57 protein-coding genes, 1 pseudogene and 1 riboswitch (1 of these 59 running past the window's edge) are annotated in these 57,671 nt (G+C 40.1%); of the genes and pseudogenes, 12 read left to right on the top strand and 46 right to left on the bottom strand.

The annotated features are described in order from the left end of the window. From V7150_RS04460 to V7150_RS04375, 18 genes are all read right to left on the bottom strand, one after another. On the bottom strand, positions 1–263 hold the 5' end (the start) of the coding sequence (locus tag V7150_RS04460; protein ID WP_335514041.1) for a bifunctional 2',3'-cyclic-nucleotide 2'-phosphodiesterase/3'-nucleotidase. 3,760 nt of this gene lie to the left of the window's left edge; the window shows 263 of its 4,023 coding nt (coding positions 1–263); the start codon lies at positions 261–263; its stop codon lies off the left edge, out of view. 295 nt (positions 264–558) lie between these two features. Next, positions 559–1,092, bottom strand: coding sequence for an acyltransferase (locus tag V7150_RS04455; RefSeq protein ID WP_335514038.1), 534 nt, complete (start codon positions 1,090–1,092; stop codon positions 559–561). Positions 1,093–1,097: 5 nt separating this feature from the next. Beyond that, complete coding sequence (gene ppaX / locus V7150_RS04450) at positions 1,098–1,742, bottom strand: pyrophosphatase PpaX (RefSeq protein ID WP_335514037.1); 645 nt, start codon at positions 1,740–1,742, stop codon at positions 1,098–1,100. Beyond that, positions 1,711–2,679, bottom strand: a complete 969-nt coding sequence (locus tag V7150_RS04445; protein WP_335514034.1) for a nucleoside recognition domain-containing protein — start codon at positions 2,677–2,679, stop codon at positions 1,711–1,713. Before V7150_RS04445 ends, ppaX begins: the two co-directional genes overlap by 32 nt. A 284-nt stretch (positions 2,680–2,963) precedes the next feature. Beyond that, a complete protein-coding gene (gene lgt, locus V7150_RS04440) occupies positions 2,964–3,779 on the bottom strand; it encodes a prolipoprotein diacylglyceryl transferase (RefSeq protein WP_335514031.1) in 816 nt (271 codons plus the stop codon). A gap of 12 nt (positions 3,780–3,791) precedes the next feature. After that, on the bottom strand, positions 3,792–4,727 hold the full coding sequence (gene hprK / locus V7150_RS04435; RefSeq protein WP_335514028.1) for an HPr(Ser) kinase/phosphatase: 936 nt from the start codon (positions 4,725–4,727) through the stop codon (positions 3,792–3,794). A gap of 143 nt (positions 4,728–4,870) precedes the next feature. Beyond that, positions 4,871–5,236, bottom strand: coding sequence for a phage holin family protein (locus V7150_RS04430; protein ID WP_335514025.1), 366 nt, complete (start codon positions 5,234–5,236; stop codon positions 4,871–4,873). Positions 5,237–5,252: 16 nt separating this feature from the next. Then, on the bottom strand, positions 5,253–6,362 hold the full coding sequence (locus tag V7150_RS04425; RefSeq protein ID WP_335514022.1) for a DUF4097 family beta strand repeat-containing protein: 1,110 nt from the start codon (positions 6,360–6,362) through the stop codon (positions 5,253–5,255). Positions 6,363–6,402: 40 nt separating this feature from the next. Next, complete coding sequence (locus V7150_RS04420; RefSeq protein ID WP_335514019.1) at positions 6,403–6,717, bottom strand: DUF4870 domain-containing protein; 315 nt, start codon at positions 6,715–6,717, stop codon at positions 6,403–6,405. 50 nt (positions 6,718–6,767) lie between these two features. Then, the gene (locus tag V7150_RS04415) at positions 6,768–7,673 is read right to left on the bottom strand and encodes an ABC transporter permease subunit (protein WP_335514016.1); all 906 of its coding nucleotides are present in this window, start codon (positions 7,671–7,673) and stop codon (positions 6,768–6,770) included. Next, entirely contained in the window at positions 7,670–8,617 is a 948-nt protein-coding gene (locus V7150_RS04410) for an ABC transporter permease subunit (RefSeq protein ID WP_335514013.1), read from the bottom strand. Before V7150_RS04410 ends, V7150_RS04415 begins: the two co-directional genes overlap by 4 nt. Before the next feature lie 137 nt (positions 8,618–8,754). Next, positions 8,755–8,943 carry a hypothetical protein gene (locus V7150_RS04405; protein WP_335514011.1) on the bottom strand — a complete coding sequence of 63 codons (189 nt, stop codon included), beginning with the start codon at positions 8,941–8,943 and terminating at the stop codon, positions 8,755–8,757. Between the two features lie 66 nt (positions 8,944–9,009). Beyond that, positions 9,010–9,171, bottom strand: coding sequence for a hypothetical protein (locus V7150_RS04400; RefSeq protein WP_335514008.1), 162 nt, complete (start codon positions 9,169–9,171; stop codon positions 9,010–9,012). Between the two features lie 177 nt (positions 9,172–9,348). Then, positions 9,349–12,222 (bottom strand): excinuclease ABC subunit UvrA, encoded by a 2,874-nt coding sequence (uvrA, locus tag V7150_RS04395; protein WP_335514005.1) that lies wholly within the window; start codon positions 12,220–12,222, stop codon positions 9,349–9,351. A 9-nt stretch (positions 12,223–12,231) separates the two neighbouring features. Then, the gene (gene uvrB, locus V7150_RS04390; RefSeq protein WP_335514002.1) at positions 12,232–14,211 is read right to left on the bottom strand and encodes an excinuclease ABC subunit UvrB; all 1,980 of its coding nucleotides are present in this window, start codon (positions 14,209–14,211) and stop codon (positions 12,232–12,234) included. Between the two features lie 442 nt (positions 14,212–14,653). After that, entirely contained in the window at positions 14,654–14,893 is a 240-nt protein-coding gene (locus V7150_RS04385) for a CsbA family protein (protein ID WP_335513999.1), read from the bottom strand. 87 nt (positions 14,894–14,980) lie between these two features. Continuing rightward, on the bottom strand, positions 14,981–16,432 hold the full coding sequence (panF, locus tag V7150_RS04380; RefSeq protein ID WP_335513997.1) for a sodium/pantothenate symporter: 1,452 nt from the start codon (positions 16,430–16,432) through the stop codon (positions 14,981–14,983). Further along, positions 16,429–16,713: a YhdT family protein gene (locus tag V7150_RS04375; RefSeq protein WP_335513995.1), complete on the bottom strand. Its 285-nt coding sequence runs from the start codon at positions 16,711–16,713 to the stop codon at positions 16,429–16,431. Before V7150_RS04375 ends, panF begins: the two co-directional genes overlap by 4 nt. 367 nt (positions 16,714–17,080) lie before the next feature. Between V7150_RS04375 and V7150_RS04370 the strand changes: the two genes are divergently transcribed. After that, entirely contained in the window at positions 17,081–18,208 is a 1,128-nt protein-coding gene (locus V7150_RS04370; RefSeq protein WP_335513992.1) for an oxygenase MpaB family protein, read from the top strand. A gap of 3 nt (positions 18,209–18,211) precedes the next feature. Continuing rightward, on the top strand, positions 18,212–18,373 hold the full coding sequence (locus V7150_RS04365) for a hypothetical protein (protein WP_335513990.1): 162 nt from the start codon (positions 18,212–18,214) through the stop codon (positions 18,371–18,373). Between the two features lie 43 nt (positions 18,374–18,416). On the opposite strand, the gene V7150_RS04360 is transcribed toward V7150_RS04365, so the two are convergent. The 7 genes from V7150_RS04360 to V7150_RS04330 form a co-directional block, all read right to left on the bottom strand. Continuing rightward, the gene (locus V7150_RS04360; protein ID WP_335513987.1) at positions 18,417–19,346 is read right to left on the bottom strand and encodes a cation diffusion facilitator family transporter; all 930 of its coding nucleotides are present in this window, start codon (positions 19,344–19,346) and stop codon (positions 18,417–18,419) included. Between the two features lie 414 nt (positions 19,347–19,760). Continuing rightward, a complete protein-coding gene (locus V7150_RS04355) occupies positions 19,761–21,827 on the bottom strand; it encodes a heavy metal translocating P-type ATPase (RefSeq protein ID WP_335513984.1) in 2,067 nt (688 codons plus the stop codon). Beyond that, positions 21,820–22,191, bottom strand: coding sequence for an ArsR/SmtB family transcription factor (locus V7150_RS04350; RefSeq protein WP_335513981.1), 372 nt, complete (start codon positions 22,189–22,191; stop codon positions 21,820–21,822). The genes V7150_RS04355 and V7150_RS04350 overlap by 8 nt, the downstream gene beginning before the upstream one ends. 117 nt (positions 22,192–22,308) lie before the next feature. Then, a complete protein-coding gene (locus tag V7150_RS04345; RefSeq protein WP_335513978.1) occupies positions 22,309–23,124 on the bottom strand; it encodes an energy-coupling factor ABC transporter ATP-binding protein in 816 nt (271 codons plus the stop codon). Then, positions 23,124–23,810 (bottom strand): energy-coupling factor transporter transmembrane component T family protein, encoded by a 687-nt coding sequence (locus V7150_RS04340; RefSeq protein ID WP_335513977.1) that lies wholly within the window; start codon positions 23,808–23,810, stop codon positions 23,124–23,126. Before V7150_RS04340 ends, V7150_RS04345 begins: the two co-directional genes overlap by 1 nt. Beyond that, positions 23,807–24,082: a PDGLE domain-containing protein gene (locus tag V7150_RS04335; RefSeq protein WP_335513974.1), complete on the bottom strand. Its 276-nt coding sequence runs from the start codon at positions 24,080–24,082 to the stop codon at positions 23,807–23,809. The genes V7150_RS04340 and V7150_RS04335 overlap by 4 nt, the downstream gene beginning before the upstream one ends. Next, positions 24,079–24,771, bottom strand: coding sequence for an energy-coupling factor ABC transporter permease (locus tag V7150_RS04330; RefSeq protein ID WP_335513971.1), 693 nt, complete (start codon positions 24,769–24,771; stop codon positions 24,079–24,081). Before V7150_RS04330 ends, V7150_RS04335 begins: the two co-directional genes overlap by 4 nt. A gap of 211 nt (positions 24,772–24,982) precedes the next feature. Between V7150_RS04330 and nikR the strand changes: the two genes are divergently transcribed. Then, positions 24,983–25,402, top strand: coding sequence for a nickel-responsive transcriptional regulator NikR (nikR, locus tag V7150_RS04325; protein WP_283920189.1), 420 nt, complete (start codon positions 24,983–24,985; stop codon positions 25,400–25,402). Positions 25,403–25,547: 145 nt separating this feature from the next. On the opposite strand, the gene cydS is transcribed toward nikR, so the two are convergent. From cydS to V7150_RS04265, 13 genes are all read right to left on the bottom strand, one after another. Further along, positions 25,548–25,652 (bottom strand): cytochrome bd oxidase small subunit CydS, encoded by a 105-nt coding sequence (cydS, locus tag V7150_RS26560; RefSeq protein WP_420490252.1) that lies wholly within the window; start codon positions 25,650–25,652, stop codon positions 25,548–25,550. Positions 25,653–25,666: 14 nt separating this feature from the next. Next, a complete protein-coding gene (locus V7150_RS04320) occupies positions 25,667–26,692 on the bottom strand; it encodes a cytochrome d ubiquinol oxidase subunit II (protein WP_335513965.1) in 1,026 nt (341 codons plus the stop codon). Beyond that, positions 26,692–28,035 carry a cytochrome ubiquinol oxidase subunit I gene (locus V7150_RS04315; RefSeq protein ID WP_335513960.1) on the bottom strand — a complete coding sequence of 448 codons (1,344 nt, stop codon included), beginning with the start codon at positions 28,033–28,035 and terminating at the stop codon, positions 26,692–26,694. The genes V7150_RS04320 and V7150_RS04315 overlap by 1 nt, the downstream gene beginning before the upstream one ends. A gap of 233 nt (positions 28,036–28,268) precedes the next feature. Further along, positions 28,269–28,910 (bottom strand): response regulator transcription factor, encoded by a 642-nt coding sequence (locus V7150_RS04310; RefSeq protein ID WP_335513957.1) that lies wholly within the window; start codon positions 28,908–28,910, stop codon positions 28,269–28,271. Continuing rightward, positions 28,910–29,704 (bottom strand): sensor histidine kinase, encoded by a 795-nt coding sequence (locus V7150_RS04305; protein WP_335513953.1) that lies wholly within the window; start codon positions 29,702–29,704, stop codon positions 28,910–28,912. Before V7150_RS04305 ends, V7150_RS04310 begins: the two co-directional genes overlap by 1 nt. A 52-nt stretch (positions 29,705–29,756) precedes the next feature. Beyond that, positions 29,757–30,464: an ABC transporter ATP-binding protein gene (locus V7150_RS04300; protein ID WP_335514382.1), complete on the bottom strand. Its 708-nt coding sequence runs from the start codon at positions 30,462–30,464 to the stop codon at positions 29,757–29,759. After that, a complete protein-coding gene (locus V7150_RS04295) occupies positions 30,455–31,267 on the bottom strand; it encodes an ABC transporter permease (RefSeq protein WP_335513950.1) in 813 nt (270 codons plus the stop codon). The genes V7150_RS04300 and V7150_RS04295 overlap by 10 nt, the downstream gene beginning before the upstream one ends. 317 nt (positions 31,268–31,584) lie before the next feature. Next, complete coding sequence (locus V7150_RS04290; RefSeq protein ID WP_335513947.1) at positions 31,585–32,142, bottom strand: nitrous oxide reductase accessory protein NosL; 558 nt, start codon at positions 32,140–32,142, stop codon at positions 31,585–31,587. After that, positions 32,139–33,419: a right-handed parallel beta-helix repeat-containing protein gene (locus V7150_RS04285; protein ID WP_335513945.1), complete on the bottom strand. Its 1,281-nt coding sequence runs from the start codon at positions 33,417–33,419 to the stop codon at positions 32,139–32,141. Before V7150_RS04285 ends, V7150_RS04290 begins: the two co-directional genes overlap by 4 nt. A gap of 402 nt (positions 33,420–33,821) precedes the next feature. Next, entirely contained in the window at positions 33,822–35,135 is a 1,314-nt protein-coding gene (locus tag V7150_RS04280) for a VTT domain-containing protein (RefSeq protein WP_335513942.1), read from the bottom strand. Between the two features lie 220 nt (positions 35,136–35,355). Further along, positions 35,356–36,732: a sensor histidine kinase gene (locus V7150_RS04275; protein WP_335513939.1), complete on the bottom strand. Its 1,377-nt coding sequence runs from the start codon at positions 36,730–36,732 to the stop codon at positions 35,356–35,358. A 3-nt stretch (positions 36,733–36,735) separates the two neighbouring features. After that, positions 36,736–37,434 (bottom strand): response regulator transcription factor, encoded by a 699-nt coding sequence (locus V7150_RS04270; protein WP_438825751.1) that lies wholly within the window; start codon positions 37,432–37,434, stop codon positions 36,736–36,738. A gap of 217 nt (positions 37,435–37,651) precedes the next feature. Then, on the bottom strand, positions 37,652–38,215 hold the full coding sequence (locus tag V7150_RS04265; protein WP_335513936.1) for a putative ABC transporter permease: 564 nt from the start codon (positions 38,213–38,215) through the stop codon (positions 37,652–37,654). Positions 38,216–38,609: 394 nt separating this feature from the next. Here V7150_RS04265 and V7150_RS04260 point away from each other — a divergent pair, with 394 nt between their 5' ends. From V7150_RS04260 to V7150_RS04220, 8 genes and pseudogenes are all read left to right on the top strand, one after another. Then, complete coding sequence (locus tag V7150_RS04260) at positions 38,610–39,224, top strand: TetR/AcrR family transcriptional regulator (RefSeq protein WP_335513933.1); 615 nt, start codon at positions 38,610–38,612, stop codon at positions 39,222–39,224. A 197-nt stretch (positions 39,225–39,421) separates the two neighbouring features. Then, positions 39,422–40,951, top strand: a complete 1,530-nt coding sequence (locus tag V7150_RS04255) for a DHA2 family efflux MFS transporter permease subunit (protein WP_335513930.1) — start codon at positions 39,422–39,424, stop codon at positions 40,949–40,951. Between the two features lie 215 nt (positions 40,952–41,166). Continuing rightward, positions 41,167–41,892, top strand: coding sequence for an ABC transporter ATP-binding protein (locus V7150_RS04250; protein ID WP_335513927.1), 726 nt, complete (start codon positions 41,167–41,169; stop codon positions 41,890–41,892). Next, positions 41,889–42,944: an ABC transporter permease gene (locus tag V7150_RS04245; RefSeq protein WP_335513924.1), complete on the top strand. Its 1,056-nt coding sequence runs from the start codon at positions 41,889–41,891 to the stop codon at positions 42,942–42,944. The genes V7150_RS04250 and V7150_RS04245 overlap by 4 nt, the downstream gene beginning before the upstream one ends. 310 nt (positions 42,945–43,254) lie before the next feature. Then, a pseudogene (locus tag V7150_RS04235) lies at positions 43,255–44,300 on the top strand (GerAB/ArcD/ProY family transporter). Then, complete coding sequence (locus tag V7150_RS04230; RefSeq protein ID WP_335513914.1) at positions 44,290–44,424, top strand: hypothetical protein; 135 nt, start codon at positions 44,290–44,292, stop codon at positions 44,422–44,424. Before V7150_RS04235 ends, V7150_RS04230 begins: the two are co-directional and overlap by 11 nt. Before the next feature lie 32 nt (positions 44,425–44,456). Further along, positions 44,457–45,809, top strand: coding sequence for a spore germination protein (locus V7150_RS04225; protein ID WP_335513911.1), 1,353 nt, complete (start codon positions 44,457–44,459; stop codon positions 45,807–45,809). Continuing rightward, positions 45,809–46,975 carry a Ger(x)C family spore germination protein gene (locus tag V7150_RS04220; RefSeq protein ID WP_335513909.1) on the top strand — a complete coding sequence of 389 codons (1,167 nt, stop codon included), beginning with the start codon at positions 45,809–45,811 and terminating at the stop codon, positions 46,973–46,975. Before V7150_RS04225 ends, V7150_RS04220 begins: the two co-directional genes overlap by 1 nt. Positions 46,976–47,155: 180 nt before the next feature. Here V7150_RS04220 and V7150_RS04215 read toward each other — a convergent pair whose 3' ends face one another. From V7150_RS04215 to V7150_RS26555, 7 genes are all read right to left on the bottom strand, one after another. Next, positions 47,156–47,380: a hypothetical protein gene (locus V7150_RS04215; protein WP_335513907.1), complete on the bottom strand. Its 225-nt coding sequence runs from the start codon at positions 47,378–47,380 to the stop codon at positions 47,156–47,158. A 302-nt stretch (positions 47,381–47,682) separates the two neighbouring features. Then, positions 47,683–48,753, bottom strand: coding sequence for a pyruvate kinase (locus V7150_RS04210; RefSeq protein ID WP_335513905.1), 1,071 nt, complete (start codon positions 48,751–48,753; stop codon positions 47,683–47,685). 86 nt (positions 48,754–48,839) lie between these two features. Then, positions 48,840–49,250 (bottom strand): CBS domain-containing protein, encoded by a 411-nt coding sequence (locus V7150_RS04205; RefSeq protein ID WP_335513902.1) that lies wholly within the window; start codon positions 49,248–49,250, stop codon positions 48,840–48,842. Positions 49,251–49,345: 95 nt separating this feature from the next. Further along, positions 49,346–49,900 (bottom strand): potassium-transporting ATPase subunit KdpC, encoded by a 555-nt coding sequence (gene kdpC / locus V7150_RS04200; protein WP_335513900.1) that lies wholly within the window; start codon positions 49,898–49,900, stop codon positions 49,346–49,348. 28 nt (positions 49,901–49,928) lie between these two features. Next, positions 49,929–51,956: a potassium-transporting ATPase subunit KdpB gene (gene kdpB / locus V7150_RS04195; RefSeq protein ID WP_335513899.1), complete on the bottom strand. Its 2,028-nt coding sequence runs from the start codon at positions 51,954–51,956 to the stop codon at positions 49,929–49,931. A gap of 34 nt (positions 51,957–51,990) precedes the next feature. Continuing rightward, the gene (gene kdpA / locus V7150_RS04190) at positions 51,991–53,664 is read right to left on the bottom strand and encodes a potassium-transporting ATPase subunit KdpA (protein ID WP_335513897.1); all 1,674 of its coding nucleotides are present in this window, start codon (positions 53,662–53,664) and stop codon (positions 51,991–51,993) included. Positions 53,665–53,688: 24 nt separating this feature from the next. Then, on the bottom strand, positions 53,689–53,766 hold the full coding sequence (locus tag V7150_RS26555; protein ID WP_420490253.1) for a potassium-transporting ATPase subunit F: 78 nt from the start codon (positions 53,764–53,766) through the stop codon (positions 53,689–53,691). Between the two features lie 436 nt (positions 53,767–54,202). Continuing rightward, a riboswitch (cyclic di-AMP (ydaO/yuaA leader) is annotated at positions 54,203–54,346 on the bottom strand. A gap of 233 nt (positions 54,347–54,579) precedes the next feature. On the opposite strand from V7150_RS26555, the gene V7150_RS04185 reads away from it, so the two are divergent. Continuing rightward, the gene (locus V7150_RS04185; protein ID WP_335513895.1) at positions 54,580–54,957 is read left to right on the top strand and encodes a DUF2294 domain-containing protein; all 378 of its coding nucleotides are present in this window, start codon (positions 54,580–54,582) and stop codon (positions 54,955–54,957) included. Positions 54,958–55,040: 83 nt separating this feature from the next. Here the strand turns inward: V7150_RS04185 and V7150_RS04180 are convergent, their stop codons facing one another. Beyond that, positions 55,041–57,407: a universal stress protein gene (locus tag V7150_RS04180; RefSeq protein WP_335513893.1), complete on the bottom strand. Its 2,367-nt coding sequence runs from the start codon at positions 57,405–57,407 to the stop codon at positions 55,041–55,043. Positions 57,408–57,671: the final 264 nt, after the last annotated feature.

Genomic DNA, 57,671 nt, shown 5'->3' with positions numbered 1-57,671 from the left:
TTGCTAACTTCCGATCTTGCCTGCTGTATTAAAGTGGCGGTTTTTGCTAGTCCATAATTAATTCCCGTAGCAGTATCCTTATAATAATCATATGGCATGATATTCGAATGAAGATCAGTAGTTTCTAAGATACGGAGAGTAGCGGTGTTTCCTGTTTCCTCCGCTTTCACATTATAAGGAATGGCTGGTGTTAAAATAGTACTAAGTATTAAAGCTGAAGCAGCTAGTTTACTAAACTTTACAAAACTCTTCTTTTTCTTCATACGCCTTTCACCTATCCCCTCGAATTATTCTTTCTACTTAGGACAAATCTCATGAAAATATGTAGAAATCATCCTCCCCTTTACGTAAGATTCAGCAAAAAACGACAAATTTTTAATAGCTTATTGTTCTATTAAAAACTTGCCGCAAGCTACTCTTTGAATAGGGACTGAATCTTTTAGTATAGATGCACTACAATTATACCGTTCTAATTTAAGAACAAAAATGTGCTATTTTTACTATTTAAGTTCCTATTTTTTACAAAAATAAAAAAAGGCCTGGTCAAAATAGACCAGCCTACTCTTTCACTTGATAAATCGGGTCATCATCCCAGCGTTTCTTTAGTTCTTCCTTCGAATAGATGACCTTCATCGGGTTACCTCCTACGAAGCAACCGGGAGGAACGTCCTTATGGACCAGAGTGCCAGCCGATACAATCGCCCCATCGCCAATAGTGACGCCCGGAAGGATCGTGGAGTTGGCGCCGATCATCACTTCACTGCCAATCACAACGGGCCCAAGGCGGTATTCTTTAATTAAATACTCATGGGCAAGGATGGTCGTGTTGTAACCAATGACCGTGTTACGGCCAACGCTGATTTTTTCCGGAAACATGACATCCAGCATGACCATTAAGGCGAAGGATGTTTGCTCACCGACCTTCATCTTAAGGAAAGTACGATATAGCCAATTCTTCATCCCTAAAAATGGCGTGTAACGCGCCATCTGAATCACAATAAAATTTTTAACAACCTTCCAAAAAGGCACGGTCTTGTAGACATGCCATAAGGAGTTGGCTCCAGTGACCGGGTAACGAGTCGTATTCCTCATATTACTCACTCTCCGAGGATTTTTAATAAGTCATGCATGTGATCAAGGATGTAGTCTGGTTCGTATTTTGCAATGTAGTCTCTGCCTTTGATTGACCATGAGACGCCAGCCGTTTTTGTGCCGGCATTTTTCCCGGCTAAAATATCATGGTAATTATCGCCGACCATGATTGTTTCCGAAGGTTTAGCATCTAACTGCTCTAGCGCATTTAAAATAGGTTCGGGATCAGGTTTTACCTTTGTCACATGGTCGAGTGCAACTACCATCCCAAAAAAGCGATCAAGATTCGTCAGGCGTAATCCCTTCAAGGCGACATCGTGACGTTTCGTGGTGACAATTCCGAGTTTGTAGCCTTTTTCGTATAAAGTTTGAACTGTATCAAACACACCTTCAAATTCTTTCACGAGTGCATCATGGTTTGCGAGATTAAATGTACGATATTCCATTATCATCTCTTCAACACGATCCGGATCAACCGAACTAAATGCTTCATGAAGGGTCGGACCCATAAACGGCAAAACATCCTCGCGGCTATACTTGGCAGGAAAATATTTTTCAAGCGTATGCAAATAAGTTGAAATAATTAATTCATTCGTATCGATTAACGTCCCATCTAAATCAAAGAGAATTGTCGTAATTTTGTTGTTCATAGGATGCATCCTTTCTTTTTACTAGCCCCGAGCGTTTCCAAATCGTACCTACCAATAAAGTTAACAAAATTGCAACACCCAGACGGATTAAAAACAGCGGCAGTACCGGGATGCCGAGCGGGACAAAGATTAATGTATCCTCGACAACCGCATGGCAGGCCATTAGAAAAATAAATGCTAGCGTAATATCCTTTTTACTGACTCCATCTTCTTTCACGGCCTGGATCATCACTCCCGCACCATATGCCAGGCCAAATAATAACCCGGCGGCCATCGTGGTTGAGGTATTTTCCTTCATACCAAGCGTTCTCGTGATCGGAGCCATCGTTTTGGAAAATTTATTTAACCATTGTAAGTCTTTTAATATTTGAATCACAATCATGAGCGGGATGACAATCATCGCAAGCTGTAAAATCCCAAGGCCAGCTTTTTGAATTGCCTCAAGCAAAATCTCAGCACCACCATCTGCCTGTGACGTGCTCTGCTGGATCAAGCCATACTTTGCAGTCTCACTGCCCCCATGCCAAACAAGATTAATTACGACTGCAGAAAGGAGGGCAAGTCCCGGTCTTGTGACCAGAACGACCCACAGCTTCACGCCGGCTTTCATTGCAACGCCTGATTCAATAAATAAATTATGTGAAAAGGACAGCATCACGGCTAAAATAAACACTTCTTTTACCGAAAAATCAAGCGTGAGAATCGCACCAATCGCTGCATAGAGGTTGAGGAAATTCCCGAGTACTAGCGGAATGGCGGCATCTCCGGACAATCCAAGCAGCTTCATAAGCGGGGAAATCATTTTTATCACCCATGGCAAAACTGGTGTATATTGCAGCACTGCCACAATCAGTGTAACCGGAAAAATTATTTTCCCTAGAGTCCATGTCGTTTTAAAACCAACCAGTAATCCCTTTTTCGATGAGCTTAATAGCATCCCCTAATTTCCCTTCATTAATTCTATTTCATTTCTACAATCCTGCATGATTTGTGGCTATTATTGTATGAACTGTGTCATTTACTACATAATTTATGACACTTACTATATAAATTGTGGATATTACTACATAAATTGTGTCCCTTACAACATAAATTTTGTCATTTACTACATAATTTATGGCACTTACTATATAAATTGTGGATATTACTATATAATTTGTGTCATTTACTACAAAATCCAAAGTACTTACTACATTTTTTGTAAAAAGTAGTAAATGCCCTTTAATTACATTGGTCTAAATAGCGCTCCTTGTTATTCTGTTTTGTTCGTCGATAGAGAATAATCGCAACTGAGACAACAATTAAGACCACCGAAATCGTTTGCGCCATCCGCAGGCTGCCAAGCATTAGGCTATCCGTCCGCAGACCTTCCACATAAAAGCGGCCGACAGAATACCAAATGACGTAGGAAAGAAACATCTCACCGCGGCGAAGATTCACACGTCGCAGCAAAATTAAAAGGAAAAAGCCGATCAAGTCCCAGATGGATTCATATAAAAATGTTGGATGGTAATACGTTCCATTAATATACATTTGATTGATAATAAAGTCCGGTAAATGCAGGTTTTCAAGGAACGACCTTGTTACTTCACCGCCATGGGCTTCCTGGTTCATAAAATTTCCCCAGCGGCCGATTGCCTGTCCGAGAATAATACTTGGTGCCGCAATATCAGCAATTTTCCAAAAGGAAAGCCCTCGTTTTTTGGCAAAAATAATCGTCGTAATAACAGACCCGATCAAGGCCCCGTGAATCGCAATCCCGCCGTTCCATATTTTCGGGATATCTGCCGGATGATTGACATAATAATCCCATTCAAAAATCACATAATAAATCCGCGCCGAAATAATTGCGATCGGAATCGCCCACAGCATCAAATCGGCAAACGTGTCCTTTGGCAGTCCCCTTCGATCGCCTTCCCTTATCGCGAGAAACAGTGCAAGTGCCAGGCCTGAGCCAATAATAATCCCATACCAGTGCACTTCAATCGGGCCAAGTGAAAAGGCAATTGGGTTAAGCGGCTGAATCGTTTCGTTCATTCTTATCTCCCCTTACATATCTTCATGTTCCCCATCTTCAATCACATCAGAAAGACGCTCTGTAAATTGCTGTGCCGCATTCACGCCCATTCGTTTTAACCGGAAATTCATCGCTGCTACTTCGATGATGACAGCCAGGTTTCGTCCAGGGCGAACGGGAACGGTCAGTTTCGTGACCTCTGTGTCAATAATCTTCATTTTCTCCTCATCTAAACCAAGGCGGTCATATTGCTTTTTAGAATCCCAGATTTCTAAATCCATGATCAGCGTGATCCGCTTATTGCTGCGGACAGCACCGGCACCGAATAATGTCATCACGTTGATAATCCCCAGGCCGCGGATTTCTAATAAATGTTCGATTAAATCCGGTGATGTACCGACTAAGGTATCCTGGTCTTCCTGACGGATTTCCACGCAATCATCGGCAACAAGGCGATGGCCGCGCTTAACGAGCTCCAGCGCCGTTTCACTTTTACCGACACCGCTTTTACCGGTAATTAACACTCCGATTCCATAAACGTCCACCAATACACCGTGGACTGCCGTTGTCGGTGCCAGCTTGCTCTCTAAATAATTGGTTAGACGGCTTGAAAAACGGGTGGTCTTCATGCTTGTCCGAAGAACAGGTACTGATTCACGTTCTGATGCTTCCAATAGCTCGACTGGAACTTCAATTTCCCTTGTGACAATGATCGCCGGGGTGATATCGGTACATAACCGTTCCATTCGGGAAACGCGTTCCCCTTCAGGCAGTTCTTCAAAAAAGGACAGTTCAGTTTTTCCTAATAGTTGAATTCGTTCCGCAGGATAAAATTCAAAATAACCGGCCATTTCAATTCCCGGCCGAGATATATCACTTGTGGTAATGGGGCGGTTAATTCCTTCTTCACCGCTGACCAATTCTAGCTTAAATTTCTCCAATATATCTTTGGTGCGTACTTTTGGCAAGAAGCTTCCTCCTAACGGATTTTTTATAATCTGAAAAATTCATTTCCTCTTATTTTAGCATTTTTTGATGAAGAACCAAATGGAAGTTGTTCAAAAAATTGAAAAGGTGCAGACCAATTGTAAATGGTGTGCACCCGTTTCAATTAATTTTTCGCTTTTCTTGATGGCTCCAGAATTGTTTTTTGAATAATTAAGTTCACAAGCGACATCAGCACCGCAATAAACAGCGCCATACCAAAGCTGGAGATTTCAAAGGCATCGCCCATTAAATAATCGGTCAGTTCAAGTGTAATCGCGTTGATAACGAAAAGAAAAAGCCCCATCGTTAAAACCGTCACTGGTAAGGTAAACAAAATGAGGAGCGGACGCACCAGCACATTTAAGATGGATAATAAAATGCTTGCCTGAAGTGCGGCCCAAAATCCAGTAAGTTGAAAGCTCTCGTGAAAATAGCCGGCAAGTGCTAAAAATAAAACCGCATTAATCAAACATCCAATCAGCCATCTCATCTCTAACGTCCCCTACTTATTCTTCTTGTGATTTGTGAATCGTAATCGAGCCTGATTTCGTATCAGCATAGATTCTCATCATTTTATCAGAAGGATTGACAGATTGGAAGCGAAGCGATTTTTGAATCATTTCGCTTTTCTCTTCTATCACCTGAACGCCTGTAAGGTTCACATTAAAACCGCCGAGATTTGTTTTAATCTCGCCATTAACAGGTACTCCCTCTGGAACAAATAAATCAATGCCGCCCGTGGTCGCTTTTGCTTGAATCAATTCAGAACGTTTCCCACGCATGTTTACACTGATATTTCCGTTAAACGACTGCGACTCAACCTTTCTAAAATCGCCATCAAGTTGAATGGCACCGTTTATTGTCTCTGTTTCCACCTCATCGAACTGGCTGCCAATGAGATTGATTTTCCCGTTTGCGGTTTCCACTTCGGCCTTTTTTCCATTTACACGATTGAGGTCTATTTTTCCATTAGCGGTTTTTACACGAAGGTCACTTGCATTCATTTCTTCACCTGTAACTCCGCCATTAAACATTCTAATGCGCACGCGCTCATATTGCGCTTTTGGCACATGAATGACCGCATCAACCTTCATCCATTTTTGCTGCGTGCTAAAACGCAATTTTTGGTGTTCAACAGTAAAAAGGACATCACGTAAAAAGTTTTGCCGCGCCTGATCCTGATTGTCCACACGGTACACCTTTGCCTGGCACTCAATCCTAACATCCGGCTGATCCCAAGCGGCAAGCTTAACGGAACCGTTGGCCACATCGATGTCCATATCTTTTAAATCAACATCACCTTGATGGAAAATATGAGAGATATCAATAGATTGGCCAAAGTTTAAATCAAAATCAAGATCTTTAATTTTTTTCAAAGCTGAATCAACAAATTCAAAAATCTTATCTTTTGTTGATTGGTATTTCGCTTGGAATGGGTCTTCCTTTTTTGCTTCTTCAAACTGAACAGCAGTGGAAAGCTCGTTCACTAATTGTTCCTGCTTCTGCTCCATCGTTTGCTGCGCTTTTTCCAGTTCATCGAGAAGCATTACCGCTTCATCTACCTTCAGCTTTCCTTCTTCAACCATTTGCAGTATCCGTTTTCTTTCCTCTTTCATCTTCTCCACCTCAGATATAAATTATTTTCTCCTATAAAACTTATTCAGCTAAGAGAACCTTTACGCCTTTGACAATGTTCCAAATTACTACAACGCCCCAAATGATGACAAGCACAATGATGCTAATTATGGTAAAAGCAGGAATCGTATCTTGAATTTTTGTAAAATCATAAAACACAGCAAATATAATGATCGGTGTCGTAATAAGCGGAATTAAATGCGATAATAATGATTTCTTGGCGTGCCGCTTTGTCTCTTCATCTCCAGTAGCAAAATAGACAGCAAGCGGAAAAATAAACCCTGCGAAAAAAATACTGAAATAGCACAAACTAGAAAGTACTTTTTTTGTTTCCATTTCGTTTATCACCTCTATCCTTTATGTACGCTCCAGAATGAAAAAAGTTTCTATAAATCGGTTCGAAAGGTCCGGTATTTTTTTTCAAAAAACTTTTGCAAGCCATCGGCGAACATATTAAAAGTGTAAATGGTCATGGCAATTGCCCCGATAACGGAAAACGGGATCCATTCATAAGAAAAAATATCTGCCGTTATGGTGCGAAACATCGTCGGCCAAGCTAGGGAGGTATTGACCACTTCATAAGCACCACTCTCCTCCGACACAAATTTATGCGTGACATAGATATGAACGATACCAAGCTGTGCAAGTAAGAAAAGCACCCTTCCCATATCATTGATAATCAGGATAATAATATGCGGCAGGACGACGGGCAAATAATATTTTTTAAACATTCCTAAAGGCGAACCGCCTGCAACAATCCCCGCTTCAATATAGGGCCGTTTCTGTGTTTCCTTCATGTGCTGCAGAATAATCTCCGCCACCCTGCCCGTTTCGAGAACAGCCAGCACAAGAATAATTAACATTGCCCTGTCTGGAGAAAAGAAGATAAACGGCAGGGTCACAAAAAAGGAAACAAAAAAGATCGGCGGCATAAAGGAAAACACCTGCTGCCAGGCCTGCAAAAATACTTCTAGTAATCTCGAATAAAACCCGCCGATTGCTAATGGAATGGCAATTAGATAACGGACAAAGACTACAAGAACGACAATGGTTAGCGTTTCTTTTGCCCCCATAATGATTTGACTGAGTACATCAACACCATAGTGGTCGCTTCCCAGTGGAAAACCCTCTCGAGGTGGAATCGGCGGGAGAATAAACGCCCCTTCTTTCGTTTTCACTACACCTGTTTGTTTTAAATCTTGATCGACAAAAGGCAGATGAGGCCCGGCGAACACAAAAAACAATAAAACTAATAAAAAAATCGAACTGATCCAAAGCTTCCAATTCTTCAACTCGATTCCCTCCTTTCGATAGGAGATACTAGTCCTTTGGCGATTTGACTGAGAGTTTTTGAAATAAAAATAATGGCCGTAAAGAGGATAATATATCCTGCTGCAGGATATAAACTGATTTCAAACTGCTGCCCGGTGCGAAAGATAGCAGGAGATGCAAGAGTTTCATAGAAGAAAAAGGCAGCGCCGCGGTAATTCGTCAGGTACTCGACAATAAACAAGTTTGATAGAGTATAAAGGGTAATCGTATTTGTATGACTAAAAATCTTAACATAACAATTTTTTAATACATGGCGGTACAACACCTTAAAGGAGGAAGTCCCTTTTGAAAGGGCCGTGCGTATGTAGTCCATGCCTTGCTCATCACGAATGCTGAAATAAGTAATATTCGCTATGTAAAATAACGGATATATTGCGAGAAAAATAATGTCTAATAGAATGACACTTGGTTCTTCACTGCCGTAAACCTTTATATGAGGAAGGATTCCTGCTTCATAGCCCTCCATTATTAGGAGCTGCAGAGAAATAATCAGAAATAAATCTGGTATCGATAAGAAAAATCGTGTTGTTCTGACCCCGAACAGTTTCCCTCGCCGGCTGCGAATCCGAAAGTCAAATACACCTTTGGCAATGCCGAGAAAGAGGCCAATCATTAATGCAGGAATCGTAATCAACATGCTTTTTTTAAACGTACGCAAAATATTTTCGTTGAGAGAATGCCCATTATAGACAGTGCCAAGGCCTTTATTATCCTTAATATACTTGAAAAAATCTTTAAACTGCTGTACATGTACCTGGGCGGAATAGTCATATTTGGCACTAATGAACATTCCGCGGGGGCCCGCTGTGTAGTCAGCTGTTCGAGGCAAAAATAACAGTGCTAAAAAAATGGTAGTCGCAATACACCACAATAGCATTTGATAGAGTACCGAACGTAAAATCATGTTTTCATCTCCTTCATGTTATATTTTACTAACATTTCAAAGATGTTTCAATTTTCGGATTAATTTATAGGGAAGGGGGACGAAAAAGCTGGTTAGAGGTAGCAATTTTTTGTAAGGAAAGGGCTGAAGCTTGGGTTCTACTGATTTTTGGAGGATTCCGCGGGGGTTTTGGGTATTCCGCGAAACTTCTCACTTCGAGGGTGACCCGCTGAATTGTTGGGAGCGATTCCGCCGATTTGGAGTGGAATTCCGCCAAGAGATCCATTTATTCCGCCAAACTTCGAAGGAATTCCGCCAATCTTTCTATTTATTCCGCCAAATTTCAAAGAAATTCCGCCAAACTCATCATTTCGAGGGTAACCCGCTGGATTGTGGGGAGCGATTCCGCCAAACTATTCATTTATTCCGCCAATATTTCTATTTAATCCACCAAATTTCAGAAGAATTCCGCCAAACTCATTATTTCGAGGGTAACTCGCTGGATTGTGGAGAGCGATTCCGCCGATTTGGTCAGGAATTCCGCCAAACCATTCATTTATTCCGCCAAACTTCAAAGAAATTCCGCCAAACCCATCATTTCGAGTGTGATCCGCAGGATTATGTGGAGTGATTCCGCCGATTTGGTGTGGAATTCCACCAAACTCATAAAAATCGAATTCAACTCCTTAAAAAAACAAAAAAAGAGCCGAAACAGCAGGAACACCCTACAAATTTCGGCACTTCTTTACAACTTATGCATTTACGGTACTTTTGTCATCAATTTGCTGTTTCATTCTTAAGCGATCCCGCTCAAGGATTGGCTTCAAATATTTTCCGGTATAAGACTCAGGAGTCTCTGCAACCTTTTCCGGTGTCCCCGTTGCGATAATGGTTCCGCCCTTGTCGCCGCCTTCAGGACCAAGGTCGATGAGGTAATCGGCGGCCTTGATGACATCAAGGTTGTGTTCGATGACCAAAACCGTATCACCGTTTTCTACCAAGCGCTGCAATACAACCAGCAAACGGGATATGTCATCGACATGAAGACCGGTCGTCGGCTCATCCAAAATATAGAAGGACTTGCCTGTTGAACGGCGGTGCAGCTCTGAAGCAAGCTTTACACGCTGGGCTTCTCCTCCGGATAATGTTGTCGCCGGCTGGCCGAGTTTAATATAGCCAAGGCCGACATCCAAAATCGTTTGCAGCTTGCGGCTGATTTTTGGAATGTTTTCGAAAAACTCAACCGCAGCTTCGACAGTCATATCTAAAATATCCGAAATATTTTTTCCTTTATACTTCACTTCCAATGTTTCGCGGTTATAACGTTTGCCGTGACATACCTCGCAAGGAACATACACATCAGGCAAAAAGTGCATTTCAATTTTGATGATCCCATCACCGCGACAGGCTTCACAACGTCCGCCCTTCACATTAAAGCTGAAGCGTCCTTTTTTATAGCCGCGAACCTTTGCCTCATTCGTGGCCGAAAACACATCGCGGATATCATCAAACACACCCGTATAGGTTGCCGGATTAGAGCGCGGCGTCCGGCCGATTGGTGACTGATCGATATCAATCACTTTTTCTAAATAATCGATTCCTTTCATACTTTTGTGTTCCCCTGGCTTTGTTTTCGCTTTATGAAGCTTTTGTGCCAGCGATTTATGAAGAATCTCGTTAATTAGTGTACTTTTTCCGGAACCAGACACACCGGTTACCGCAATGAACATGCCAAGCGGAAACTTTACATTGACATTTTTTAAATTATTTTCCGATGCTCCCTTGATTTCAATATAGCGGCCATCCGGCTTGCGGCGTTCCAATGGTAATGGGATAAACTTCTTCCCTGCTAAATATTGACCAGTTAGCGAGTTCGGATCCGCCATTACTTCCGCAGGTGTTCCAGCGGAGACCACTTCACCACCATGGACACCGGCACCTGGGCCAATATCAATCAAATAATCGGCAGCAAGCATCGTATCTTCGTCGTGTTCCACAACAATCAAGGTGTTGCCGATATCGCGCATGCTTTGGAGTGTTCCGATTAAGCGTTCATTGTCACGCTGATGAAGACCAATAGACGGCTCATCCAAAATGTACAACACCCCGGTTAAGCGCGAACCGATTTGCGTAGCCAAGCGAATCCGCTGGGCCTCCCCGCCTGACAGTGTTCCTGCCGTGCGGCTAAGTGTTAAATAATCAAGGCCGACATTAATTAAGAAGCCAAGACGTTCACTGATTTCGCGAAAAATCAGCTTGGCAATTTGCATTTCTTTTTCAGACAGCTTTAATTCAGCAAAAAATTGATGTGCTTCTTCAATCGAAAGGTCCGTCACTTGGGCAATATGGCGACCGTTAATCAAAACTGCTAACGTTTCCTTTTTCAAACGGAAGCCTTTACAGGTTGGGCATGGCTGCTGTGCCATGTATTTTTCCATTTGTTCACGGATATAATCAGAACTTGTCTCCTTATAGCGGCGCTCGACGTTACGGATGACACCCTCAAATTCGACATGTCCTTCGCGGATTTGACCAAAATCATTCTCATAGCGAAAATAAATTTTTTCACGGCCGGAACCATAGAGCACTTTTTCAAAAAGGTGTTCCGGAATATCCTTAACGGGAATATTCATATCTACCCCGAAATGATTGCAAACGGCCTCTAAGAGCTGTGGATAATACTGTGAACTTGTCGGCTCCCAAGGGGCAATCGCATGCTGCTTTAACGTTAAGTCCTTATTTGGAATGACAAGATCAACATCGACTTCGAGCTTGGAGCCGAGTCCATCACACTGTGGGCAGGCACCGAATGGACTGTTAAAGGAAAACATCCGCGGCTCGAGCTCTCCGATGGAAAAACCACAGTGCGGGCAGGCATGATTTTCACTAAATAGCAGCTCTTCCTCACCGATGACATCGACGATGACTTTTCCTTCGCCAAGTTTCAAAGCCGTTTCAAGCGAATCAGCTACCCTGGCAGCGATTCCTTCTTTGACGACAATCCGGTCAACGACGACTTCAATCGAGTGCTTTTTATTTTTTTCAAGTTCAATCTCATCACCGAGATCCATCATTTCACCGTCAACGCGTACCCGGACAAAGCCTTGCTTCTTCACATCTTCGAGGACCTTAACATGCGTTCCTTTTCTCCCGGAAACAACCGGGGCGAGGATTTGCATTTTCGTTCTCTCTGGATATTCAAGAATCCGGTCGACCATTTGCTCAATCGTTTGTGAGGAAATTTCTATATGGTGAATCGGGCAGGTTGGATGTCCGACTCTTGCGTATAATAATCGTAAATAATCATAGATTTCTGTCACCGTCCCGACCGTCGAGCGTGGGTTGCGGCTTGTTGTTTTTTGATCAATCGATATCGCTGGGGATAGGCCCTCAATCGCATCGACGTCAGGTTTATCCATTTGACCGAGGAATTGCCTTGCATAAGCCGAAAGTGATTCTACATAACGGCGCTGTCCTTCCGCATAAATCGTATCAAACGCTAGCGAGGACTTCCCTGACCCGGAAAGTCCCGTCAAGACAACAAGCTTATCTCGCGGAATCGTGACATCGATATTTTTCAAATTGTGGGCTCTGGCGCCTTTCACGATCAGTTTTTCCATTGCCATGTGTATACGTCATCCTTCCGCTTTCAACTCTAATAGTAAATCTCGAAGCTCTGCCGCTCGTTCAAAATTAAGCGCTTTGGCTTCGGCCTTCATTTCTTTTTCCATTGTGGCAATCAATTTATCTTTTTCCTTTTTGTTCATCTTGCTAAACGATGCCGCTGGTGAGTACTCTTCCTGTTCCTCAGCCGCATGGGTGGCGCGAATGACATCACGGATTTCTTTTTGAATCGTCTGAGGGGTGACACCGTGTTTCTTATTATAGTCCTCTTGGATCTCACGGCGCCGCTTCGTCTCACTGATCGCCTTCTCCATCGAATCAGTTATTCGGTCGGCATACATAATCACATGGCCGTTGGCATTCCGGGCGGCCCGGCCGATGGTTTGGATTAACGACCGTTCTGAACGAAGGAAACCCTCTTTGTCCGCATCGAGAATCGTAATGAGGGAAACCTCAGGTATATCAAGACCTTCACGGAGTAGGTTTATGCCGACAAGAACGTCATATTTGCCAAGGCGGAGCTCACGGATAATTTCAATCCGTTCGAGTGTTTTAACCTCGGAATGCAAATATTGCACCTTGATGCCGATTTCTTTCAAGTAATCTGTTAGGTCCTCCGACATTTTTTTCGTTAACGTAGTGACGAGGACACGTTCATTTTTCTTAATCCGCTCCTGAATTTCACCAATCAAGTCATCGATTTGTCCTTCAATTGGACGGACTTCGATTGTAGGATCGAGAAGCCCCGTCGGCCGGATAATTTGCTGAATCATTTCTGGCGTATGCTCCATTTCATACGGACCAGGTGTAGCCGAAACAAAAATGGCATTGTGAACATGCTTTTCAAATTCATCAAAGGTGAGCGGTCTGTTATCAAGTGCTGACGGAAGACGGAAACCGTGGTCCACAAGTACCTGTTTCCTCGCTTTATCCCCATTGAACATCCCTCTTACTTGCGGGAGGGTAACATGCGACTCGTCAATAATCAGCAGGAAGTCTTCCGGAAAATAATCCATCAAGGTATATGGAGTAGAACCGGCAGGTCTTAGTGTCAGATGACGTGAGTAATTCTCAATCCCTGAACAGAAGCCCATTTCACGCATCATTTCTAGGTCGTAGCGTGTCCGCTGTTCAATCCGCTGTGCTTCGAGCAATTTATTGTCAGCCCGGAGGACAGCAAGTCGTTCCTCCAGTTCCTTTTCAATATTCTCGATCGCAACACGCATTTTCTCTTCTCGTGTTACGAAGTGGGATGCCGGGAAAATGGCCACGTGCTCACGTTCGCCGATTATTTCTCCTGTAAGGGCATCGACTTCGCGGATGCGATCAATTTCATCACCGAAAAATTCGACTCTCATACAATGCTCATCACGTGAAACAGGGAAAATCTCCACGACATCGCCGCGGACACGGAATGTACCCCGCTTGAAATCAATATCATTACGTTCATATTGAATATCGACGAGGCGGTGGAGCAGCTGATTACGCTCGATTTCCATCCCTGTTCTTAGTGACAGGACCATCTCGCGGTATTCTTCAGGCGAACCGAGACCGTAAATGCAGGAGACACTGGCGATGATAATGACATCCTTCCGCTCAAATAAAGAAGACGTAGCCGAGTGGCGCAGTTTATCAATCTCGTCGTTGATACTGGCATCTTTTTCAATGAATGTATCTGTCTGTGGAACGTAGGCTTCTGGCTGATAGTAATCATAGTAACTGACAAAATACTCCACCGCATTGTTCGGAAAAAAATCCTTGAACTCACTGTAAAGCTGGCCGGCAAGTGTTTTGTTGTGGGCAATGACAAGGGTTGGTTTGTTTACCTCTTTAATGACGTTTGAAACGGTAAATGTCTTACCCGTACCAGTGGCGCCAAGGAGCGTTTGATGGCGTTTATTTTGCTTGATACCTTCAACTAATTGGCGAATGGCCTCTGGTTGATCTCCTTGTGGCGAGTACTTTGAAACTAAATCAAATTGGTCCTTCACAATGGTTTCCTCCCGTTAAAAAAATCACTTTACAGCTTGAAAAACTTGTTTATTGACGGGATTAGGCTGAAAAGTGTAGTCTCTAAAATTTCATATTAACATTCTACCACATTCCCCCAAAAACAAACCAATAATATGCGAACTAGTATTCGTTTTTTTTATTTATGGGCTTCATAAGAGGAGTTTTTTAGAAAAAAATATGCTTCTCAGCAATTTTGGGTTTCTAACGATGGCAAGAAATTTTGTTATGACTCATTTTTTCATTGTTTTAGATCATTTTTTTGAACGATTGGCTCACTTTTATCATGTATTGGCGCATTTTATATATTATTGGCTCATTTTTCATGCGTTATGTTTTTTTAGCATTTTATACCAATTAAACATAGAAGATTTGTGACTACAGCAAAAAAAAAGCCCGCCATAACTGGCAGACTTACGATTATTAACTTTTTTTCACAGCTCGAGATTTCATTTTTGCCGCCAGCCAGAAGCCTGCGGTTAATGAAAAGGCATCAATTACAATGAGGAAGAAGTTGTTGGTATAACCTTTATATGCAGATGCAGCGATAAGTGCAATGGTTAAGACAAGACCGATATGACGATTGTACGTGACACGTGTAAAAAGTAAGACTAGTAACCCTGGCAAAATAAACGCCGATAAAAATTGAATAACCCCTATCAATGGGCTCCCACCTTATTAAAAGATTTCTGTTAATTTATTCTAGAAATTTATCCATAAAATTGCAACAAAAATATGACCAGTGCTTGTCTACTTTTCAATTTTCAGATAACCAGCAGCTTCTTTTTTATGAGAAAATAAGCTGACCATTACAAATCCAATGAATGAAAGCACAATCGGCATGACAACCGTATGAAGTCCGAATGCATTTGGATAAAAACGATCTAATAGAATATAAGACCCCATTCCTAAAATCATAGATGTGATGGCCCCGTATTTATTTCCTTTACTCCAATACAATCCCAATATGACGGGCCAGATAAAGACGGATTCTAGACCGCCAAATGAAAATAAATTTAGCCAGACAATTAAATCAGGCGGGCTCAACGCCAGAATAATTACTAGGATGCCAATAATAGCCGTTACACTAAAGCTGACCTTTTTCACATGATCATCGCCGGCATTCGGCTTAATGTAATTTAAATACACATCCTTAACCAGTGCAGAGCTCACCAAAATCAGCAGAGCATCAACCGTCGACATGATGGCCGCCATTGGGGCAGCAAGGACAATACCGGCAACAAACGGCGGCAGGACCTTCATAGATAACAAGGGCATGACTGTATCACCGATTTTTACCCCCGGAAGCACTGGTCTTGCGAAAACACCAATAAGATGCATACCAAGCATGATGAAGCCGACAACAATCGTTCCGATAATGATGGCGCTATGCATTGCTTTAGAATTTTTGTAAGACATCGCTCTTACCGTTATTTGCGGCAGCCCCACCACACCTATTCCCACTAAAATCCAAAAGGAAGAAACATAGGCTGGCGTGAGGGTTCCCTCTGCACCAAATGGAGTAATCAAGTTCGGATTTTCCGCTGCTAAATCAGAAATTATCTTCGGGACTCCACCGCCTGCTTTAATGGTAGCTATCAGAAGAATCAACGTTCCCACGAACATAACGACGCCCTGAACGGCATCGGTTAGAGCAACGGCCCGAAAGCCACCGACAATGACAAAGACAAGGACGGAAAAGGCAAAGATTAATAGACCTGTTGTGTACGGTAAGCCTGTAAGCGATTCAACCAGCCGCGCCCCGCCAATCCATTGGGCGGTCATCGATGAAAAAAGAAAGATAATGATGCTTGCCGCAGATAAAATCACAACGGTTTTACTTTTATACCGCTCTTTAAGAAAATCGATGAGGGTAATGGCCTTATATTGACGAGCGACAATCGCAAATTTTTTTCCTAAAACCATTAACGTAAAATAACCGGTTGCGACCTGGGCCATTGCAAGCAGCACCCATCCTAACCCTTGCGTATAGGCGATACCTGGGCCGCCGATAAAACTGCTTGCACTTCCATAGGTTGCCACCATAGTCATAGCCAAGATGAACCCGCCCATTTGCCGCTCACCTAGAAAATATTCTTCGAGGAACGAATTGGATTTGAGGACAAATTTATTTGACCAAAATCCAACAGCAAAGATAATAAGTAAGAAAATGATTAATGGGGTAATAACGGCCCAATTCACTTGATGTCCCCCTCTTCCTCGTCGAAGGGAACATCTTTAAACAAGAATTTCACCGTCAGAATAACAAGAATAACCATGACTACAAATCCTGCGATACAACTGTAAAAGAACCATGCAGGAAAACCAAATATGTATGTATAATTTTCAACTTTATCCGAACCGAGACCATAAGCAAACCCATACCACCAGATAAAATTGATGATAACGAGGGCAACTCCTATTAGAGCTTCCCTATGTGCGATTTTGAAACGCTTGTCCAGCGGATGAACTGTGTGTTTCAACAGTATTCCTCCTCAAATTGTGGTTACATTATTTTAAACTAACAAAGAACATTTTACCAAACAAACTTGAGAGATAAAGAAAAATGCACAAAAAAAACTTATCAGAATGTGTAAATGATTCAGTACACTTAATCATCCTATAAAAAGATTCCTGCTTCAAGAAATTTAACAGCTTCTATTAGTATAAAACCCAATCCATCGTATTTTGAGATAGCCCATTACTCTTAATTGAAAATGTCACTCTTAATCTTCTATCACATAATACATTCCTATTAAGAATATATATGTTACAGAATTATATCTATTTTTCATTCTAAACTTGGCTAAGATTTTTGAAGATAACAATTTAGAGTAGGGAGGGAAGAAGATGTTATACACAGACGAGTTTATGGAAAGTTTACGGATGGAAGGCGATCCGATTCCTGACCAGATTATTGAAGAATTATTTCAGAACAGTCAGGTTGGTACAGTAAACGCTTTGTTAAGACAACTAATGAACAACGATCAGTCTTACCCTGAGGAGTTACCAGACAACATTGAATTTTGGCTGAAGGATACAGCCTGTTGTCCAGATGGTGTTGACTGGGCTCGAATGAGAAATGCAGCTGACTTATTTCAGGAACACGGTATTGCCATCACCCTACTACTAGCTACAAGCTCGCTTGTGCATTGTTATGCAGCACGTAAAGGTGTTAAGGTCCTTACGTTTAGTTATCGATTAGGGCAAAATGCTTACCGCAGGATAGCAGAAACGGGACAATTCGTCCTTCAAATCATGGCCCCAGGGGGACTTAAATCAGGAGGTCAAGGAATCAAGTCGATTCAAAAAGTCCGTTTAATGCATTCAGCTATCCGACACTTGATTCAAAAAACAGGCAGATGGGACGAAAAGGAACTCGGTATCCCCATTTGTCAGGAAGATTTACTTGGTACTCTATTAACCTTTTCTAGTGTGATTATTGATGGTCTTCGCCGTTTAGGTATGAAAGTAACAGAAGAACAGGCTGAAGATTATCTATACTTTTGGAAAATTGTCGGGGGCATGATGGGGATTCGCGAGGATATTATTCCACAAACCATGGAACAGTTTACTATATTAGCAGAAACAATTGGAAAGCGTCACCATGGGCCTTCTCCCGAGGGGGTACAAATGACTCGAGCTCTTCTTGAATTTCATGGTGACCTTATTCCTGGTCAGATGTTTGACAACATTATCCCTGCTCTGATTAGAGAATTAGTGGGGGACGAAATAGCAGATTGGATGGATGTTCCCCGCTCTGATTGGCAAAAGTTAATGAAGCTCAAAGAACTAATGGGTTTATTTCTAGATTCAGATTATACAGGTGTTTTAGGAAGTATGACGAATCGGCTTGGGCTGGCATTGTTGCAGCGTCAGTCACTTGCTATGACAGATTATGAATATACCCCTTTTTTAATACCAACAGAACTTCGAAGGGTATGGGGGATTTCTGGAGATGAGGAAAAAAGGATATAAAAAATGAAAAAAAAAATGCGTGTTCTCATACTTGGCGGAGGAGCTTATGGTTATGCAAGGGGCATCCGAAATTGGTTACCACATCCTTTAGAAGGCAGCTGTCCACCCCATCAGTTGAAAACAGCTTTATCTGCTTTAAATAATTTAGTGCCTGAAATAAAATAGGGGTTACGTTTATAAAAAACGTATCCCCCTTTATTAATATTAACTAGTTACACGTCCCGTGCGGGCATGGGCAGCCGTTTGTTTCTTTTTCGACTTGGATGGTGCTGTGTTCGATGTGAAATTCGTCATGAAGGAGCCGCTGCGACTGTGATAGGATTTCATCATGAACTCCTTCATCAGAGATGGTAATATGGCAGCTTAAAACAGGATATCCGGAAGTAATCGTCCAAATATGAAGGTCATGGACTTCCTTTACGAGTGGAATCCTGCCGAGCGCCACTTTTACTTGATTCATATCAATTTGCGTTGGAGCACCCTCCATTAAAATATGGAAAGAGTCTTTAGTTACACGGAATCCGCTGACAAGGATCAAGACAGCAACAATGACGCTGGCAATCGGGTCGGCAATGCCCCAGCCGAAAAACATGATCAGGAGTGCCGCAATAATCGCTCCGACCGACCCGAGCATATCACCAATGACATGTAAAAAGGCACTTCTGACATTCAAGTTTTCATCCTTGTCACCTTGCATTAAAATCCAAGCAGCAATAATGTTTACTACTAATCCCGTTACCGATATGACCAGCATCCCTGTACTTTGCACTTCTGGGGGAGCGAAAAAGCGCTGGATGGCTTCATAAAAAATAAATAAAGAAATGACTATCAGCGTTAATCCGTTCAGTGCTGCTGCAATAATTTCAAATCGTTTATAGCCATAGGTTTTTTCTTGGGAAACCTTCTTCTCACCGAGCTTAATAGCGAAGAAGCTTAGCCCAAGTGCCGCGGCGTCACTAAGCATGTGACCGGCATCAGACAATAATGCCAAACTGTTTGTCAGTAGTCCTCCGATTACTTCGACAATCATAAATGCGGCAATCAGAATAAAGGAACTCAATAAGGCTTTTTTGTTCCCTGTATGTGAATGACCATGTGAGTGGCCGTGTGAATGGCCATGATGGTGATGATGACCCATGTTTATCCCCCCAAGAGCCCCATGGTTGAGGCTCTTTTATTTTTCTTTTTCTAAAACGAAATTGTTACGAATAAGGCTAGTTTTTTCTAAAGTTTTTGTTTCGATTCATGGAGTGGATTTAAACCGCTAATTTCCATTAGGAAAAAAATCAATTTATAAAAGTATGGACTAGCTTCGCAAATAAATGGGCCAGTTTCGCAAATAAACTCCTGAATTCGCAAATAAATGGACTAGTTTCTCCAATAAACAAGCGATATTCGTAAATATGCTCGTTTTTGAAACAAACAATGCCTCTGAAATTCATTTTATCAGCGAGAATTGATGGTTTATCAGCGAAATTATATAATTTATCAGCGAATTTTTCATTTTATCAGCGAATCTTCATAATTTATCAGCGAATCATGAAAATAACTGCTATTCTTTTACCCGCAACAGTCTTAAACCGTTAAACGTGACGAGTAATGTTACCCCCATATCCGCAAAAATCGCAATCCACAAGGTCAGCCAGCCCGGAACGACGAGCAGAAGTGCAGCTAGTTTCACAACAAGTGATATTGTGATATTTTGCTTGATGATCCGGAGGGTCTTCCGGCTTAGTTTAATCGTAAACGGCAGCTTTTTTAAGTCGTCATTCATTAAAGCAATATCCGCTGTTTCTAAAGCTGTATCCGTTCCGGCCCCGCCCATCGCAATACCGACTGTCGCAGAAGCAAGTGCCGGTGCATCATTTACACCATCACCGACCATCCCAACCCTGCCGAATTGTGCTTTTAATTGTTTGATAAAATTCAATTTATCCTCTGGCAGCAGCTCTGCTTCAATTCCGGTCACGCCAACATGACGGCCAATTGCACCAGCAGTGGCTTGGTTGTCTCCTGTTAGTAAAATGGTGTGTTCAATGCCGAGTTGCTTGAGTCGTTTCATTACATGCTGGCTACTTTCACGGACTTCGTCAGCAACCGCTATTAGACCAAGGATTTCTTTCTCCGTTCCGGCAATCATCACGGTTTTACCCTCATTTTGCAGAACAGATATTTGTTCAATGATTTCTCCCGAGATGTTATTAAACAATTTCTTATTCCCAACTCGGTACTCTATTCCGTTAACCACTCCTTTGATGCCCTTGCCGGTCATCGAGGTAAACTCCGAAACTTCCTCATCAAAAGACGGATATGCTGCTTTTTTGATAATAGCACTGGCAAGCGGGTGCTGCGACTTGCTTTCTAATGCGGCAATAATGGTGAGCAGATTCTCATCGCCGCTATAGTTGATGAAGTCTGTCACAACCGGCACCCCTTTTGTCAGCGTGCCTGTTTTATCAAAGGCAATTGCCTTCACCGCTCCTAATTCCTCTAAATAACTGCCTCCCTTAATCAGCACACCATTTCGGGCCGCATTTCCAACCGCAGTAACGATAGAAACTGGGGTAGAAATGACAAGCGCGCATGGACAGCCGACGACCAAAACGGCAAGACCTTGATAAATCCATTCCTCCCAGCTCCCCGCAAACACCAGCGGCGGAACAAGGGCAACCAACGCCGCAACTGCCATAATCGCTGGAGTGTAGTACTTCGCAAAACGGTCGACAAACTGCTGTGATGGCGCCTTTTCTGCCTGCGCTTCCTCCACTAAATGAATGATTTTCGCAATAGCCGTATCATCCACGAGCCTGCTGACCTTTATTTTTAAAAATCCTTCTTCATTTAACGTGCCTGCAAACACTTCATCGTTGACAGCTTTTTCAACAGGCACAGATTCGCCGGTTATCGCCGCTTGGTTAACAGAGGAATGTCCGTCGACAATGATTCCATCCATTGCAATCATTTGACCAGGTTTAACAATCATTAAATCGCCAACTTCGATATCTTCAGCCTTTAGAAGCATTTCTTCGCCATTCCTGACAACAAGTGCTTCCGTAGGTGCCATTTCCATCAACGAGCGAATTGATGCCCTTGCCTTATCCATTGAATAGCCTTCAAGAACTTCACTAATGGCGAACAGAATGACAACGACTGCCCCTTCGCTCCACTCGCCAATAATCGCAGCGCCGATAATCGCAATTGTCATTAGCGTTTTCATATCAAAATCAAGACGGATTAAATTTTTCAAGCCTGTTTGAAAAAGAGGAAATCCTCCTAATAAAATTGCAGCGGCAAATAGAATGTTGTTCGAAAAAATATATCCGGCAGCGATAAATAACACTGACAGTCCAAGCAACGAATACCGTTTCCAAAACGGTTCCTTTGGAATCATATGCTGCTTTTCTTTTTCCGAAAAAATCGTTAATTTTTCAAAGGCGCCCGCTTCATGCAATTCTTCTAAAGTGGCACTCCCGTAGACTGTCAGCTTCGAGGCACCAAAGTTTACTTTTGCTTCAACAACACCATCCAGGTGCTGTACGTTCTTTTCGAACTTTGCGGCACAGCTTGCTCAGGAAAAGCCCTGTATACGATAGACTTGTTTTTCAATCGCTTCACTCACGGCTTGCCACCTCCTCTTGATGGGTAACTGCGATGTGGATTAATTGTTTTACATGATCGTCATCAAGGGAATAATAAACAAGCTTACCCTCTTTGCGATATTTCGCGAGGCCGAGGCTTTTTAAATGTCTTAGGTGATGGGATGCTGTCGCTGTAGTCGCCCCAACAATATTGGCAACATCACAAACGCATAGCTCATCTTCAAGCGTCAGCGCATAGGCGATTTTCATGCGAGTTTCATCCGACAATGCTTTAAAAAGCTTTGCCACTTCGGTTATGTTGTTATCTCTTTCCAGCAGCCGCTGTACTCGGGTAGTTTTTTCGTTATCTACACAGGTAATCTCGCAAACATCATGCTCTTTCATATTGGTCACTTCCTTTATTCAAATGTTCGTTTGATTATATAATATTCAAATGAGCATTAGAATGTCAATGTTTTTTGTATTAAAAAAAGGAAACACATTTGGTCTCCTCAATGCTAATTATATTATATTTGCTAACCACTTTTTTGCCTCTTCAACTCGAATCGGCATTTCTTCTTTATTCCCTTTCCAAATGGCTGTCATCAATTCAACAATCGGAGGGAGTGTCAAATTTGCCTGTTTCATAATATCATAGCGCCCGAAAAGGTCTCTTGCTTGAAATGTCCCTAAACACTGACCTTGATGGATGACAATCACATCCTCCGCCCACTCAGCAACAAACTGCATATCATGAGTGGTCACGACTACCGTTTTCCCTTGCTCCTGCAACAGCTGCAAAATCGATGCCATCCGTTCTTTGCCATAGGGGTCAAGAAATGCCATGGGCTCATCCAAGATAAACACATCTGTCTCCATCGCAAGCACCCCGGCAACTGTAACATGCTTTTTTTGCCCATAGCTTAGCTCGGATGGATTGTCTGTCAGTAAATGCTCAATTCCTAATAGATTGATATATTTTTCTACTCTTGCCTTAACATCTGTAGCGGATAATTCCATTTGAACAGGCCCAAACGCAATATCATCTGATACCGTTAATGAAATGAGCTGGTCGTCAGGGTCTTGAAAGACGATGCCAACATGCTTATATAACTCTTTTCGTAACTTCTTATCAAGCTTCTGATTTCGGAAGAAGATATCCCCTTGCTGCTGGGTATACAACCCATTCAAATGAAACAAAATCGTCGACTTTCCTGCTCCGTTCGCCCCGACAATTGCTGTTTTCTTGCCCTCGCGTATCGAAAAGGAGATGTCGCGCAGTATCGGCTTGTCCTTAGTAAATCCATACGAAACCCTGTTAAATCGAAAAATATCCATTATTGTTTTCCTCCTACAAAAAACAAGCAAAGAACGCATCCGACCCACAGAGCACCATGCAGCCACTCATATGTAGAGACAAATTCTGTTTTCATTGCCTTTCGTTCCCCTTTATAGCCCTTGCTTAACATCCCTAAATAAATTCGTTCTGAGCGTTGAAAGGAGCGAAGCAGCAGGCTTCCTAACAGCCCGCCTAATACCCTGTATTTTTTTACTTGAAACCATTTACCTGTATAAAAACCTCTGCTCCTCAGACTTAAAAGCATTTGCCGTACCTCACCTCGAAACACGTCCATGAATCGCAATGTAAACATGATGAGCTCTATAAAAATCGATGGGAGCCGAAGTTCAGCTAACACTTGTAAAAATGGGACTATACCCATGCGGTAAAACAAAAAAGTGAGCACCTGGGCGACAAACAACAAACGTCCACTATATTGAAGCGCCTTAATCCAGCCATGTCCCCCTTCATAAAGCGGAAAGAATAGAAACGTAAACAGCATAAAGAAGGCGATGGGCTTTAACTGTTTAACAAACGCACGAAGCGGAATTCGATAAATAAGGAGAAGTAATGTACCTATGACGAGATTTTCCCCAATCATCACAAGATCCTTTGGTAAAACACCTAGAATGATCATGAAAAGGGACATCACCACTTTTACCCTTGGCTTCGGCAGCGCAATCATCTGCGTTTTCCAGCCAATTTTCCAAGCAAGAGAAAGATGACAAACGTTAACGCCACTCCAATGATACCAGCAAGACTTGATGACACCCATGAATCCACGCCTGGAATAACGTAATCAGGAAACGGGGAATGAAGATACGATGTCGCTCGGTCAATAAATCCCAGCTGTTCGCCTGCCTTTTCGTAGCCATCCGGATGCTCGGAAGCAAGTAAAGATACAGCACCGGCAATAAAGACCGAAACCGCGATCCAAAGAAAAATCCTTTTCTTCATCGTACTCTCTCCTCTCTGCCACCAAGGAAAAATGATGAGCGGCGGGCAAACGGAACGACCGCTCCTGTTATCAAGCCTTCACCTACACCAATTATCGCATGCCACAGAATAAGTGTTTGTAAGGCCAATTGATAGGAAACAACATGTGACGCTCCGAGCTGAAGGGCGGCAACTGTTGCTGTGACGACAACCGACACCCAGCCACCGATAAATACTATTATCGAAACAGGTACCTTACTGTTTCGTAAAAGTTTATAAACAACCGAAGCAGCTAGCGGTGCAATGATTGCCATATTTAGGATATTAACACCTAGCACACTGATGCCACCATCCTGGAACACGACTGCTTGAATCGTAACCACGGTTGTCATTATGAGCGTTGTCGGCCAGAAGCCAAACAGATAGGCAGCAAGCGCCCCTCCAATCAAATGGCCGGATGCTGCCGCACCTAATAGTGGAAAATTCACCATTTGTGCTGCAAAGATAAAGGCCGCCATGACGCCCATAATCGGGACAGCTGTTTGTTCAAGGTTCTTTTTTGATTCTTGAACACTCTTGGCAAGGACGACAACCGATACAGCTGCACCAGCTGCTAAAATAGTTGGACTTAATATCCCATCAGGAATGTGCATAACAATTCTCCTTTTCATGATTTTTCTTTTTAACGAAAAACGTAAATGAGGTTTCATGCCATCATTTACTATGAAACTCAATTTAATCAAAGAACCAACCTAACATAATAAAGGCGGTGTGAGCAGAGCCGAGCTTCACTTCATTCGAGGTGCAAAATGTTTTTTTCACTACGAAAGGATATACCGCTACATTTTTGCGGTGCTCCGCCCCTTTTCGATACAAAATATTTATGCTATCGTTACGATATATGAAAGGAGGCAACCTACTTTGACTTCAAAGAACTTAAGTCGATTTGGCGTATCTATGGAAGAGAGCTTACTCGAAAGCTTCGACCAATTAATTGAAGAGAAAGGGTATAAAACCCGCTCTGAAGCTGTCCGTGATTTAATCCGCGAAAAGTTAGTCAAGAATAAATGGGAACAAGATGATCATGAGGTTGCCGGATGTCTCCTAATCTTTTATGATCATCATCAACGCCACCTTATGGAAGAATTAACAACGATTCAGCACGATTACCATGATGCGATTTTAGCGACGACTCATTTTCACCTTGATCATCATAATTGCCTCGAGATGATTGTTGTTCGGGGGAATACCAAAAATATCCGTACATTACGAGATCAAATACTTAGTTTAAAAGGGGTAAAGTATGGTCAACTGTCCGTTTCCCCTGTAACCGAGCCTTAATCGTGTTACTTTTTAATTAAATCGTAACACTAATAACTGTTAATGAATTATACAATATGTGTCAATTTTTAAAATTATAAAAGGAGAGCCCTAAACAAGCTCTCCTTTTTACTGTACTACTGCATTTATTTACGCAGTACCTATGTTATTTTTTCACCGCATCGTCTTTCGGTGCAATCCAGAACGCACCTAAGATGGAAGCAATAAGCACAAGAAATGGTGCATAAAACATCAGGAAATTATCTAACACTTTTTTTCCTCCCCTTAAGCATGGTCATTCCGATCGCCTTGTACATATGCTTTATTAAACAAGAACAGCCTGAGCAAAAGATATAGCGACGGCAGGAGCAAGCAAAGCCCGGCAATAAACGCAATCACCAGCGCGGTGGCCATCGCTTGATTCGTAAAGCTGTCATAGATCGTTAAATACGGATACATTAAATAGGGATAATGAGAAATTCCATAGGCCAAAAAGGCGAGTGTAAATTGACCCACCAACAACCAAAAAGCTAAGCCATAGGCAATCCGCTGCCAAAGTAAATAAACGGTCCCCGCGAAGAAAATCAATGAAAGTCCAAAAAGCCACCAAACATCGACTAATCGCTCATAATGTTCCGGATTATGATTCTTCATTTCCACAATAATACCGGCAGCGGTGATGATTGCCGGTACCGCCCATACAAGTGCATATTTCCGCAGCAGGTTTGCAGCCTGCCTGTCTTTCGCTTTTTGAGCATACCAGGTTAAAAACACGGCGGAAATATATAAGACAGATGTCAGACTGAGAACAACAATACTCCAAGATAATGGGCTTATAAACAAAGCCCAATAATCGAGTGCCGGTCCCGAATCCTCCAAGGTAACAAAGCCGCCCTCAGAAATCGTCAAAACGATTGATAAGGACGCTGGAATAAATAATCCCGTCAAACCGTACAGGATGGTGTAGCGTTTATGCTTTAATCCCCCATAGGTAGTAAATGCATAATACGCACCGCGGATCGCCAGGAGAATGATAGCGATGCTTGCCGGTACAAGTAAGGTTGATCCATAATAATAAGCAGTTTTCGGAAAAAATCCAACAATCCCAACAAAGAAAAAGACGAGAAAGACGTTTGTGACTTCCCAAACAGGTGATAAATAACGTTGAATCACTTTCGTTAAAATATGACCTTTGCCTGTCAACGTACTGAACGCATTAAAAAACCCTGCGCCAAAGTCAATCGATGCGACGATAATGTACCCAAATAGAAAAACGCCCAATACAGTAATACCAAGGATTTCAAGTGTCATTACATGTCACCAGCCTTATCCGCTGCACGATCAGCTAATTCCTGTTCCACCGGATTCCTGCGGAACATCCGCCACAATACGAACACACTGCCAATGCCAAGGATGAGATATAATCCGGCAAACAGCCATAGCATAGTATCCACTTGTCCGCTTGTCGTGGCAGCATCCTTTGTCCGCATAATCCCGCGCAATATCCACGGCTGGCGCCCTACTTCGTCGAGCCACCAGCCCGCTTCAATCGCGATAATCGCCAGGGGACCGCCGAGCACCATCAGCCAGTTAAACCATTTTGCTAAAATAAAACGCCACTTTCGCCATGTACCGACAACATATACCAATGATAAGGCAGTCAGCCACATCCCGATTGTTACCATTAAATCAAACAAATAATGAATATAAAGCGGCGGCACGTCAGCCCTGTTAAATTGATCTAATCCGATAACTTCCGCATTTAGGCTGCTATGTGCTAAGAAGCTTAGTCCATATGGGATTTTAATGGCATACTTCACTTCCCCATCATCAAGGACTCCATACAAAATCAGCGGTGCTCCTTTTTCTGTTTCAAAATGCCACTCCGCAGCGGCTAATTTTTCCGGTTGATATTCTGCTAAATACTTTCCGGAAAAATCGCCAAGGATCGCAGTGGCAATCGAAAAAATAAGCCCGAGCTTCATGGTTAAAAATAACGCTTTTTGATGATACACGTGATTGGATCCCTTCAGCAGACGAAAAGCGCCGATGGAAGCCAGTACAAAGGCCGAGGTCATATAGGCTGTTACCACAACGTGGGCCACCTTTGTCGGCATCGCCGGGTTAAACATCGCTAAGAGCGGGCTTACATTCACCAGTTGCCCGTTAACCAGGTCAAAGCCTTGCGGTGCATTCATAAAAGCATTCACAATTGTGATAAAAATGGCAGAAAAAGAGGCACCCAACGCAACGGGAATCAGGAGCAGTAAATGCTTTTTCTGATTCTCAAATCGATCCCAAGTATATATGTATATTCCTAAAAATATGGCCTCAAAAAAGAAAGCAAAGGTTTCCAAAAATAATGGCAGGGCAATCGTATTTCCCGCCAGCTCCATAAAATTTGGCCATAACAGCGAAAGCTGCAGTCCGATTGCTGTCCCGGTCACAACCCCAACCGCCACGGTAATAACGAACCCCCTCGTCCACCGTCTCGCCAGTAAAATATAATGCTCGTCGTTTTTCTTAATCCCGACCCATTGGGCAATCATAATCATCAGTGGTATACCGACACCAATGGTTGCATAAATGATGTGGAAGGATAAGGTCAATTCTGTTAGCACTCGGCTGAAAAAAACTGTTTCTTCATTTCCCATTACCTGCCCCCCTTAATTTGCGTGCCTTTCCAGCAAATAATTAAAAAAAACTGAACACCTAGAACTTTTACACAACTGCTCTCAGCCTGAAAAAATTCGTCCAATCATCGCTAGTCCTAAAATGGACGCTACAATAAAGGACAGCCAAATAAGCTTACGTTCTTGTTTTTTATAAATGGGAATCGCCCCCAATGCTCAGAATGTAAAACACTCCCCTATTAATGTACCCAATTTTATTTTGTAATATATTTAACTGCATACGAAGCGAGTTGGACCCTGTTTTCGAGACAGAGCTTTTCCAGTAAGTTTTTGATGTGGTTTTTTACCGTATTCTCGGCAATAAACAGGTTCTCGGCAATCTGCTTGTTAGTTAACCCTTCTGAAACTAATAGAAGAATTTCTTTTTCTCTCGGGGTCAATGAACTAATCGCTGGTGTGTTCTGCAAATCGCGTTCGCGAAATTGATAAAGTAATTTTCCGGCCATATCCCTTGTAGCCACATTCGAGCCGTCGACAATAGAACGAAGATACAGGAGCCAATCATCCGGATCCATATTTTTTAATAAATAACCCTGGGCCCCGTACTGAATACTTGTAAATAAATCTCCGACATTGTCGGAGACACTTAAAATAATTACTTTTATGAACGGATATTTTTCCTTGATGATTTTCGTTGCCGCTAAGCCATCCAAAACCGGCATTTCAATATCAATTAATAAAATGTCGGGAAGATGTTCGGCGCAGAGGTCAATGGCTTCCTTGCCATTCTTGGCTTGACCGACAATTGTAAAAAGAGGTTCTTCTTCAAGAATTTCCATAATTGCCTGCCTTGCATGGGGGTGATCATCAGCGATTAAAACTCGATAAGGAACCATCATTTATCGCTCCCTTTTACCATTATTTTTGTCCCGTGATTTTTCTCTGAGGAGATTTCAAGCACCGCATCAATTTTTTCAACACGCTCTTTTAACATGACGAGACCGTATTGATTCAGACTCCGTTCATTTTTCGAAAAACCTTTCCCATCATCTTCAATTTTCATTTCCCAACCATTTGGAATCATCTGCAGAAGTAACTCAGCGGATTGTGCTTCAGAGTGTTTACGGATATTGGTAAATGCCTCCTGGATAATTCCAAAGAGCTGAACCTCTTCCGAAGGACTAAAATAGCCTTCCGTTATCTGGATAGAAATATTTGTTTCAATCCCGGAAACTGTACTCCATTCAATTAACCAATTCTCTACCCGTTTTGGAAAGGAAATCATCTCTAAAGGGTTCACACGCAAATTATAAATCGCCTGCCTGAGATTTGCGTCGATAGAATTGACGAGACCACTCGCTTCATATATTTTTCCCTTTTTTAAATTTACCTTAAGTAAAAATAAAGTCTGAGCAATATTATCGTGTAACTCCTTCGCCAGCCGTTCTCTTTCTTCATAAACGGCGCGCATTTCCCGCTCTGTTGCCAAGCGATGGTTTTTTTCCTCAATCATCTTAAACATCCAGGTGGAAAACACATAGGAAACGACTAATGTTAAAAGGATAATCAAGTAATTCCCTGTCTCCATTGACATATGATACAGTAGTACACTATGTCGGATGAGCTCAAAGCTCCCAATGAGCAGGGGAGGTATTATAATCGTGAGAATTTTTAATGTACGAAAAGACATCCTTATGGCCCCTCTACTTCCTGATATCTCCATTAAAGCACAACTGCGCGGATTATTCCTCCTTTTGGCGATAGCGGCCAAGAAGCTCAACCATAAATTGTTTCGGATTAACATGATCATTTCGGATCGCTTCTGTCATCCTTCCATTTTCCATAAAGATGACCTGGTCAGCCACTTCGGCGGCGACATCCATCATATGAGTGGAAAAAATAATCGTCGTACCGCTCTGTTTTATTTTTTTCAACAAATCAATAAATACATCAATCCAATACGGATCCAGGCCATTTGTCGGTTCATCAAGAATCAACACTGAGGGGTTTGCGAGCCATGCCTGTCCAAATAACAACCTTTGGCGCATCCCTTTTGACAAATGCTTAATCATTTCATCTTTTTTGGCAGCTAACCCAAGTATGTGGATTACTTCCATGACCCGGGACTGTGAAACCTTTCGAAACGATCCATAAAAAGTTAAAAACTCCGTGACAATCAGCGTTTCTTGGGCAAAAAATTCATCCGGCATATATCCGATAAACGAAACATACTGCTTTCGATTTTGCTTGATATCAACATGATTAATCAAAACGGTGCCATCACCTGTGGCGGAAATACCGGCAATCATCTGAAGCAAGGTGCTTTTCCCGGCACCGTTTCCGCCACAGAGGACAATGCACTCACCATCCTCTGCTGTTAACGAGAACGGATAAAGGGCGGTTTTATGTTTAAATACCTTGGAAACATTTTTTATATCGATCATAGAAATCTCCTTCTTCTTAGAAACAGGATCGAAACGGAAAACACAATCACTAAGTAAGCAATCATGTAGCCGATTAACATGCCCCAGCCGGCACCTGATTGAAATAGGTGAACTACCGCATCGTACGAGCCGCCAAATATCGCGCCGCTATCCCATTGAATGATTAAAAAAATACGTAAAAACTCAGCTGGGTTTAAGACCATCGCAAGTTTCATTAGCGGGTCAATCATTGGGTAGGGAACGAGACCTAAAATGGCAATTAAAGCGGTTGGCCAAATCATGATGAGGAAGAACCAGACGGAAACAGACGATATTAATGCCTTCCATCTTGTTTGCGCCACTGTTCCAAGTAGTAAACCTAGAATTAAAAATACATAGATCAAGAGGAGCGAAAAGAGATAGATTCCCAGAATCCATGGCAGCGATAACTGGATACCTGTTGTCAAACCAATCGCCATGCTGATCCCAAAGCTAAATGTGAACACAGCCGCCTGTGCCGTAATTAGACCGGCAAATTTTCCAAAAAAATAGGCGGGAATACTGATAGGATACGTACAGAGGAGCTTCCACTGCCCGCTTTCTAATTCATTTGTAATCGAAAAGGAACCGATAATCAGCATGAACAACGGCAGTAAATAGAGTAGGATATTGACAATCGTTCCCGTGACATTCGTAAAGCTGGAAAGGCCTGCATTATTTCGTTCAAGTAAAAACAACAGCGAAAACACTAGCACCCAAAGGATTAAAAATAGATAGTAGGAACGCTGCCTCGTCATTGTCTTCCATTCAGAAAGCCATAAGTTTCTCATCGTTTGCATCCTTTCAAGCAAAAAGACAATCTTGATGGACTGTCTTTTTGTACTTATCTTTCTTAAATTTTGGCTGTTTTCATAAACATTGTTGGGTTATATCAAGTTCAGATTCTTCATATTTACATTTTAAATGTAAATTTTCTCCAACAATAAAATTTATATTTCGACTTAACCCGTCTTTCGGAGATTTTTGGATTTTATCGGCGAATTTGGCCAATCTAACGGCGAATTCGACCAATTTATCGGCGAATTTTGGGGTTCTATCAGCGAATCTAAAAAAACAACAATATTTTAGAATAAGCCATCGTTTTTCATCAATGCTTATCCTCAGAATGTTCCTTCTCCATGCCGTCGTGTCCGTCTTGCATGTTCATTTTCCCCTTCATTTTTTCCTTCATTTCTTTAACCATTTCCTCATTCTTTTCCCATGAATGGTTCTCCAACTTGTCATAAGTTAATAGGCTGCCCCCATGTTGATCGATAAAAGCTTGCGCATCTTTTTTTTCTGTAAAAGAGATGACATTATAGGCCATTGGTGTTTTGATTGGCTTGTCATACACATATGAAGCCTTACTCGCTTCAATCCATTCCTTGGAATCATAGTCTTTAACAAATGAGTTGGCTACTTTCTTGTCACTATTTTCCTTCAGCCATTTGTACATGCAGCCGATATCATCAAATACCATGGATTTTCCGTTTTCAAGAATAATTTCAGTAGCAAACTGGTCATCTTTTACAGCCATATGACAGTTTTCACATTTATCTGTTTTTTCATTGATGGCCACTGGTTTAACATCCTTTTTCCCACAGCCGGCGATGACAAATAAGGATAGGATGGCAATTAAGCATGATTTTAGTAATTTTTGTTTCAATTTCTTTTCCTCCCAAAATAAATTAATAGTAGACTAACGATAATCATGGCAAGGCAGATCACCCAAAAGATAGTCTGTTTCTGTTCGGGTTGTTGCTGGTTGTTTAAGTCATTGTTCATTAATGGTTCTTGATCGGTTACAAGAAGGTGTTCGGGACTTTTTAGCAGTTTTTGCAGCAGAGTCATCCCCGGATGTTGAAAGAATAACTGATATGGCGGTGTTTCTCTTGCTAGATTAAGAAAAAACGGATCGGCACTGTGAGGCAGATTGCTTTTTCCATCACCGTCAGTATCAAGCTTCATAGCGGCATCCCAATAATTGTTTTGAATTGTATTATTGGCAGCGTCCGTAGCTTGAAAATCGTTTACATTGCTGATAAAGGCATTGCCCTCAATCACATTTTTCTCAATTCGATTCATTTGTGTGCCAATAAAATTGGCGGCAATTTCGTTGCCTGTAATTTCATTCCCGCTCGAATCTTCGATAAACATCCCAACCCGGTTATCGGAAATGCGATTGTGATTAATCGTGGAATCATGGACATCAAAGAGAAGCAGACCCTGAGCGTTCACATTTTGATTATTTTCCAGCAGCTGATTATCCGCAATGACGGAATAGTTCGTCCCCATCACCATCGCACCGGTATAATTCCGTGTTGATCGATTATTCTTTGCGGTTATATAATCAGAAAACATCACATGGAGCCCATACCTTGAATCACTGATAGCATTACCACTAAACGTGTTATAGTGGCTATCTTCCATATAAAAGCCATCCTGGACGTGATCAATCTTGATTTCTTCAAACGTATTATGATGGGATTCCCAAAGTTCAAAACCATTTCCCTTGCCGTATCCAGATAGTCTAATATTTCGGAAGTTTGTTTGTTCAACATTTTCGAGGTTTATTCCGGATTTCCTTATTTTCAGCGTTATATCCTCGAGCTGATGATTCTTCCCGCTTATTTTTACCGCAGCTGAACTTTTATCTTGTTTACAGCTCAGAATCTGGATCCCTTTAACGGTCACATTTTCCCCCTTAATGGTAATGGCTGGTTTAGCATTACAAACTTTAAGAATGGCTCCTTTCTCTCCCGTCAACACAATCGGCTTTTTTAAAACAATCGGTTCCTGATAGGTGCCAGCAGCCAGCTTCAGTGTTCCGCCAGCTGGAACGGCATCGATTTGTGACTGAAGGGATATGTCTGCAGACGTCTCCTTTCCTCCTACTAAACTAATCATCCCCACAAATAAAATCAGTTTCAGTAAAACTTTCATATCAATTATTTCCTTCCTGAGAACATTAAAGAATATTACATGGTCAGGCTATTTTTTATTTAAAGGGGTTGGATTTTGTAACAAGTACTAAGGTAAACGATATGGTGGATTTTTCCTATGACTCGGAGGGGCTATTTATTTACCATATTTGAAAATTTTTTGGCAAAATACCATTGATTTTTAGTTAAGTTAGAATTATTTATGTAAAGAAAAAAGGCGGAGATGGTTTGTTACCCATTTCTCCCCCAATCATGCACTTGCACTTTCTTTCCGATGCGAAACGTTATGCACTATTAAAAAGTACGAATCAAAAACAAACACTCCTTCTTTTTACTATAGAAGGAGTGTATTTATTGCAAATGGTGTCAGGCACCATTTGCCCTATTTCTATTATGCTTACCTTTATCCAACCTGCTTAATCGGCGTTGAATCCATGTTTCTTAATATCCGATAAATTTCTAGAAGTAGAATATTTAACCCCAGCCATACTCCTCCGAAAACGCAGCCTGCAGCAACATCACTTGGGAGCTCGATATTAAAATACAAACGACTGATGGCTATAAGAATTAACAAAACCAAAACCGCTATCGGAATAAATGTATGAACCCACACCTTTCTGCTATGACGCACAAAGAGAAATACGGCAAAACCGTAAATGACAATCGTCATGAGCAACTGTTCACTCGGAAATCTATAAAACAGATTATCCATCATCGATTGATTAACAGGTGAGAGTTTGTGAAAAATACTCCTTAGGCTTTCCTCATAGATCTCGCCGCCGCCTACCACAAGAAAAAGAGACAAAAATTCTATCCGTTTATCTCTGCCTTTCCATAAAATCCAAAACACTGTAAGAGTAATCAGCAAAAGGTGAACCTGTTTGGAACCCATGAGTAAGAAAATCTGCATAGTCTCGGTCCAGTCTTTACTAAACGTTAATGAAACCAACAAACTGACAATTTCATTAAAGTCCGAGAATTCTCCCGCAAGGAAATCTTGGATCATCCCAATCATTAAGATAATAAGGCCTAAGGTCAGTGCCGCAGTAATCCCTAAGAGAAGTCCTACCCGTCTTCGGGAATGGAATATATTCATTGTGATATTCAATACTCTTACTGCTGCGTCTTTCAACTCCAATTTGTACCTTTTAATAATATAGACAGCGATCATCAATATTGCAGCAATGATCCCCCCTATAATGAGGTATGTTTTAATAGAACTGTGAAACTGCTCCCACTGGGGACCTAATATCTTGCCAAGCGTAATAAATGTTGTCACCCAAATAAATGCACCACTATAGGCAAACAGCACAAACTTCCGGAACGGAAGCCTTGTTATTCCTGAAAAATAACCAGTGATATGTCTGACTCCAGGGATAAAATAGGCGATAATCAGTAATTTATTTCCATGCTTGCTATACCATTGCGACGTTTTTTCAATTCTTTCCGGTCCTAAATGAAAACGATGACCGTATTTTACAAAAAAGGGTTTTCCTAATTTAAACCCTATCCAAAAAGATAAGGTCATTCCCATACAAGCTCCCGTTCCTGCCATTAAGATGCTTACGAGCCAATTTAGATGACCTTGAAAAACCAAAAACCCACTGTAACTCATAAGGATTTCTCCAGGTAATGGTAAAGCAATTAATTCAAGAAATAAGGCCGCAAAAAGGACAATATACCCGTACTGATCGATATAAGCTGTATAATTGCTCAAGGTTTGTCCTCCTTTTTGTTACTATTATGCCCTAGCTCTATGAAAAAAATTGGGCTGTATAACTAATTCAGACGTCATGCTTTTAGTCTGTTGGCAAAGGACTTGCCTTTATTATCCTTCTGATCATTCCTCAGCCGCTGACCCGAATCAGTACCGTTGGTAAAAGACAAAAACAAGAAATAAAAGGCTAAAAGAAAAAAACATATGATTAGAATATTGGTTATTTAAAAGGCATGTTCCCTTTAGGTAAGTACAATTCAACTTCCGTTCCTACTCCTTCGGTACTTTTTACTTTAATTTCACCGTGATGCTGTCTCATAATATTTTTGGCTATTGACAGACCCAGACCTGTTCCTCCTGTCTCCCGGCTTCTAGCCTTGTCAACTCGGTAAAAACGTTCAAAGATATTAACTATTTCAGACTCAGGTATGCCAATCCCGTAATCTTTCACCCTAATGACCATAAATTCTTCCTTTTCCTCTAGATACACATCGATTTTCTCCGAACTGTATTTAATGGCATTATCAATTAAAATGATGATTGCCTGCTTTAGCTTTAATTCATCAGCAATGGCGGTAATAGAAGCTTTCTGACAATTGAGGTCAATTTCCCTCTTATAGGCACTTTTCAGCTGTTTACGTATATTCTCACACAGGGCTACTAAATTGATTGGTTTTGTTTCTAACAAATTACCTGATTCTGTATCGGCTAAATCGAGAAACCTTTCTGTCATTCTTTGTATTCTCGTAGCTTCTGAATGAATTGATTCAATGGCATCATGGGCAACCTCTTCATTCCGTGTCCCCCGTCTTAGCAAAAGATCTGCATAGCTTTTGATCACCGTGAGCGGGGTCTTTAATTCATGCGAAGCGTCTGAAATAAATTGCTTCTGTTTTTCCAGGTTTGCCTCCAGTCTTTCAATCATTCGATTAAACGTAACCGCTAATTTTTGCAGTTCATCCTTTGTTTCATGTTGGATGACAATTTTTTTAGGGATCCCACTTTGCTCTATGTCCTCCATCGTATTAATCATATTTGAAATTGGTCTCATAATCAGATTGGACAGCCACCTGCCCCCCAGCAGGGATAATAGCGCTCCTAAAATCGTACAAAAAATAAGAATAGAAAGTAATAAGTCCTTTCCCAATTCCAATCCGGTTAATTTCTCTCCGAACTCAAGTGTGCCCGTAACCTGCCCATCTGCTTGGATTGGTACCCTGACAATCGCAATTTGTTCTTCTTGATTTTTTAGCCTAACGGCACGCCTTTCCGTCCCTTTTTCACTAGCAAATTGCGGTTTTATTTTTGCGGCCAAGTGCTTATCATTTGTTACTTGATTAACAATTTTTCCGTCAGGTTGAATGATCCTAATAAAAGAATGAGGCGTCAGATATGGGGTTAATTTTTCTTTAATAGCTGCAGGAGTATCATCCTGATTTAACTTCTTTATCAATTGGCCTGCCTTTTGAAAAAGGGTATTATCCTCCATATTGACCGTAATATTCAAAAACGAAAAAAAGACCACTGTGTTTACAGCAATTAACACACAGAGTATCCATGCGGTTGTGATCAGATTAATTTTGGTCGTAATCTTCATTTGCTACTTCTCCCTTATTGTATATCCAATCCCCCTGATCGTCTGAATAATGGTAGGGTTTGAAAAACCTTCTTCAATTTTCTTTCGTAAATGTCTGATAAACACATCAATTACATTTGTTTCCCCTTCATATTCATAGCCCCACACATGAAAAATAATATTTTCCCGTGTGACAATTTTATTTTTATTGGAAAGCAAATAAGCTAATAAATCAAATTCCTTGGGCGTTAACGTAATCGAAACCCCACCCCTGATCACCTCTCTCGTATCGAGGTTTACGGTTAAATCCGTTATGGATAACAGGGTTTCTTCAGGCTGCTGCGCCTTAACTGCAATGGAATTCTGACGCAGACATGACCGAATTCTTGCCAATACTTCCTCCATTTCAAAGGGCTTAGTAATATAATCATTTGCTCCTAGATCAAGTCCGGATACCTTATCCATCGTCATATTCCGGGCCGTTAGTAGGATGACAGGCAGCAGGTTGTTCTCTACTCGTATTTTTCTCAACACTTCAATCCCATTCATTTCTGGCAGCATAACATCCAATAGGACTAAATCTAATTTATCGTTCAATGCGGCTTGTAATCCTGACTTTCCGTCATAGGCAACAACCACTTCATAGCCTTCAAACTCAAGTTCAATCTTTAAAATTTTTGCAATTTGTTTTTCATCCTCAACAACTAAAATTCGCTTATTAATAATAAGCCCTCCTTTTTAGTGTTTATCCCAAGGCGGCAATTCAAAATATTATGTGTGTAATCCTCTTCTACAATGTAGCACCATTTTTTCCTATCTTTCATATTTTCATTGAAATTTAATCATTTATGTATACAGCACTTCAAGAAACAAACTACTGATAAACCCCAAAAAACTCCTTCTTTTTACCATAGAAGGAGTGAAATTATTGCAAATGGTGTCAGGCACCATTTGTTAAATTTTGTAAGGTGTGTTTTCGAATTGTTAATAGGAGATCGGCAAGGAAGTATAGTCCTGCCACAACCCAGACCCATATCCAAAATGGTTCTATGGATCCATACATAGTAGCAATTGCTGGATGAACCCATTTTAAACAAATTAGGGATAAGAACACCCAGCAGATGGAGAAGGGTAAACAAATATGTCCATGAAGCTGCAGCGGTGTATCTGAATAATCCCACCATTGCTGATGGAACCATTTCTGCAGCATTGCCCCGCTTACATACTCGACTAGGGTCGGAATGAAAAGGCATAAAAAGATAACAATAACCCAATTTGTTTCAGGTGAAATCAAATAAACCAAGAGTACCGGGGCAAAGCCGTACATCGGTTTAAAGGGGCCAAATAAAAAATTCTCTTTAAAAAATTCCCGGTTTGTGAAAAAGCTATAGCTATTTTCAAGCAACCAGCCAATGAACGAATACACCGTGAAATAAAACACAATGGCCGCAGCTCCATCAATTGAAAGAATTTCCGGATTTTGAAACACAAAGCTTAGAATCATGGCTTAACCACCTTTCTTAAATGGTAAATTACTACAATAGGTTTAGCCACCAAGCCTTCTAATATACCAAAAGTTTCCTATATATTCACAAAAAATGGCCTGACATCAAGTAAGTTTTCTTGGTGTTGTTAGGGACCTAAATTAGCGCGGTAAACTAAGCATTAATGTGCGATTTTATCTTTTGTTTAAATTCTAAATTTACAAAGAAAACAATCATAACGACCATGCTTCAAAATAAATGAACATCATGTTGATTATCCATCAATAAGTTTATTATAATTGGTTTAGCATCGATAGAAATAAACAATAAATTAACCAGTTTTATCTATTAAATAAAACAACCATAGTTCAGGTTTATTTTTCGATAAAAAAAGTTTACTGGGGGTATGTGGACATGTCTGAGCGGCTGGTAGATAGACGAATTATTCGAACAAAGCGGATGATCCGCGACGCTCTTACTATGCTAATGGAGGAAAAAGGATTTGAAGCGATTACCGTCCGTGATCTAACGGAAAGAGCGGATATTAATCGCGGAACCTTTTATTTACATTATGAGGATAAATACGATTTATTAGAGCAATGCGAAGAAGAAATTATCAACGGAATCAAAAAGTTAACTCTTAAGCTCAATCTAAAAGACGCCTTAAGCTTTGATGGTCAAAAGGAGCCATTTCCGTTTATTGTTTACTTGTTTGAATACTTTCACGAGAATTCCAGTTTTATGAAGGCCGCTTTGGGTCCAAACGGAGATGCAGCATTTCAGGAAAAATTGAAGGAATTAATTAAAAATACCTTTTACCAAAATATCCTCTCCAATTTGCAACAAGAAGACATGCTTGTTCCAATTGATTTTCTCATCGCCTATATCAGCTCGGCAAACCTCGGTGTAATCCAGCATTGGTTAGAAAGCGGGATGGAAAAATCACCGCGGGAAATGGCATTGATTTTAGCGCGAATCACCCTTTTAGGGCCTAGACATGTTACAGGTTTATATAGTAAAGAGAAGTGAAGACAGTTAGAGCATCTTCACTTTTTTTAATATGTCAAAATGATAATAATTAAAGGCTGATAACTTTCAAGTAAGAGTAACTGATGTACTGTATTGGAAAATTTTTTTATTGCAAAAATTGAGTTTCTGGTGATATTATTGTTAGTACTTGAAATTAAGGTATAAGAAAATGAACTAATAGTTCAAGGAGGACAATAATGGAAACAACCAATATAAAAAATGAACGTCCACCATATGGGATTCTTGCCATCCTTATGATTGGGGCTTTTATTTCCATGTTAAATGAAACACTATTGAATGTTGCACTCCCATCGATCATGAAGGATTTAGATGTGGGTGCATCAACTGTTCAATGGCTGTCAACAGGTTATATGCTGGTGAATGGGATTATGATACCAGCAACAGCCTTTTTGATTCAAAAATATTCCGTTAGAGGGTTATTTCTAACCGCGATTAGTTTATTTACAGTAGGAACATTTCTTGCGGGATTCTCCACCGCCTTTCCTTTATTGTTAGTTGCTCGGCTAATCCAAGCTTCTGGATCGGCGATTATGATGCCCCTGCTAATGAACGTGATGTTAAACAGCTTTCCACCTGAAAAAAGAGGGGGAGCGATGGGGCTTTTCGGACTCATTTTTATTTTTGCTCCGGCAGTTGGCCCGACATTATCCGGTTGGATGCTTGAACATTATGATTGGAGAATGCTATTTCACTTTGTTTCTCCGATTGCAGTGATTGTCCTTTTAATCGGGTTTTTCTTACTTAAGGATAAAAAAGCTAAAGTCGAGATTAGTCTTGACTTCCTCTCGCTAGTGTTATCAAGTATTGGATTTGGAGGATTGTTGTATGGATTTAGCTCAGCGGGTGATAAAGGCTGGGATAGTCCACAAGTATATGGAACGATTATTGTCGGTGCGATTTCATTAATTATGTTTATATTACGTCAATTTAAACTTGAAAAACCAATGCTGGAATTCAGAATCTATAAATACCCAATGTTTGCATTATCATCAGCAATTTCTGTTGTTATCTCTATGGCGATGTTTTCAGCAATGCTGCTTTTACCGATCTATGTCCAAACAATTCGCGGGATTTCTCCAATGAAATCTGGCTTGATGATGCTTCCAGGTGCACTATTGATGGGAATTATGTCCCCAATTACCGGGAAATTATTTGATAAGATTGGCGGCCGCATTTTGGCTGTCGTCGGCTTATCGATTACGATTCTAACAAGTTATTTTTTCAGTAAATTAACGCTTGATACATCTTATACACATTTAATTCTTTTATATTCAGCACGGATGTTTGGGATGTCGATGGTGATGATGCCTGTTATGACAAATGGCTTAAACCAATTACCTGCGCGTTATTATCCACACGGTACAGCGATGAACAGTACATTGCAGCAGGTATCAGGCGCAATTGGTTCTGCGCTGCTCGTCACGATCATGACAAATCGGACGAAAACACATGCGGAAGATTTAGCTGCATCCGCTATGAAACACTTAACGGTGAATCCTACTCCTGATGTATTAGCTGAAATGAAGCAACAGATTGCAATGAAAGCGATGTTGGAAGGAATTAATGATTCTTTCGTCGTATCGGTTGGAATTGCAAGTATTGCTCTTATCCTTGCTTTCTTTATCAAACGCGCAAAACAAGCGGATGACCCGAACGAAGTGAAACCGGCTGATCAAAACATGGTAAATGAATTAGTAGAAAATTAATCCGATAGGGATGACTAAATGTCATCCCTATTTTTTTATTTAAATCTTTTTCCAGTAGACTTTCTTTAAAAATTCGTCGCGTTTGGTCATGGATATTTCCAGACACTTTATCCCTTTTTGAAATTATAGACATAATTCATCTTTCTGTTCATTGTTAAAACCGTCTGGAGTTGTAAAATAATAATAAGAACGATTTAACTTCAGGGGGAATAAGAATGGATTCAACCATTAAAGTGGAACAGGTGAATAAAAGCTTTGGCAAAAAGCCCGTTTTGAATAATGTTAACTTAACCATCCCGAAAGGCCAATTATTCGGGTTAATCGGTCCTTCAGGAGCTGGGAAAACCACGCTAGTAAAAATGATCGTCGGCATGGAAAAGTCCGATACAGGTTCGATTCATGTTTTGGGCAGAAAAATGCCAAATCTTAAGTTATTACAGGAAATTGGTTACATGGCGCAATCCGATGCCTTGTATGTTGAGTTAACAGGTGAAGAGAATCTGAAGTTTTTTGCATCACTTTATAAGTTGAATAAAGAAGAGCAGAAAAGACGAATCACCTATGCGGCCGATCTCGTTAATCTGACACCTGATTTAAAGAAACGGGTAGCTGCTTATTCTGGTGGAATGAAACGGCGTTTATCCCTGGCGATTGCGCTCATTCAAGATCCGAAAATTTTGATTTTAGATGAGCCAACTGTAGGAATTGACCCGGAATTAAAATTGTCCATTTGGGCAGAATTATTACGTTTGAAAAATGAAGAAGAAAAAACGATTATCGTGACCACACACGTAATGGATGAGGCGGTTAAATGTGATTATGTTGCAATGGTTCGCGATGGTCGCATTTTAACAAGTGGCACTCCAAATGAGTTAAAAGCGTTATTCGAAACAGACGATTTCGATGAGGTATTCCTGAAAGCAGGGGTGAAACAGTCATGAGAATTATGGCATTAATCAAAAGAATATGTCAGCAAATGCTTCGTGATAAACGAACATTAGCATTAATGTTTGTGGCTCCGCTATTAATTTTAACCCTTATGTACTTTTTATTTAATGGGAATACCGTTACACCGAAGTTAGGTGTCACGGGGGTTGATTCTAGTCTTATAAATGCCTTAAAAGATGCCGACATTAAGGTAAAAGAATATGAGACAGTTACGAAAAACACGGTGGTTGATGATAACCTTAACGGACTGCTGCAGCAGGAAAATGGAAAAATGGAATTAACACTCCAGAATGATGACCCTAGTTCCGCAAAGGGCTTACAAGCGAAGGTAAACCAAACGGTTTCAGCTCTTGGTATGTCCAAACTCATCCAGCAAAATCCGGCATTAGCAGGGATGATGCCTAAAAAGATTGAAACAAACTATGTTTATGGAAATAAAGACACGGTGTTTTTCGATGTTTTAAGTCCTATATTCGTTGGTTTCTTTGTCTTTTTCTTTGTCTTTATCATTTCAGGTATTGGGTTATTGCGCGAGCGGACAACAGGAACATTAGAACGGTTATTATCAACCCCGATCCAAAGAGGAGAAATTGTCACGGCTTATTTGGCCGGCTATGGGATGTTTGCAGTTATTCAAACGGTTATTGTCGTTTTTTATTCAATTAATGTATTAGATATCGTGCTCGTTGGATCGATATGGAATGTACTTCTGATAAATTTGCTCTTAGCATTGGTGGCATTATCATTAGGAATATTGTTGTCAACGTTCGCCGCTTCCGAATTTCAAATGATGCAATTTATCCCGATAGCAGTCGTTCCACAAATATTTTTTGCTGGGATATTCCCTCTAGAGGGAATGGCAGATTGGCTGCAGGCGATTGCAAAGGTATTCCCTATGTATTATGCCGGCGATGCATTAAGGGGCGTCATGTATAAAGGATATAGTTTTAGTGAGATTAGCTTGGACCTTTTAGCCTTAGTAATCTTCGCTGCAATATTTATCATGCTTAATATCTTTTCATTGAAAAAGTATCGTAAATTATAACAACAAGGGGGGATGCCTATACATCCCCTCTTTTTTTGTTACTTTACGTATTAGTTTTTATACTCAACTCCATGCCACCACTTCCCCAAGCATTGCATTTACATTCGTCAAATGCAATTCAGCTGCTTTTCCAACCCTATCCTTTTGCGGCCAAAATTACATCCAATTTAATACAAGAGCTATAAAAAAATATTACAAGAATAATTAAAAGTGAAAAACAAATAATATTTACCATAATTATACTGTATAGGGAGGTCTAGCTATAAAGAAGTCAGATTCAATTACAGTATTTCAATTAATTCTATTATCGATGACTGCGATTGGCTTAAAGAATCATGTCACTATTATTTCACCACTGATACAAACTGTAGGAAGGGATTCTTGGTTAAGTGTGATTGTTTCACTTTTTTTGATACTTCTCTGGATTCCTCTTCTATTTTTTATTCATAAAAAAACAAAGCAGGAGCACTTGAATAAATGGATACAAAAATATACTGGAAAATGGCTAGGCAACATCATTTTTTTTATTATTATCCTTTATCTTACCATTTTAGCAGGGGTGACATTAAGGGAAACAATTACTTGGGTCAGTATTACTTTCCTCCCGAAGACCCCTTTTTTTTGATGGCAGTTTGTTTTGCTTTGGTTTGTTGGGTGCTGGCAGGGACGAGTCTGCGTACCTTGAGTATCGTTAATATTTTTCTTTTATTTTTTATTACTATTCTCGGCTTTTTTGTGGCGTTTGCCAATTTTCAATACAAGAATTTTTCACTTCTTATGCCCTTTCTCGAACATGGGTTTCGGCCTGTTTTAAAGGGAACGGTATATCAATGTTCAGGGATGGTTGAATTAATGCTCCTTCTATTTCTTCAACACAAAACTGAAACACCCATTCGGTTTCGCCATTTTGTTATAGCTTCAATCATTTTAACACTGTTAACAGTTGGCCCTCTTATAGGAGCTGTGATTGAATTTGGACCCGTGGAAGCATCAAAACAGCGATTTCCTCCATACGAGGAATGGGGACTGGCCTCTCTTGGAAATTTTATTGAACACGTCGACTTTTTATCTATCTACCAATGGCTATCAGGTGCATTTATCCGAATTTCATTACTTTTGCTGCTAATAAAGGAATATCTTCCATTTAAACAAAAACAAAAATGGTACCTTTTATTTATTTTAGCTGCAATTACTGCTATAACATTACTGCCAATCACTGATTTTCAATTCATGGAAATTTTATCTGCAATCATTTTACCATTTACAGTTTGGTTCTTCTTAGGCTTATCAGTTTTCCTCGGTCTATTAGCAGCGTTCTTTGAAAGAAAAGTTTGGAGGCCGAACAATGATGTTTAAGAAAAAGCAAAAGAAAACCACTCTGAATATAACTAAAAATCCTGATGAAAAGGATATTTCAACAGCCGCAAAGTCCCTTAACGAACAAACTCTTCGGAGTTATTCAAAAAAAACGAAGATGTAAAATTTGAGCCTTTTACATTTAATCAGCACAAGGTGATGCTCACTTACTGTCAAGGGTTAGTTAGAAACGAAATGCTTTATCAAACAGTTCCCGAACGTCTTGAAGCTTTTTTTTCGCAATTACAAGTAGAACCTAGCAAGGAAAAGATTCTCGAGCTCCTTCGCCTCCCTTCTCTAAAATTGGTAGGAAATGAGGATGAAGCAGTTTCAGAGATTTTTTCCGGAAAATTGCTGTTGATTTTCAATATACCGGGAAGCATTTTTCTGGTGGACATTTCTGAACGGCCACAGCGAAACCCGGAAGAAACAAAAACAGAAGTTAATCTCTTAGGCCCACGAGACAATTTTATCGAAGACATTTCTATCAACACCGCTTTAATTCGAAAACGACTTCGAACAACCTCGCTTGCAAGTAAATCGCTTGAAATTGGCAGGCGAACCAGAACGAAAGTTTCTGTACTATTTATAGACGATATTACTGATAAGGAAATTTTACAAACAATCATGGAAAAGTTGTCTGCTATTGATATTGATGGACTTTTCAGCGGTACACAATTAGAAGAATTAATAGATAAAAACCCATTCGGTTTCTTTCCGCGTCATGCCTATACGGGACGGCCGGATTTTGCCGTTCAATCTCTCCTTAACGGCAGAATCATTATTTTAATCGATGGGATTGCTTATGCTTACATTACACCCGTAAACCTGTTCTTTCTGTTAAAGAGTACCGAGGATAAAGAGCAGAACTATGCTTTTAACTCATTTGAGCGATTAATGAGAGTTGTTGGAATTCTTGTGGCCACTTTTCTTCCGGGTTTCTGGGTTGCCCTCTCTGCTTTCCATCAGAATCAGCTTCCGCTCACGCTCTTAGCAACAATTGTAGAATCGAGAAGAGGAGTTCCTCTGCCCACTGCTCTCGAAGCCTTATTAATGCTGCTTATATTTGAATTATTTAGGGAAGCAGGTCTGCGCTTACCAACCGCAGTAGGTCAAACACTCAGCGTAATAGGCGGACTTATTATCGGAGATGCGGCAATTAGAGCGGGTTTAACAAATCCTGCCATGCTTGTTGTCATTTCAGGCTCGACTATTGCTACCTTTACACTGGTAAACCAGTGGTTAATTGGAACAGTTTCTATAATACGGTTTTTTGTCATCTTTTGTGTTTCTCTTTTTGGTTTTTTTGGTTTTTTTATATCAATCTATATTATTTTAATTTACATTGCTCAAATTCGGATTTTTGGGGTTCCTTATTTAGGTTTAGCTACCCGTATTGATATGATGAATATCTTAAAATCTGTTTTTCGTTTACCCGATTCAAAAAAAGGCAATAGAGCAAACTCTCTGAACCCTAACGATCCTACCCGAAAAGAAGGGAAATCCTAATGAGGAGAAAACTGATAAAACACTTTTTTCTTACATTGATCGTGCTGATAGTGTTCCCGATAGCCGGCTGTTGGGATACAAATGAATCCGAGCGAATGGTATATGCTCAAGGGCTTGGAGTGGATTATAAGGATGGCCATTATACCGTTTATTTACAAGTGATAAATTTACGATTAATGGCTAAATCTGAGTCCAGCGGACCCGGAGGGGCTCAAGTAAATGTTGAAGTCGGCCATGCTTCGTCAAAATCGTTTGATAAAGCAGTCTTCAACCTCTATAAAAGTGCCCAAAGACGCATATTTTGGGGACATCTTTCCTATCTTGTTTTCACAGAAGATGCCCTAAAACATGTGGGGGTCAAAGCGACGATTGATATGTTGGATCGCTATCGGGAGACACGCTATCGTATTTGGATGTATGCAACAAAGGAACCACTTTCAAAAGTATTCGTTACCACCCCCATTCTTGATATGTCAACCGCCCTATCAAGGCTAAGTGATCCAAAAGCCGCATTTCATCAAAGTTCGTTTATTCGTCCAATTGATATGAGAGAACTGCTTATCGCGCTGGACGAGCCCGGACATGAGGTAATTATGCCTTTCATAAGCATTTCTGCAAAAGCATGGGTAACTGATAAGGGGGGACATGATGCCATTAAAATAGATGGAATTGCTGTTACTACAGCTGATGCTCTTAAGGGAGACATAACAAACGATTACGCCATAGGTTTTAGGTGGATGAGTAAAGATTTTGTTCGAGACGGGATAGAGGTAAAAAGTAAAGAAGGGTCAAAAGTTAATCTAGTGATTGAAAAGTTAAAGGTAAAGGTACTCCCAGTAGTAAAAAATTCGAACATTCATTTTAATGTACAGATCAAAGCTAAAGCTGTTGTTCTTGTCCTTGTGGAAAAAGTTAATCTTGCTAGGTTAGCAACAGAAACAGAAAAGGAAATAAAAAAACAAGTTATGGAAACATATACAAAGGGACTTAGCATCGACGCAGATGTGTATCGACTATCAGAGGCTCTTTATAGGAGAAACGTAAAAGCCTGGAAACAAGCAGAACATAATGGAAAAATTCCGTTAACAAAAGATTCCATTAAGCTGGATATAAAAGTGAAATTGGTCAATGGAGCTAAACAACGGGGAGAGCCTACTATTGAATAACTCTATCCATACCTTTTGATTCATTTTGCACCTTCAGGGCTTTGAGCCTAGACTTAGATAGTCGTTTATCCTTTACGATGATCAAGGAATTAAGAATTTTAACTGAAACCCTGCTCTTGGGCCCCTCTTAGTAAACAAAGGGCCCTTCTCGATAATATTATAGACTCTAATTGGTTCCTTTTACGACAATTTAAAACCCTGGAGACATCGCTCCAGGGTTAAATCCATTTTTACGTTAACAACAGAACCCGTGGTGGTGCATCGGATAATATCCATGATGGAATCCATGATGATGGTGGAAAGGATAGCCACCATATCCCGTGCCATAGCCACCATATCCCATGCCATAACCCCCATATCCCATGCCATAACCAGGATAACCTGGATATCCAGGATATCCTCCATAACCCATAGGGCTTCCAAAGAATTGTCTTTCCATTTCTTATCTCCTCCTCAAATTGTTTCAAAATACTATATGTGTCCATATTTAAAGAGGAATAGATATTTGCCTATATTAGGTGATTTCTTTACTGTTATTTTATTTTGTGTTTAGGTATAAATCCTCGTTACAATGCTGAATGTTATCATTTGTTCCTGATTTATCATTAAGATATCAAATTCCAATGACCACTTCTGCTAAATACTACACTCCATTAAATGGATTATATATAAAAAAAAGAGAAGGGTTAACTTCTCGGTAAAAATAATTAACAACTTATCGTATTATTCAATAAGTTCAACATATCGGTAAAGTCGAATGGCTCCTCTTTCTTAACACATTCTGCAAATTGAGACACAAGCTTCAATGTTTCGATGCTCTGAACCGGATAGTGCCCTGCAGCACTTTCAGCCGACAACATGACAGCATTTGTTCCATCTAAAACGCTTTGAAATACATCCATGACTTCTGCCCGGGTTGGTATAGGGTTATCTACCATTGATTGAAGCATTTGTGTAGCCGTAATGACATAGGTATTCAACCGATTACATTCTCTAATCATAGCTTTTTGCAAAAGTGGAATCCATTGGTAGGGCAGCTCTACCCCTAGATCCCCTCTAGCAATCATTACGGCATCAGTCTCCTTACATATTTCTTGGAAGTTATGGATTGCCTCAATGGTTTCAATTTTCGCCACCAATTGAGGAGCATGCCCTTGTTTACCTTTAATAAAATTCCTGATTTCATTGATATGAGACGCTCTGCGTACAAATGAACAAGCAATGAAATCAATTTCTTCTTGTAATAGGAATTCAATATCTAATTTATCTTTTTCAGTTATTGAAGGTAAACTTGTAACAACCCCTGGTAAATTCACTCCTTTATGAGAAGAAATTTCTCCACCAGATCTGACCTTTGTAACAACTTTAGTCTGATCTACAGAAGTAACCAACAATTCTACGGCGCCATCATTAATTAAGATACGATTATTTGGTTGGACATCTTTGACTAAATTTTCATAATCAACACTTGCCTGTTGTTCGTTACCAATAATTTGATTACAAACAAGTGTAAAGTCCTGTCCCGTTTTGAGCGTGACTTTTTCACCTTTAACTTTACCTAATCGAATTTTCGGACCTTGTAAATCCCCTAGAATTTTTATTTGTTGTCCCATCTCATTACTAAGTGTTTTTATTAATCGAATAACGTTACTGTGACTTTCGTATGTCCCATGGGAAAAATTCAATCTGGCAATCGTCATACCATGATTAATCAATTCAGTAAGAACGGATTTATCATTACTTGCAGGGCCAATTGTACAAATACGATCTATCGACATAGGATCACCTCAAATTATGAAAAAATTTCTTGTAAATCTCCTATGACAACTATTTTTCTCTGTATAAGAAAATAAATACTTAGGAATCATGGTGAAACAAAAATTCTTTTTGCACAAAAATCAATAATTTCTCTTCTTCGGATAATACCAATAAATGTATTATCATCATCGACAACCGGAACAAAATTTTGTTCAATTGACTTTAAAATAATGTCCTCAATTTCTGAATTTATCGAGATTGCTTGATTTTTTTGGTGAAGAGGTACTTCATTTAGCCAAATTTTTCTTGTGCTTTCAAAATTAAAATTTGGTGTGTTCTTTATTTTCCATAATAGATCGCCTTCCGTTAATGTACCAACGTACCTTCCATCACAATCTATTAAGGGAACAGCTGTATATCTGTGATATTCCATCTTTTCTAAGGTTTGCCTCATGGTCGATTCATATTTTATATATGCAACTTCATTTTTAGGTATAAGAAAAAATGCTATATTCAAGTAACTCACTATCCTTCATATCTGCTAATTTTTTATGAACCGATATTTCGCATAATCTTGATCTTTCAAGGAATAGCTTGCTGGTTCGGCACAACCTACTTCATTTGGTCTAGTGCCATATTTAATTCTAAAACGTTGACTCTAGGCTCACCAAAAATCCCCAGTTGACGCTCTTCTGTTTTTTCTTTTATTAACTGATAGACCTTTGCTTCTTCTATTCCTCTAGTCTTAGCAATTCGAGGAACTTGTATTTCTGCTGCTAATGGAGAAATGTGTGGATCAAGTCCTGAACCAGAGTTTGTTAATAAATCTGCAGGTATTTCTCCTTTCTTCACATCAGGATTAGCAGCAATAAAGGCTTCAATATCCTTTTTTGTCCGTTCAATCATGTCCTTATTAGAAGGGGCATAATTATTAGAACCTGATCCAGCCGCATTATACTCAATAGAAGATACCCGGCCACTAAAATATTTAGGATCCTTAAACATCTGCCCAATTAGCTCAGAACCAACCACTTTTCCATTACTTTCAATTAAGCTGCCTTTGGACTTATCAGGCATCGATACTGTTGAGATGCCGGTCACAACCAAAGGATAGGCAATCCCACAAATAATTAATAAAACAAGGCTGAGCCTTAAACTTTTTAACATTTAACCTCACCACTTTTGTTAGATATTTTTAAATAAACAAACTTAATGCGATATCAATCATTTTGATACCTATAAATGGCACCACGACACCGCCAAACCCATATATAAACAGATTGCGGTTTAATAATTTTGTTGCACTCATTGGAATATATTTAACACCCTTCATCGCTAATGGAATAAGCAATGGTATTATGATGGCGTTAAAAATGAGTGCTGAAAGAATGGCGCTATCTGGGGTTTGAAGGTTCATAATGTTTAGTGCTTCCATCTTAGGTATAGCTATCATGAAAATGGCAGGAATGATGGCAAAATATTTAGCAACATCATTCGCGATACTAAACGTTGTCAAAGCACCACGCGTCATCAGCAGCTGTTTTCCTATTGATACAACTTCAATAATTTTCGTTGGATCAGAGTCTAAGTCAACCATGTTAGCCGCTTCTTTTGCCGCCATTGTTCCAGTGTTCATAGCCAGGCCAACATCCGCTTGTGCAAGTGCAGGTGCATCGTTTGTGCCGTCACCTGTCATTGCGACCAATTTTCCTTCGGCTTGTTCCTTTTTTATAACAGCAATTTTATCTTCAGGTTTTGCTTCGGCAATAAAGTCATCTACGCCAGCTTCTTTTGCAATGGTTGCAGCAGTCAAAGGATTGTCACCAGTGCACATGACTGTTTTTATCCCCATTTTTCTTAACTCATCGAACCGCTCTCTCATGCCAGCCTTCACGGTATCCTTCAAATAAATTAATCCTAAAATACGATTTCCAACAGCTACAGCTAAAGGAGTTCCCCCTTCGACGGCAATTTCCTTTGCCTTTTCTTCCAAGTCGACTGGAACTACTCCGCCTTGCTCCTTCACATATGCTTTAATGGCATCAACCGCCCCTTTACGTACCTCCATACCATCTGGAAAATTAGTTCCACTCATCCGAGTTTCCGCTTTAAATTCTACTCCTTCTGTACCAGAAATCTCTGGAAGGACAGTATTAAATTTTTTACCTAGTTCAATGATAGACCTGCCTTCCGGTGTATCATCATGAAGTGAACTAGCCACTGCTGCACGGTTTAATTCATCCTGAGTAATATTTTGAACAGCTAAAAAGGATGCCGCCATCCGGTTACCATGTGTAATCGTACCCGTTTTATCCAGAATGATTGTATTAATATCTCCAGCTGCTTCCACTGCTTTACCTGACATGGCTATGACGTTAAACTGAGTGACACGATCCATACCTGCAATACCAATGGCCGAAAGAAGACCGCCTATGGTTGTCGGGATTAAGCAAACAAGCAGGGCAATTAAAGTTGCAATCGAAATATTAGCATTAACATATGAAGAAATAGGAACAAGTGTTGTACAAACAATTAAGAATATTAGCGTTAAACTAACTAAAAGCGTATTTAACGCGATTTCATTCGGTGTTTTTTGGCGTTTCGCCCCTTCCACCAAACCAATCATCCGATCAAGGAAGGACTCACCAGGATCAGCAGTGATTTTTACTTTTATGCTATCACTGGTTACTCGAGTACCACCTGTAACCGAACTGAAATCACCACCTGATTCTTTAATAACTGGAGCAGATTCGCCAGTAATCGCTGATTCATCTACTGAAGCAACTCCTTCTATTACCTCACCATCTCCAGGAATCATTTCGTTGGCTTCTACTAGGACGACATCACCCTTGCGCAATTCGGTTGAATCAACAATTGTATAACTGCCATCTTTTTGTAGCCGCTTTGCTTTCGAATCTTGTTTTGTTTTCTTTAAACTATCTGCCTGAGCTTTTCCCCTGCCTTCAGCCAATGCTTCTGCAAAATTAGCAAACAAGATTGTAATAAATAAAATGCAGCTAACGATGCCGTTATAAAATGCGTCTGATTCTCCACCGAAAAGAGAAGGAAAAATCGACAATAAGAAGGTAATAACGAATCCTACTTCTACAACAAACATAACTGGATTTTTTACCATTAACATGGGATTCAGTTTTTTAAATGAATCCTTTATCGCATTTTTAACAATCTCTTTACTGAGAGTATTTTTACGCGTTGTGTTCATATAGGAATACTCCTTTACATTCTGTTTTCTTTCATTATCGTATGGTCAGCCAATCTGCCACTGGTCCTAGCGCAAGTACTGGGAAGAATGTTAAAGCACCTACAATCAATACTGTAGCGAGTAAAACAACCATGAATGTACTGTTATCTGTTTTAAAGGTACCAAGTGTCTCAGGTACTGGTTTTTTAGCCAACATTGATCCTGCCACTGCGATCATGGCAATCATTGAGAAATATCGTCCAAACACCATGACTATACCCGTTGAAATATTCCAAAATGGGGTATTGTCTCCTAGTCCCTCAAATCCAGATCCGTTATTGGCAGCTGATGAAGTGAACTCATACACTACCTGGGAAAGACCATGGAATCCAGGATTGGAGATGGCAGCTGTCCCCATATTAGTGGCAAGAGCAATTGCAGATGGCACCAATATGATTAACGGATGAATCAGTATCGTAATAGCAATTAATTTCATTTCCTTTGCTTCAATTTTCCTGCCCAGAAATTCAGGAGTACGACCAACCATTAAGCCAGCTAAGAATACGGCTAAGATGGCATACATTAATATATTGATAGACCCTACTCCGTCTCCTCCAAACACACAGTTAAGCATCATTTGACCTAGTGGTACAAGCCCTCCGAGAGGAGTCAATGTATCATGCATATTGTTAACTGAACCTGTAGTAGCAGCAGTTGTTACCGTTGTAAATAATGCAGACTGAGCAAGACCAAATCTAACTTCCTTCCCTTCCATACTGCCGTTTTCCTGTGACAGACCAATTCCCTTTAAGGCAGGATTTCCATTAGCTTCACTAAAGTATGCAAGTGACAGGAATCCGAGGAAGATGATCCCCATTGCTGTGAATAAGATAATACCTTGTTTCCGGTTTTTACTCATTCGTCCAAAAGCAAATGGCAAAGAAGCTGGTATTAAAAACATAGAGATTATCTCGATTACATTCGAAAGCGGTGAAGGGTTCTCAAATGGATGAGCAGAGTTCACTCCAAAGATCCCACCCCCATTTGTACCTAAGTGTTTAATAGATTCCAATGCAGCAACAGGACCTCGTGCTATCTTTTGTACTATACCTTCAACTGTATGAGCTGTAACTGTCGGTTCCAATGTTTGCGGAACTCCTTGACCAACAAGGAACAAGGCAACAATAATCGATAATGGAATAAGAATACGTGTGAGTGCACGTACTAAATCAACATAAAAGTTACCGATGCTTCTCTGACCTGTAATACCTCTGAAAAAGGCGATACAAAGCGCTAAACCAGTGGCAGGAGTAGTGAACATCAGAAAAATAATGACCATCATTTGAGAGAAATAAGATAACCCAGATTCACCACTATAGTGCTGCAGGTTTGTATTTGTTAAGAAGCTGGCAATAGTGTTAAATGATAAGAGTGGTTCCATGGCCCCTATATCACTCGGATTACCCGGGAGTAGGTGCTGGAAACGCACAATGATATATCCAATCCCGAACATCACAAGATTACTTAATAAAAGAGCTTTAGCGTATTGCTGCCATTTCATATCAGTTTCTTTTATTCCAGAAATTTTATAGATTAATTTTTCTATGCCACCGAAAACTCTATCCAATCTGGTCGATTCTAAAGAGAATGCTGATGCTATATATCGCCCCATAGGTATTGCTAGGATAACAACCAAAACCAACACTATGGTTATTTGTAAAAAATCCATTTTGTTTTCCTCCGAGTAAAAAAATTAATATCTTTCAGGATGAATTAATGCATCAATTAAATAGATTGTTAATCCACCAACAATAACCAATAATAAAATCATTATTTATCGCTCCCCTGTTCCTCAATTACGCTTTCGCAAAACTTAATAAAACCGAAAAAGATAATGAAACATACTGCAATGAGTCCAATAGAAACAAGATCCATAATTATTTCTCCCTCCCATCCTGAAAATTATCCACGGAATAAAAAATAGACCAATGTTTACTTTTCCCCATTGAAATTAATAGCAAACACACCATGATTTCTATCCGATAAGATAGATAACCATGAAGGCTGCAATCATAATTTCAATATTCTGGAGAAAAAGTACTCATTGGTCTACTTAACGCCTAGCAAGCATATCGCTCTCTTTGCGTTCTGTCTTCCATGTTCCTTTTTCATAAAAATAGGCATAATAAAAAGACCTACTTTAAAATTCAAGCTGCTCTTTTGCTGAACACACAACAAAAAAAGCCCCTTGAAAAAGGTGGTCTTATGACCTCCTTCGCTTTAGCCGACGAAGTTAGCTGACGGGTAGGATGGCGAAAGAGTCTCTCATCCCTCCTGCTTATTGCAGAATTAACCCCATAAAAATTGGTTCCTCCGTTCCTGAATGTTTCAGGATTTGGCCGATATGCAATTGTTAATTTTGACAATATTGTAATCCCTTTGTAGAAATATGTGAAATCTCATTTTTGGCTAAAAACCGTCATTTTCAACCAAATATTTAAACAAATCACTTTAATTCTAACGTTTCCTTTTATTATCTCTTTATTTTATCAATTCAAATGTTATTGACATTTCAGCTATTCTGTAAGTATTATAGTGTGCATAAATATGACATTTTTTTAAAAATTTTGGGGGATATAAATCTATGGCTATATTAATTAAAAGGATGGAAGCAGAAATTAGTTCTGCATTTATTAAATTCCAACGGGATCTCTTAGGACGCGGCCCCCAGGAAGCTAAAACATACATTGTACAAGACATGGTGATTACTCGCTTTAAAGGAGTTTTGACAACAGAGGAAAAGCACCTTGTCAGTCATGAGAAAGGTAAAATGTTAGTGAAACAAATGCGGCAGGTCCTACTTGAAATGTACAGCCGAGATTTCGAAGAGATTGTAGAAAAAATAACCGAATGTAAAGTTCTCTCCAGCCACAGCGACATTAGTACAAAAACTGGCGAAAGAATTGAGGTTTTTATCATAGATAAGGACTTACAAAAATATTTAGAACAAAAGCAGTCGTAATTAACTTTCCGAGCATTTAAATTTATTCGATAGAAACCCAATAAACCACAATAATTTAAGGGTTTCTATCCTTGTTAAATATATTAATTAAGATTACTTTTGCTTCGATCAACAATTTCAGGTTGATGGTCTGCAACAACTAATACATCCAAATGACGCACAGCCCGAAGTAACCTTTGTACCACTGACCCTTTTAAAATTTCTTCTATCCTCTTCCGTGCAGAATGGCCGATAATCACTTGTGTTGCATTTTTTTCATTTAACTGTTGTACTAATTCCCCAACTACTTGTCGGTGATGAGAAGTTTCATACATTTCGAAGATTCCACCAAGTCGTTCTGTCATTAATTTGATGTTCTCGAGATTCTTTTCCTCCTCTTCAGTTAGCGGTGAATGATCTTGAACGTAAACAACATACCATTCTGCTTTTAACCGATAAGCTATTCGAAACCCTCGCCGAATAAGAGGCACACTGTCAGGACGTAAGTTTACACAAACAAAAATAACCTCCTGTTTTCTCCATGGACCCCTTAATGTCCGCTTCCTCTCCCATGACTCAAGTCTTTCATCTACATCATCGGCAACCTCACGTAAAGCTAATTCACGCAGAGCAATTAAATTACCTGTTTTAAAAAAATGACTTAGAGCTTGTTCTACTTTTTCATTTGCATAAATATTTCCTTCTCGCATTCGTTCTCTAAGTGCTTTAGGAGAAATATCTATAAGTTCAATTTCGTCTGCCATTCTTAGAACTTGATCCGGTACTGTTTCACGGACACGAACCCCAGTAATTTGTTCGACACTATCATTTAAGCTTTCTAAATGTTGAATGTTCATGGTTGAAATAACAGAAATTCCTGCTTTTAGAATTTCCTCCACATCTTGATAACGTTTTTTATTATCACTCCCAGGGACATTGGTATGCGCCAATTCATCTACTAGTACAACTTCTGGATTTCGTTTAATAATTGCTTCTGTATCCATTTCTTCCAGAACTACATTTTTATAATGGATTTTTTTCTTTGGTATTAATTCAAGGTTCCCGATTTGTTCAAATGTTTCTTTTCTTCCATGTGTTTCAAGTAGCCCAATGATGATATCCAAACCTTTTCTTTTTAATAGGTTGGCCTCACGAAGCATCGTATAGGTCTTGCCAACACCTGGTGCTGCGCCTATATATACTTTTAAATTTCCTCGTCTAATCCGATCTATGTGTTCTTCCACTTCTTGATTTGTCATACGATGGTAGGGATTTTTCTTATTATCTACCTTCCACTTAGCTGGGATTACTCTTTCTCCATTTTTTTCAGTACGGTCCGCCACAATAAAAACATCCATATTCCTTGTTTTACGCAGTATTTTATTTATGATTGATCCATAAATTATTTCCTCAAAGCGGCTTCGTTTTGATTGCCCCATTACAATCCTGGTAACGTTCTTGTTCGTTGCATAGTTAACAATTTCCTCCGCTACTTCATCTCTAGTTAATGGTACTTCTTCAAATTCTCCATCAACTTTATCAACTAGCTTAATAATGGATCTCTTAAAAGTCTCCTCTTCCTTAGAAAGCTTTTTATTGGGTAAGCGAAAACAGACGACATATAATTCCCCACCTAAACGTTTTGCAATTTGTTGGCCTCGGCGTATTAAAATTGATCCGTTCCAATGGTATTGAACGGAAACAAGAATTCTCTCCGTAGCACCCGATGGTCCAATTAACCCCTGTTTTTCACGGTAGTCATCTAATTCTTCATTCACTTCACCAGCTAAAAAGCGTAAAGAAAGTTCACGTAAAACGGCCAAATTATCTCTCCTGAATAATGTTTGCCGTTTTCTCTTTTCTTCATGTACTTCATTGATAAAACCATCTTGAATTCGATTTAGGATTTGTTCAGGAGTTACATCTAAAAGCTTCACCTCATCTGCCATCGAAAGAGTATTATCTGGTACACAATCGTCTACTTGTACCTTAATACCCAACAGTTTTTCAGCAACCTCTTTGACCCCTTCTAATTCATAGATGTTTATTGTTGTAATTACACTAATATTATTGCTTATTAACTTTAAAACATCTTCAAGCCTTGTCTTATATAACGCATCAGGACGATTACGGTGTGATAATTCGTCTACAAGTACTACTTCAGGATTTCTTTCAATGATAGCAGGTAAATCCAAATCATATTTATGGATTCCATTTTCCATCCATTCAATTGGTGGAACGCGTTCTAATTCCCCTATTTGTTCAATGGTATGAGGGCGGTCGGATGCACTTATAATTCCAATGACCACATCAATTGATTTTTTCTTAAGCTCATTACCTTCTAATATCATATTAAAAGTCTTTCCTGTGCCTGAAACAGCCCCAAGGATGATTTTTAATCTGCCGCGTTGAACCTTATAAATAGATTGTAAGAATTCCTCTGGTGATTTTCTTCGAAATTTGTCCGACATCATTACCCCTCCTTTTCATAAATATACAAAAATAGGAGAGCAATCCTTACTCCCCTCAATAATTCCTATGTACAGCAATAAATATCTAGTAAGTGTAATCATTCAAATGTTTTATCTTATCCATAAAAATCACAGTCTAAAATCGAAAAAATAAGTTAGTGCAGGAATAAAGAAGAGTAAAAAAGCCTTAATAATAAAATCTTATAGATTTGATTTCTCTTTTTTCAAATACATTCCTACTATAGGGATATCATAAATAGTTTG

This window comes from Neobacillus drentensis (genome assembly GCF_036965245.1).
In the GTDB taxonomy this organism is placed as follows: Bacteria; Bacillota; Bacilli; order Bacillales; family Cytobacillaceae; genus Neobacillus; species Neobacillus drentensis_G.
The sequence above is the reverse complement of the archived record's forward strand: the minus strand, read 5'-3'. Positions and strand labels throughout refer to the sequence as shown.

What these genes read in the sequence shown, in the direction of transcription:
- V7150_RS04370 (WP_335513992.1), top strand. Translation starts at nt 17,081, where the DNA reads ATGTTATACACAGACGAGTTTATGGAAAGTTTACGGATGGAAGGCGAT.
- lgt (WP_335514031.1), bottom strand. Translation starts at nt 3,779, where the DNA reads ATGAACGAAACGATTCAGCCGCTTAACCCAATTGCCTTTTCACTTGGC.
- V7150_RS04295 (WP_335513950.1), bottom strand. Translation starts at nt 31,267, where the DNA reads ATGAGAAACTTATGGCTTTCTGAATGGAAGACAATGACGAGGCAGCGT.
- V7150_RS04180 (WP_335513893.1), bottom strand. Translation starts at nt 57,407, where the DNA reads ATGTCGGACAAATTTCGAAGAAAATCACCAGAGGAATTCTTACAATCT.
- V7150_RS04265 (WP_335513936.1), bottom strand. Translation starts at nt 38,215, where the DNA reads ATGATTCTAAGCTTTGTGTTTCAAAATCCGGAAATTCTTTCAATTGAT.
- V7150_RS04425 (WP_335514022.1), bottom strand. Translation starts at nt 6,362, where the DNA reads ATGAAAGAGGAAAGAAAACGGATACTGCAAATGGTTGAAGAAGGAAAG.
- uvrA (WP_335514005.1), bottom strand. Translation starts at nt 12,222, where the DNA reads ATGGCAATGGAAAAACTGATCGTGAAAGGCGCCAGAGCCCACAATTTG.
- ppaX (WP_335514037.1), bottom strand. Translation starts at nt 1,742, where the DNA reads ATGAACAACAAAATTACGACAATTCTCTTTGATTTAGATGGGACGTTA.
- V7150_RS04315 (WP_335513960.1), bottom strand. Translation starts at nt 28,035, where the DNA reads ATGGGAAATGAAGAAACAGTTTTTTTCAGCCGAGTGCTAACAGAATTG.
- V7150_RS04360 (WP_335513987.1), bottom strand. Translation starts at nt 19,346, where the DNA reads ATGGGTCATCATCACCATCATGGCCATTCACACGGCCACTCACATGGT.
- V7150_RS04445 (WP_335514034.1), bottom strand. Translation starts at nt 2,679, where the DNA reads ATGCTATTAAGCTCATCGAAAAAGGGATTACTGGTTGGTTTTAAAACG.
- V7150_RS04245 (WP_335513924.1), top strand. Translation starts at nt 41,889, where the DNA reads ATGAGAATTATGGCATTAATCAAAAGAATATGTCAGCAAATGCTTCGT.
- V7150_RS04430 (WP_335514025.1), bottom strand. Translation starts at nt 5,236, where the DNA reads ATGAGATGGCTGATTGGATGTTTGATTAATGCGGTTTTATTTTTAGCA.
- V7150_RS04340 (WP_335513977.1), bottom strand. Translation starts at nt 23,810, where the DNA reads ATGATTGCGCTGCCGAAGCCAAGGGTAAAAGTGGTGATGTCCCTTTTC.
- kdpC (WP_335513900.1), bottom strand. Translation starts at nt 49,900, where the DNA reads ATGTTAAAAAGTTTAAGGCTCAGCCTTGTTTTATTAATTATTTGTGGG.
- V7150_RS04220 (WP_335513909.1), top strand. Translation starts at nt 45,809, where the DNA reads ATGAGGAGAAAACTGATAAAACACTTTTTTCTTACATTGATCGTGCTG.
- V7150_RS04335 (WP_335513974.1), bottom strand. Translation starts at nt 24,082, where the DNA reads ATGAAGAAAAGGATTTTTCTTTGGATCGCGGTTTCGGTCTTTATTGCC.
- kdpB (WP_335513899.1), bottom strand. Translation starts at nt 51,956, where the DNA reads ATGAACACAACGCGTAAAAATACTCTCAGTAAAGAGATTGTTAAAAAT.
- V7150_RS04330 (WP_335513971.1), bottom strand. Translation starts at nt 24,771, where the DNA reads ATGAAACCTCATTTACGTTTTTCGTTAAAAAGAAAAATCATGAAAAGG.
- V7150_RS04210 (WP_335513905.1), bottom strand. Translation starts at nt 48,753, where the DNA reads ATGTCGATAGATCGTATTTGTACAATTGGCCCTGCAAGTAATGATAAA.
- kdpA (WP_335513897.1), bottom strand. Translation starts at nt 53,664, where the DNA reads ATGGATTTTTTACAAATAACCATAGTGTTGGTTTTGGTTGTTATCCTA.
- V7150_RS04350 (WP_335513981.1), bottom strand. Translation starts at nt 22,191, where the DNA reads ATGAAAGAGCATGATGTTTGCGAGATTACCTGTGTAGATAACGAAAAA.
- V7150_RS04255 (WP_335513930.1), top strand. Translation starts at nt 39,422, where the DNA reads ATGGAAACAACCAATATAAAAAATGAACGTCCACCATATGGGATTCTT.
- V7150_RS04215 (WP_335513907.1), bottom strand. Translation starts at nt 47,380, where the DNA reads ATGGAGGATATCCTGGATATCCAGGTTATCCTGGTTATGGCATGGGAT.
- V7150_RS04260 (WP_335513933.1), top strand. Translation starts at nt 38,610, where the DNA reads ATGTCTGAGCGGCTGGTAGATAGACGAATTATTCGAACAAAGCGGATG.
- V7150_RS04420 (WP_335514019.1), bottom strand. Translation starts at nt 6,717, where the DNA reads ATGGAAACAAAAAAAGTACTTTCTAGTTTGTGCTATTTCAGTATTTTT.
- V7150_RS04365 (WP_335513990.1), top strand. Translation starts at nt 18,212, where the DNA reads ATGAAAAAAAAAATGCGTGTTCTCATACTTGGCGGAGGAGCTTATGGT.
- V7150_RS04410 (WP_335514013.1), bottom strand. Translation starts at nt 8,617, where the DNA reads ATGATTTTACGTTCGGTACTCTATCAAATGCTATTGTGGTGTATTGCG.
- V7150_RS04305 (WP_335513953.1), bottom strand. Translation starts at nt 29,704, where the DNA reads ATGTCTTTTCGTACATTAAAAATTCTCACGATTATAATACCTCCCCTG.
- V7150_RS04250 (WP_335513927.1), top strand. Translation starts at nt 41,167, where the DNA reads ATGGATTCAACCATTAAAGTGGAACAGGTGAATAAAAGCTTTGGCAAA.
- V7150_RS04310 (WP_335513957.1), bottom strand. Translation starts at nt 28,910, where the DNA reads ATGGTTCCTTATCGAGTTTTAATCGCTGATGATCACCCCCATGCAAGG.
- V7150_RS04230 (WP_335513914.1), top strand. Translation starts at nt 44,290, where the DNA reads ATGATGTTTAAGAAAAAGCAAAAGAAAACCACTCTGAATATAACTAAA.
- V7150_RS04320 (WP_335513965.1), bottom strand. Translation starts at nt 26,692, where the DNA reads ATGACACTTGAAATCCTTGGTATTACTGTATTGGGCGTTTTTCTATTT.
- V7150_RS04455 (WP_335514038.1), bottom strand. Translation starts at nt 1,092, where the DNA reads ATGAGGAATACGACTCGTTACCCGGTCACTGGAGCCAACTCCTTATGG.
- V7150_RS04285 (WP_335513945.1), bottom strand. Translation starts at nt 33,419, where the DNA reads ATGAAAGTTTTACTGAAACTGATTTTATTTGTGGGGATGATTAGTTTA.
- V7150_RS26555 (WP_420490253.1), bottom strand. Translation starts at nt 53,766, where the DNA reads ATGATTTTATTATTGGTTATTGTTGGTGGATTAACAATCTATTTAATT.
- V7150_RS04345 (WP_335513978.1), bottom strand. Translation starts at nt 23,124, where the DNA reads ATGGATATTTTTCGATTTAACAGGGTTTCGTATGGATTTACTAAGGAC.
- V7150_RS04185 (WP_335513895.1), top strand. Translation starts at nt 54,580, where the DNA reads ATGGCTATATTAATTAAAAGGATGGAAGCAGAAATTAGTTCTGCATTT.
- V7150_RS04275 (WP_335513939.1), bottom strand. Translation starts at nt 36,732, where the DNA reads ATGAAGATTACGACCAAAATTAATCTGATCACAACCGCATGGATACTC.